The 56,136-nt window shown below is 72.8% G+C and carries 43 protein-coding genes; 23 read left to right on the top strand and 20 right to left on the bottom strand.

Features of this window, described 5'->3' with window-relative positions:
* From ACWEV0_RS21440 to ACWEV0_RS21465, 6 genes are all read right to left on the bottom strand, one after another.
* On the bottom strand, positions 1-1,321 hold a 1,321-nt coding region (locus tag ACWEV0_RS21440), incomplete at its 3' end, for a serine/threonine-protein kinase (RefSeq protein ID WP_453150960.1).
* Positions 1,322-1,420: 99 nt separating this feature from the next.
* Positions 1,421-2,710 (bottom strand): DUF6986 family protein, encoded by a 1,290-nt coding sequence (locus ACWEV0_RS21445; protein ID WP_453150961.1) that lies wholly within the window; start codon positions 2,708-2,710, stop codon positions 1,421-1,423.
* 185 nt (positions 2,711-2,895) lie between these two features.
* Positions 2,896-3,858: an electron transfer flavoprotein subunit alpha/FixB family protein gene (locus tag ACWEV0_RS21450; RefSeq protein ID WP_453150963.1), complete on the bottom strand. Its 963-nt coding sequence runs from the start codon at positions 3,856-3,858 to the stop codon at positions 2,896-2,898.
* A gap of 57 nt (positions 3,859-3,915) precedes the next feature.
* The gene (locus tag ACWEV0_RS21455) at positions 3,916-4,701 is read right to left on the bottom strand and encodes an electron transfer flavoprotein subunit beta/FixA family protein (RefSeq protein ID WP_453150964.1); all 786 of its coding nucleotides are present in this window, start codon (positions 4,699-4,701) and stop codon (positions 3,916-3,918) included.
* Positions 4,702-4,910: 209 nt separating this feature from the next.
* Entirely contained in the window at positions 4,911-5,468 is a 558-nt protein-coding gene (locus ACWEV0_RS21460; protein WP_453151001.1) for a flavin reductase family protein, read from the bottom strand.
* A gap of 233 nt (positions 5,469-5,701) precedes the next feature.
* Positions 5,702-6,013: a TlpA family protein disulfide reductase gene (locus ACWEV0_RS21465; RefSeq protein ID WP_403788928.1), complete on the bottom strand. Its 312-nt coding sequence runs from the start codon at positions 6,011-6,013 to the stop codon at positions 5,702-5,704.
* Positions 6,014-6,251: 238 nt separating this feature from the next.
* On the opposite strand from ACWEV0_RS21465, the gene ACWEV0_RS21470 reads away from it, so the two are divergent.
* A complete protein-coding gene (locus ACWEV0_RS21470) occupies positions 6,252-6,986 on the top strand; it encodes a lysophospholipid acyltransferase family protein (protein ID WP_453150965.1) in 735 nt (244 codons plus the stop codon).
* Positions 6,987-7,151: 165 nt separating this feature from the next.
* Here ACWEV0_RS21470 and ACWEV0_RS21475 read toward each other — a convergent pair whose 3' ends face one another.
* Genes ACWEV0_RS21475 through ACWEV0_RS21485 form a run of 3 tightly spaced genes read right to left on the bottom strand, consistent with a single transcriptional unit; the run spans position 7,152 to position 10,422 of the window.
* On the bottom strand, positions 7,152-8,231 hold the full coding sequence (locus tag ACWEV0_RS21475; RefSeq protein WP_453151002.1) for a threonine aldolase family protein: 1,080 nt from the start codon (positions 8,229-8,231) through the stop codon (positions 7,152-7,154).
* Positions 8,228-8,989 carry an SDR family NAD(P)-dependent oxidoreductase gene (locus ACWEV0_RS21480; RefSeq protein ID WP_453150966.1) on the bottom strand — a complete coding sequence of 254 codons (762 nt, stop codon included), beginning with the start codon at positions 8,987-8,989 and terminating at the stop codon, positions 8,228-8,230. The genes ACWEV0_RS21475 and ACWEV0_RS21480 overlap by 4 nt, the downstream gene beginning before the upstream one ends.
* A gap of 32 nt (positions 8,990-9,021) precedes the next feature.
* The gene (locus ACWEV0_RS21485; protein ID WP_453150967.1) at positions 9,022-10,422 is read right to left on the bottom strand and encodes a DUF6421 family protein; all 1,401 of its coding nucleotides are present in this window, start codon (positions 10,420-10,422) and stop codon (positions 9,022-9,024) included.
* A gap of 257 nt (positions 10,423-10,679) precedes the next feature.
* On the opposite strand from ACWEV0_RS21485, the gene ACWEV0_RS21490 reads away from it, so the two are divergent.
* Positions 10,680-11,363: a glycerophosphodiester phosphodiesterase gene (locus ACWEV0_RS21490; protein ID WP_453150969.1), complete on the top strand. Its 684-nt coding sequence runs from the start codon at positions 10,680-10,682 to the stop codon at positions 11,361-11,363.
* A 60-nt stretch (positions 11,364-11,423) separates the two neighbouring features.
* On the opposite strand, the gene ACWEV0_RS21495 is transcribed toward ACWEV0_RS21490, so the two are convergent.
* A complete protein-coding gene (locus ACWEV0_RS21495; RefSeq protein ID WP_453150970.1) occupies positions 11,424-11,972 on the bottom strand; it encodes a GNAT family N-acetyltransferase in 549 nt (182 codons plus the stop codon).
* 172 nt (positions 11,973-12,144) lie between these two features.
* On the opposite strand from ACWEV0_RS21495, the gene ACWEV0_RS21500 reads away from it, so the two are divergent.
* The 4 genes from ACWEV0_RS21500 (at position 12,145) to ACWEV0_RS21515 (ending at position 15,369) form a co-directional block, all read left to right on the top strand.
* Positions 12,145-12,747, top strand: coding sequence for a DUF5134 domain-containing protein (locus tag ACWEV0_RS21500; RefSeq protein WP_453150971.1), 603 nt, complete (start codon positions 12,145-12,147; stop codon positions 12,745-12,747).
* A gap of 106 nt (positions 12,748-12,853) precedes the next feature.
* Entirely contained in the window at positions 12,854-13,792 is a 939-nt protein-coding gene (locus tag ACWEV0_RS21505; RefSeq protein ID WP_453150972.1) for a M56 family metallopeptidase, read from the top strand.
* A gap of 56 nt (positions 13,793-13,848) precedes the next feature.
* A complete protein-coding gene (locus ACWEV0_RS21510; RefSeq protein WP_453150974.1) occupies positions 13,849-14,547 on the top strand; it encodes a phosphatase PAP2 family protein in 699 nt (232 codons plus the stop codon).
* A gap of 129 nt (positions 14,548-14,676) precedes the next feature.
* Positions 14,677-15,369: a TetR/AcrR family transcriptional regulator gene (locus ACWEV0_RS21515; RefSeq protein ID WP_453150975.1), complete on the top strand. Its 693-nt coding sequence runs from the start codon at positions 14,677-14,679 to the stop codon at positions 15,367-15,369.
* Here ACWEV0_RS21515 and ACWEV0_RS21520 read toward each other — a convergent pair.
* Positions 15,309-16,778 carry an LVIVD repeat-containing protein gene (locus tag ACWEV0_RS21520; RefSeq protein ID WP_453151004.1) on the bottom strand — a complete coding sequence of 490 codons (1,470 nt, stop codon included), beginning with the start codon at positions 16,776-16,778 and terminating at the stop codon, positions 15,309-15,311. The genes ACWEV0_RS21515 and ACWEV0_RS21520 overlap by 61 nt on opposite strands.
* Positions 16,779-16,964: 186 nt before the next feature.
* Here ACWEV0_RS21520 and ACWEV0_RS21525 point away from each other — a divergent pair, with 186 nt between their 5' ends.
* Entirely contained in the window at positions 16,965-17,681 is a 717-nt protein-coding gene (locus ACWEV0_RS21525) for a DUF305 domain-containing protein (protein ID WP_453150976.1), read from the top strand.
* Between the two features lie 107 nt (positions 17,682-17,788).
* Complete coding sequence (locus ACWEV0_RS21530) at positions 17,789-19,132, top strand: FAD-dependent oxidoreductase (protein ID WP_453150977.1); 1,344 nt, start codon at positions 17,789-17,791, stop codon at positions 19,130-19,132.
* Positions 19,133-19,279: 147 nt separating this feature from the next.
* Here ACWEV0_RS21530 and ACWEV0_RS21535 read toward each other — a convergent pair whose 3' ends face one another.
* On the bottom strand, positions 19,280-19,642 hold the full coding sequence (locus tag ACWEV0_RS21535) for an ArsR/SmtB family transcription factor (protein WP_453150978.1): 363 nt from the start codon (positions 19,640-19,642) through the stop codon (positions 19,280-19,282).
* 151 nt (positions 19,643-19,793) lie between these two features.
* Between ACWEV0_RS21535 and ACWEV0_RS21540 the strand changes: the two genes are divergently transcribed.
* Both ACWEV0_RS21540 and ACWEV0_RS21545 read left to right on the top strand, forming a co-directional pair.
* The gene (locus ACWEV0_RS21540; RefSeq protein ID WP_453150979.1) at positions 19,794-20,879 is read left to right on the top strand and encodes an NADH:flavin oxidoreductase/NADH oxidase; all 1,086 of its coding nucleotides are present in this window, start codon (positions 19,794-19,796) and stop codon (positions 20,877-20,879) included.
* Between the two features lie 146 nt (positions 20,880-21,025).
* Positions 21,026-22,111, top strand: a complete 1,086-nt coding sequence (locus ACWEV0_RS21545; protein ID WP_453150980.1) for a WD40/YVTN/BNR-like repeat-containing protein — start codon at positions 21,026-21,028, stop codon at positions 22,109-22,111.
* A 348-nt stretch (positions 22,112-22,459) separates the two neighbouring features.
* Here ACWEV0_RS21545 and ACWEV0_RS21550 read toward each other — a convergent pair whose 3' ends face one another.
* From ACWEV0_RS21550 to ACWEV0_RS21565, 4 genes are all read right to left on the bottom strand, one after another.
* The gene (locus tag ACWEV0_RS21550) at positions 22,460-23,065 is read right to left on the bottom strand and encodes a hypothetical protein (protein WP_453150981.1); all 606 of its coding nucleotides are present in this window, start codon (positions 23,063-23,065) and stop codon (positions 22,460-22,462) included.
* A 4-nt stretch (positions 23,066-23,069) separates the two neighbouring features.
* Positions 23,070-23,654 carry an RNA polymerase sigma factor gene (locus ACWEV0_RS21555; protein ID WP_453150982.1) on the bottom strand — a complete coding sequence of 195 codons (585 nt, stop codon included), beginning with the start codon at positions 23,652-23,654 and terminating at the stop codon, positions 23,070-23,072.
* 78 nt (positions 23,655-23,732) lie between these two features.
* A complete protein-coding gene (locus ACWEV0_RS21560) occupies positions 23,733-24,206 on the bottom strand; it encodes a hypothetical protein (RefSeq protein WP_453150983.1) in 474 nt (157 codons plus the stop codon).
* Between the two features lie 138 nt (positions 24,207-24,344).
* Positions 24,345-24,761 (bottom strand): MmpS family transport accessory protein, encoded by a 417-nt coding sequence (locus ACWEV0_RS21565; protein WP_453150984.1) that lies wholly within the window; start codon positions 24,759-24,761, stop codon positions 24,345-24,347.
* Between the two features lie 445 nt (positions 24,762-25,206).
* Here ACWEV0_RS21565 and ACWEV0_RS21570 point away from each other — a divergent pair, with 445 nt between their 5' ends.
* The 5 genes from ACWEV0_RS21570 to ACWEV0_RS21590 all read left to right on the top strand — a co-directional run bounded on the left by ACWEV0_RS21570 (position 25,207) and on the right by ACWEV0_RS21590 (position 37,130).
* Complete coding sequence (locus tag ACWEV0_RS21570; RefSeq protein WP_453150985.1) at positions 25,207-33,771, top strand: golvesin C-terminal-like domain-containing protein; 8,565 nt, start codon at positions 25,207-25,209, stop codon at positions 33,769-33,771.
* Between the two features lie 13 nt (positions 33,772-33,784).
* Entirely contained in the window at positions 33,785-34,306 is a 522-nt protein-coding gene (locus ACWEV0_RS21575) for an SMI1/KNR4 family protein (protein WP_453150986.1), read from the top strand.
* Positions 34,307-34,464: 158 nt separating this feature from the next.
* On the top strand, positions 34,465-35,142 hold the full coding sequence (locus tag ACWEV0_RS21580; protein WP_453150987.1) for a uracil-DNA glycosylase: 678 nt from the start codon (positions 34,465-34,467) through the stop codon (positions 35,140-35,142).
* Positions 35,139-36,113, top strand: a complete 975-nt coding sequence (locus tag ACWEV0_RS21585) for an N-acetylglucosamine kinase (protein ID WP_453150988.1) — start codon at positions 35,139-35,141, stop codon at positions 36,111-36,113. Before ACWEV0_RS21580 ends, ACWEV0_RS21585 begins: the two co-directional genes overlap by 4 nt.
* Before the next feature lie 99 nt (positions 36,114-36,212).
* Complete coding sequence (locus ACWEV0_RS21590) at positions 36,213-37,130, top strand: sirohydrochlorin chelatase (RefSeq protein ID WP_453150989.1); 918 nt, start codon at positions 36,213-36,215, stop codon at positions 37,128-37,130.
* Positions 37,131-37,230: 100 nt separating this feature from the next.
* Here the strand turns inward: ACWEV0_RS21590 and ACWEV0_RS21595 are convergent, their stop codons facing one another.
* Both ACWEV0_RS21595 and ACWEV0_RS21600 read right to left on the bottom strand, forming a co-directional pair.
* Positions 37,231-38,274, bottom strand: coding sequence for a lactonase family protein (locus tag ACWEV0_RS21595; protein ID WP_453150991.1), 1,044 nt, complete (start codon positions 38,272-38,274; stop codon positions 37,231-37,233).
* Positions 38,275-38,360: 86 nt separating this feature from the next.
* On the bottom strand, positions 38,361-39,860 hold the full coding sequence (locus ACWEV0_RS21600) for an FUSC family protein (protein ID WP_453151005.1): 1,500 nt from the start codon (positions 39,858-39,860) through the stop codon (positions 38,361-38,363).
* Between the two features lie 327 nt (positions 39,861-40,187).
* Here ACWEV0_RS21600 and ACWEV0_RS21605 point away from each other — a divergent pair, with 327 nt between their 5' ends.
* Both ACWEV0_RS21605 and ACWEV0_RS21610 read left to right on the top strand, forming a co-directional pair.
* Positions 40,188-40,664, top strand: coding sequence for an Lrp/AsnC family transcriptional regulator (locus ACWEV0_RS21605; protein WP_451607363.1), 477 nt, complete (start codon positions 40,188-40,190; stop codon positions 40,662-40,664).
* Between the two features lie 70 nt (positions 40,665-40,734).
* Positions 40,735-41,190: an SRPBCC family protein gene (locus ACWEV0_RS21610; protein ID WP_453150992.1), complete on the top strand. Its 456-nt coding sequence runs from the start codon at positions 40,735-40,737 to the stop codon at positions 41,188-41,190.
* Positions 41,191-41,220: 30 nt separating this feature from the next.
* On the opposite strand, the gene ACWEV0_RS21615 is transcribed toward ACWEV0_RS21610, so the two are convergent.
* Both ACWEV0_RS21615 and ACWEV0_RS21620 read right to left on the bottom strand, forming a co-directional pair.
* The gene (locus ACWEV0_RS21615) at positions 41,221-43,281 is read right to left on the bottom strand and encodes a SpoIIE family protein phosphatase (protein ID WP_453150993.1); all 2,061 of its coding nucleotides are present in this window, start codon (positions 43,279-43,281) and stop codon (positions 41,221-41,223) included.
* Positions 43,282-43,404: 123 nt separating this feature from the next.
* A complete protein-coding gene (locus tag ACWEV0_RS21620) occupies positions 43,405-44,100 on the bottom strand; it encodes a VC0807 family protein (protein ID WP_453150994.1) in 696 nt (231 codons plus the stop codon).
* Between the two features lie 368 nt (positions 44,101-44,468).
* Between ACWEV0_RS21620 and ACWEV0_RS21625 the strand changes: the two genes are divergently transcribed.
* The 6 genes from ACWEV0_RS21625 to ACWEV0_RS21650 all read left to right on the top strand — a co-directional run bounded on the left by ACWEV0_RS21625 (position 44,469) and on the right by ACWEV0_RS21650 (position 56,042).
* Entirely contained in the window at positions 44,469-46,124 is a 1,656-nt protein-coding gene (locus ACWEV0_RS21625) for an FAD-dependent monooxygenase (RefSeq protein ID WP_453150995.1), read from the top strand.
* A 7-nt stretch (positions 46,125-46,131) separates the two neighbouring features.
* Positions 46,132-47,655: a flavin monoamine oxidase family protein gene (locus tag ACWEV0_RS21630; RefSeq protein WP_453150996.1), complete on the top strand. Its 1,524-nt coding sequence runs from the start codon at positions 46,132-46,134 to the stop codon at positions 47,653-47,655.
* A complete protein-coding gene (locus ACWEV0_RS21635; protein WP_453150997.1) occupies positions 47,652-50,873 on the top strand; it encodes a ferritin-like domain-containing protein in 3,222 nt (1,073 codons plus the stop codon). The genes ACWEV0_RS21630 and ACWEV0_RS21635 overlap by 4 nt, the downstream gene beginning before the upstream one ends.
* Before the next feature lie 3 nt (positions 50,874-50,876).
* Positions 50,877-52,592 carry an FAD-dependent monooxygenase gene (locus ACWEV0_RS21640; protein WP_453150998.1) on the top strand — a complete coding sequence of 572 codons (1,716 nt, stop codon included), beginning with the start codon at positions 50,877-50,879 and terminating at the stop codon, positions 52,590-52,592.
* Positions 52,589-53,848, top strand: coding sequence for a cytochrome P450 (locus tag ACWEV0_RS21645; protein ID WP_453150999.1), 1,260 nt, complete (start codon positions 52,589-52,591; stop codon positions 53,846-53,848). The genes ACWEV0_RS21640 and ACWEV0_RS21645 overlap by 4 nt, the downstream gene beginning before the upstream one ends.
* Before the next feature lie 238 nt (positions 53,849-54,086).
* Positions 54,087-56,042, top strand: a complete 1,956-nt coding sequence (locus tag ACWEV0_RS21650; RefSeq protein ID WP_453151000.1) for an amino acid transporter — start codon at positions 54,087-54,089, stop codon at positions 56,040-56,042.
* Positions 56,043-56,136 lie beyond the last annotated feature (94 nt).

The raw sequence follows: 56,136 nt of genomic DNA on the forward strand, positions 1-56,136 counted from the left end.
AGGAGATCCAGATCCCGCCGGGCCCGCGTCTGGGCAGCGCCGGCTGGCCGGTCCCGTACGGCCCGCCGTACGAGCCGGGCTCGGCGCCCGACGACCCCGGTGCGGCGTGCGGCGCACCGGCCCCCGCGGCCCCGTACTCGCGGTCGTACGCGGACGCCCCCATGTCACCCGGGCTCGCCGCTCCCGGCCCCGGCCCGAACGGCCCGGGGCTGCCCGGAAGACCGGCCCCGGCGGCTTCCGAGGGTGCCGGCATCCCGTACTCCCCGCCGTAGCCGCTCGTCCCCGGACCGCCCGGGCCCGCCATGCCCTCGGCACCGGGGGCGTACGGCCCAGCCCCACCTGGAGTGCCGAACACCGGAGCCGACGCCCCCGACGGGGGCCCGAAGCCTCCGCTCGGTGCCCCCGCCGGCCCCGGCCCGTACGACGCCCCGCCGTCCGGCGCCCCCACCGGCGGTCCGAAGGCTCCGCCCGAGGCCTTGCCCTGCGCCCCCTCCGTCACCGCGGCCACTAGCCTCGCCGCCTCCGCCGCGTCCGGGCGCGCCGCCGGGTCCTTGTCCAGGAGGCGGGCGAGGACCGGGGCCAGCTCGCCCGCGCGGGTCGCGGGGGGCAGCGGGTCCGTGACGATGGCCGCGAGGGTCGACCAGGTGGAGGTGCGGCGGAAGGGGGTGGTGCCCTCGACGGCGGCGTAGAGGGTGGCGCCGAGGGCCCAGACGTCGGCGGCGGGGGCCGGCGGGGCGCCCTGGGCGCGTTCCGGGGAGAGGAAGTCGAGGGAGCCGATGATGTCGCCGCTCGCGGTGAGGCGGGCGGAGGCGCCGTCGGCGGGGTCCTCCAGGGCGGCGATGCCGAAGTCGGTGAGGACGACGCGACCCGAGCGTTCGAGGAGGATGTTGCCGGGCTTGACGTCCCGGTGCGTCACGCCGGCCGCGTGGGCGGCGGCGAGGGCTTCGAGGACGCGGGCGCCGATGCGGGCGGCCTCGGCCGGGGCGAGCGGGCCCCGGTCGGCGAGGATGTCGTCCAGCGAGCGCCCGTCGACGAGTTCCATGACGATGACCGGCCGGCCCTCGTGTTCGGTGACGTCGTGGACGGCGACGACCCCGGGATGGCGGACCCGGGCGGCGGCGCGGGCCTCGCGCTGCATGCGCAGGCGCATGGCGGCGAGTTCGGCGGCCGCCGTGTCCGTGTAGGTGCGGAGCTCCTTGACGGCCACCTCGCGGCCGAGGACCTCGTCGACGGCCTGCCAGACGACTCCCATGCCGCCGCGGCCGAGTTGACGCACCACTCTGTAGCGGCCCGCGAGCCGCCCGTTCTCCCCCGAAGACACCGCTGCCCCGTTCCCTGTCGAGCTCGACGATCTTGTGAACTCGTCCAGGGTACGGGGCAGTTGGCGGAAAATTGACCGTTTGGGCCCGGCGGGGCGGTCCTAGCGCTCGGTCGCCGTGAGGTCGCCGCGGCGCGGGGCGGCGAAGCGGTCGAGGTCGGCGCGGGTGAGCCCGGTGAGGGCGTCGACCTCGGCCGTGTCCAGGGCGCCGCAGTCGATGCCGCGCAGCAGGTAGGAGGAGAGGGCCTTGGCCGTGGCGGGCTCGTCCATGACGTCGCCGCCGGCGTGGTTGGCGTACGCGGAGAGGCGCTTGGCGGCGGCCTCGAAGCCCTCGCGGTAGAAGGCGAAGACGGCCGCGTAGCGGGTCGGAATGTGGCCGGGATGCATGTCCCAGCCCTGGTAGTAGGCGCGGCCGAGGGCGCGGCGGGTGAGGCCGTAGTGGAGCTTCCACGCCTCGTGGACGTGGGCGGTGGGGCCGACCGGCAGGACGTTGGTGGAGCCGTCGGAGACGCGGACGCCGGTGCCGGCGGCCGCGACCTGCATGATCGCCTTGGCGTGGTCGGCGGCCGGGTGGTCGCTGGCCTGGTAGGCGGCGGAGACGCCGAGGCAGGCGCTGTAGTCGAAGGTGCCGTAGTGCAGGCCGGTGGCGCGGCCCTCGGCGGCGTCGATCATGCGGGCGACGGTGGCGGTGCCGTCGGCGGCGAGGATGGCCTGGCTGGTCTCGATCTGGATCTCGAAGCCGAGGCGGCCGGCCTCGAGGCCGTGCGCCTTCTCGAAGGCTTCGAGGAGCCGGACGAAGGCGGTGACCTGCTCGGGGTAGGTGACCTTGGGGAGGGTGAGGACGAGGCCGTCGGGCAGGCCGCCGTGCTCCATGAGGCCGGTGAGGAAGACGTCGGTGGTGCGGATGCCGCGGTCGCGTACGGCGGCCTCCATGCACTTCATGCGGATGCCCATGTACGGGGCGGCGGAGAGGTCCGCGTACGCCTCGCTGATGATGCGGGCGGCGCGGGCCGCGTCGTGGTCCTCGTCCGTACCGGCGTAGCCGTCCTCGAAGTCGACGCGGAGGTCCTCGATGGGCTCGCGCTCCAGCTTGGCGCGTACGCGGCCGTAGACGTCCTCGGCGAGCTCGTCGGCGAGGCCGAGGACGCGGGCGAAGGTGTCGGCGTCGGGGGCGTGCTCGTCGAGGGCGGCCAGGGCCTGGTCGCCCCAGGAGCGGATGGTTCCGGCGTCGAAGGCGTTGCCCGGGACGTAGACCGTGTGGACGGGCTGGCGGGTGCCGGGGTCTCCCGGGTAGCGACGGTCCAGCTCGGCGTCCACGGTGGCGAGGGAGGCGCTGATGCCCTCGCTGACCGCGCCCGCGAGGCTCGTCGACACCTTCTCCTGCTGACCCATCCCACATCCTCCTGTTTTCCGCTGCACGGAATCAACAATCCGTATAGCGAAGTTAATCGTCGGTCCGGATCCGCGTCAATGGGTGTCCGAGGGGTGTCCGACGCGTGTCGGACCAGGTCGGAAACGGCCGGGGGCCGCGCGGTGAAGATCACCACGCGGCCCCCGGACCGGAACGGAACAGCAGATCAGCCCTTGCGAGCCTGGATCTCCTGGGTCAGCTGCGGCACGACGTCGAAGAGGTCGCCCACCACGCCGTAGTCGACGAGGTCGAAGATCGGCGCCTCGGCGTCCTTGTTGATCGCGACGATCGTCTTCGAGGTCTGCATGCCCGCGCGGTGCTGGATCGCGCCGGAGATGCCGGAGGCGATGTACAGCTGCGGCGAGACCGACTTGCCGGTCTGGCCGACCTGGTTGGAGTGCGGGTACCAGCCGGCGTCGACGGCGGCGCGGGAGGCGCCGACGGCGGCACCGAGCGAGTCGGCGAGCGCCTCGATGACGCCGAAGTTCTCGGCACCGTTGACGCCACGGCCGCCGGAGACCACGATCGCGGCCTCGGTCAGCTCCGGGCGGCCGGTCGACTCGCGCGGGGTGCGGGCGGTGATCTTGGTGCCGTGCGCCTTCTCCGAGAAGGAGACGGCGAGGGCCTCGACCGCGCCGGCGGCCGGAGCGGCCTCGACGGGAGCCGAGTTCGGCTTGACCGTGATGACCGGGGTGCCCTTGGAGACACGGGACTTGGTGGTGAACGAGGCGGCGAACGCGGACTGCGTCGCGACCGGGCCCTCGGCACCGGCCTCCAGGTCCACGGCGTCGGTGATGATGCCGGAACCGATGCGGACGGCGAGGCGGGCGGCGATCTCCTTGCCCTCGGCGGAGGACGGGACGAGCACGGCGGCCGGCGACACGGCCTCGTACGCGGCCTGGAGGGCCTCCACCTTCGGGACGACGAGGTAGTCGGCGAACTCGGCGGCCTCGGCCGTCAGGACGCGGGTGGCACCGTGCTCGGCGAGCACGGCGGCGGTGTCGGCGGCGCCGTTGCCGAGCGCGACGGCGACCGGCTCGCCGAGGCGGCGGGCCAGGGTCAGCAGCTCCAGGGTGGGCTTGCGGACGGCTCCGTCGACGTGGTCGACGTAGACGAGAATCTCAGCCATGGGACTTCAATCTCCTGCGAACGAAGAGGGGGCGGGTCTGGTGGGCTCGCGCGAGCCTTAGATGAACTTCTGGCTCGCGAGGAACTCGGCCAGCTGCTTGCCGCCCTCGCCCTCGTCCGTCACGATCGTGCCCTTGCTGCGCGCCGGACGCTCGTTCGCCGAGTCGACCGCGGTCCAGGCACCCTCCAGGCCGACCTCGTCGGCCTCGATGTCGAGGTCGGAGAGGTCCAGGGACTCCACCGGCTTCTTCTTGGCGGCCATGATGCCCTTGAAGGACGGGTAGCGGGCCTCGCCCGACTGGTCCGTCACGGAGACGACGGCCGGGAGGGACGCCTCCAGCTGCTCGGAGGCGGTGTCGCCGTCGCGGCGGCCCTTCACCACACCGTCCTCGACGGAGACCTGGGAGAGCAGGGTGACCTGCGGGACGCCCAGGCGCTCGGCCAGGATCGCCGGGAGGACACCCATGGTGCCGTCGGTGGAGGCCATGCCGGCGATGACCAGGTCGTAGCCGGTCTTCTCGATGGCCTTGGCGAGCACCAGCGAGGTGCCCATGACGTCGGTGCCGTGCAGGTCGTCGTCCTCGACGTGGACGGCCTTGTCGGCGCCCATGGACAGCGCCTTGCGCAGGGCGTCCTTGGCGTCCTCCGGGCCGACCGTCAGCACGGTGACCTCGGCCTCGTCCGCCTCCTCGGCGATCTGCAGGGCCTGCTCGACCGCGTACTCGTCGAGCTCCGAAAGGAGGCCGTCGACGTCCTCGCGGTCGACCGTCAGGTCGTCGGCGAACTTCCGGTCGCCAGTGGCGTCCGGCACGTACTTCACACAGACAACGATCCTCAAGCTCACGCCGGCTCTCCTACTGCATCGTCATAACTGGGCTGCGTTGCTGCTCGCAGCATAGGCGCCTGAAGGGCGGGTTTCCGGTCGGGGCCGGGCCTTGCGGCCCGCGCCCCGAGCGAAATATTACTCGCCAGTACACCCAGTTCGTTACCGCTGAGCAAGCGCTCAGCCATGTGACCTTGCCAACGCCGCCGAGCGGGCCCGTACGGGAACTCTCAGTCGCGCAGCGCGTTGAAGCGCCCCTGGTGGTACAGGAGCGGACGGCCCACGCCGTCCGGGTCGCCGGCGACGGCCTGCGCGATGACGATCCGGTGGTCCCCGGCCGGGATGCGGGCGACCACGCGGCACACCAGCCAGGCGAGCACGCCGTCGAGGACGGGGACGCCCTCGGGGCCGCGGCTCCAGCGGGTGGGCGCGCCGAAGCGGTCGGCGCCGCTGCGGGCGAAGGTGGCGGCCAGCTCCTGCTGGTGCTCGCCGAGGATGTGGACGCCGATGTGCTCGGCCTCGGCCACCACGGGCCAGCTGGACGAGCCGGTGCCCACGCCGAAGGAGATCAGCGGCGGTTCGGCGGCGACGGAGTTGAGGGAGGTGGCGGTGAAGCCGACCGGCCGGTCCCCGTGGGCGGTGATCACGGCGACGCCGGCGGCGTGCTGCCGGAAGACGGAGCGCAGCAGGTCGGGCGAGCCGGTGCGGGGGGCGCCGATGGTGGGCACGGCCGGAGCGGCCGGGGCACCGGGTATCGGGGTACCGGGTACGGAGGTGAGGTCGGACATCGTCGGGAGCGTACGGAGCTCGGGCGAGACCGTCATGGAGTTGTCCTTCTGCGGGAGCGGCGGGAGAGGGGTCGCGGGTTCGTCAGACACCCGGACAGCGCGCGCTCGCGGTGCGGCCGAGGTCCACATGGACCCGGCCGTAGAGAAGGAGTTCTGGAGCCATTACGCCAGACTGGCGATCGTTGACGTGTGCAGTCAAGTGCGTATTGGCATGTGGGAGAAGTGTCACGGCGTCAGACGGCCCGGCCCAGGGCGGCGATGACGTCGGCCTTCCGGGGCTGGCCCGCGGCCCGGCGGACGATCCGGCCCGCCCGGTCGAGGACGAGCACCGTGGGCGTACGGACGATGCCGAGCGCGCGGACGAGATCGAGCCGCTCCTCGGCGTCGATCTCGACGTGGCCGACGCCGTCGACCAGGGCCGCCACGTCGGCGAGGGTCCGGCGGGTGGCCCGGCAGGGCTGGCAGAAGGCGGTGGAGAACTGGACCAGGGTGGCCCGCTCCCCCAGCTCGGCGCCCAGCTCCGCCGCGCCCAGGACCTCCGTCATCGCGCCCGCCCCTTCTCGTCCTTCCACACGAGGTGCAGCGTCCCACGGAGACGTTCGATTCCCGCACGCCGGTCCCACCGCCGAACACCGGGAGTGACGAGAATCTCCCCGTACGAAGGCGTCTGGACTGGTCACGAGCCCCCACATGCGGCACGATCTGCCCAAAGCCGAAAACCTACGGCCGCGTAACTTCGCCGGGAGAACCCTCCCAAGGCACAGACGAAAGGGTTCCTCCCAGATGGCAGAGCTCGTCTATCGGCCGGTCATCGGCGCCGCTCTCACCATGTTCAAGGCGCTGGACCTGAAGATCGACACTCAGGGTTCGGAGCACATCCCGCGCCAGGGCGGCGCGGTCCTGGTGAGCAACCACATCAGCTACCTGGACTTCATCTTCACCGGTCTGGCCGCACTGCCGCAGAAGCGTCTGGTGCGCTTCATGGCGAAGGAATCGGTGTTCCGGCACAAGGTGTCGGGTCCGCTGATGCGCGCGATGAAGCACATCCCGGTGGACCGCGCCCAGGGCGAGCACGCCTACCAGCACGCCCTCAGCGCGCTGCGCTCGGGCGAGATCGTCGGCGTGTTCCCCGAGGCGACGATCTCGCAGTCGTTCACGCTGAAGAGCTTCAAGTCGGGAGCGGCGCGGCTCGCGCAGGAGGCCGGCGTGCCGCTCATCCCGATGGCGCTGTGGGGCACCCAGCGGATCTGGACCAAGGGCAAGCCGCGCAACTTCAGGCGCAGCCACATCCCGGTGACGATCCGGGTCGGCGAGCCGATGGAGGCGCCGGCCGACCAGTACGCGGGGGCGATCACCCGGCGGCTGCGCGGGCGCGTCCAGGAACTCCTGGAGGCGGCGCAGCGGGCGTACCCCGTGCGGCCCAAGGACGCGGACGACACCTGGTGGGTGCCGGCCCACCTCGGGGGCACGGCGCCGACGCCGGAGGAGCTCAAGGCCGCCGAGAAGGCCGAGCAGTAGGCGTCACAGCTCCCTGGTGAACGTCTGCCGGAGGCGGGGCCGGTCGGGGGCGACCCGGCCGGCCTCGCCGGCGGCGAACGCGAGAGCATGAAAAATGCGGCCGGACGGAAGTCGGTGACTTTCCGTCCGGCCGCATTGCCATGTCGTCATACGGTGATCGAGTGGCTAGCGCGCCATCTCTTCCTTCAGCGCCTGGAGGAAGGCGTCGACGTCTTCCTCCGTGGTGTCGAAGGAGCACATCCAGCGCACGTCGCCGGCCTTCTCGTCCCAGAAGTAGAAGCGGAAACGCTCCTGCAGCCGTCGGCTGACCTCGTGCGGAAGCCGCGCGAAGACCGCGTTCGCCTGCACCGGGTAGAGGATCTCCACGCCGTCCACGCCCCGCACGCCGGCCGCGAGGCGCCGGGCCATCGCGTTGGCGTGACTGGCGTTGCGCAGCCACAGGTCCTTGGCGAGCAGCGCCTCCAGCTGGACCGACACGAAGCGCATCTTGGAGGCGAGCTGCATGGACAGCTTGCGCAGGTGCTTCATGTGGCTGACCGCGTCCGGGTTGAGGACGACCACGGCCTCGCCGAACATCATGCCGTTCTTGGTGCCGCCGTACGAGATGACGTCGACGCCGACCGCGTTGGTGAACGCCCGCATCGGCACGTTCAGGGACGCGGCCGCGTTGGCTATCCGGGCGCCGTCGAGGTGCACCTTCATGCCCTTGGAGTGGGCGTGCTCCACGATGGCCCGGATCTCGTCGACCGTGTAGACGGTGCCGAGCTCGGTGTTCTGGGTGATCGAGACGACCTGGGGCATCGCCCGGTGCTCGTCCTCCCAGCCCCAGGCCTGCCGGTCGATCAGCTCGGGGGTGAGCTTGCCGTCCGGGGTGGGCACGGTGAGCAGCTTGAGGCCGCCCATCCGCTCGGGGGCGCCGCCCTCGTCCACGTTGATGTGGGCGGTCTCGGCGCAGATCACCGCGCCCCAGCGGTCGGTGAGCGCCTGCAGCGCGGTCACGTTCGCCCCGGTCCCGTTGAAGACCGGGAAGGCCTCCGCCGTGGGACCGAAGTGGCTGTGCATGATCCGCTGCAGGTGATCGGTGTACTGGTCCTCGCCGTAGGCGACCTGGTGGCCGCCGTTGGCGAGGGCGATGGCCGCGAGGACCTCCGGGTGGACGCCGGCGTAGTTGTCGCTGGCGAAGCCCCGGACCGACGGGTCGTGGTGACGACGGGCGTCGGTCCTGGGGCCCAGGGCCGAGGTCACGGCTTGGGGGTCAGCCACAGGCGCTGTCCATTCACTTCCTGTGCGGGCTCGTCCCAGAGTCCGGCGATGGCGTCGGCCAGTTCCTTGACGTCGGTGAAGCCCGCGAACTTCGCATTCGGGCGCTCGGCGCGCATGGCGTCGTGCACCAGTGCCTTGATCACCAGGATGGCAGCCGCCGCCTGCGGGCCGTCGTCGCCCCCCAGTTTGCGGAACGAGTCCGCCATGGCGAGGGTCCACGCCTCGGCCGCCGCCTTGCCCGCGTTGTACGCGGCGTTGTTGGCCTGCGGCTTGTGCGCGCCGACCTGGCTGACCAGGGCGTAGCGGCCGCGGCCGCCGCTGCGCAGCAGGCCGTCGTGGAAGGCGAGGGAGGTGTGCTGGACCGTGCGGATCAGCAGCTTCTCCAGGAAGTCCCAGTCCTTGAGGTCGGTCTCGGCGAAGGACTGGCTGCCGCGCCAGCCGCCGACCAGGTGGACCAGGCCGTCGATCCGGCCGAACTCCTTCTCGGTCTTCGACGCCCACTCCCGGGTGGCGCCGAGGTCGAGGAGGTCGACGGTGTCGCCGATGACCCGGGCGCCGCCGTGGGCGTAGCGGGCGGCGTCGACCGCCTCCGCGAGCCGCGCCGGGTCGGCGTCGGACGCGACGACGGTTGCGCCCGCCTCGGCGAGCCGCAGGAGGGTGGCACGGCCCGCGGGGCCGGCCGCGCCCGCGACCGCGATGACGGCGCCGTCCAGCGGTCCGCCGTTTCCGTTGGCGTTCATGGGCGTCTCCTCCGTGTGCTGCGCAGCCTCGGTCACGCGGCGGCCCGCTCGGGCATGTCGGCGGCGGTGATGCCCTTGGTGTCGGCGATCACGCCCTTCATCTTCTTGGAGAGGGCCTCAAAGAACATGCTGAGCGGAAACTCGTCCGGAAGCACGTCGTCGACGAGCTTGCGCGGCGGGAGCGAGGTGTCGAGGGCGTCGGGGCCCTTCGCCCACTTCGAGCCCGGGTGCGGGGCGAGGTAGGTGGAGACGAACTCGTACGCCTTGAACCAGTGCACGAGCTTCGGACGGTCGATGCCGTCGCGGTAGAGGGTCTCGATCTCGGAGCAGAGGCGGTTGGTGACCTCGGGGGCGCGCTCCCAGTCGATGGAGAGGACGTTGTCCGTCCAGCGCACCACGTCGTTCTTGTGGAGGTACGCGAAGAGGAGCTGGCCGCCCAGACCGTCGTAGTTGCGGTTGCGGTCGCCGGTGAGCGGGAAGCGGAACATGCGGTCGAAGAGGACCGCGTACTGCACGTCACGGCCGTGCTCGTTGCCCTCGGACTCCAGCTTCACGGCCTCCTTGAAGGCGGTGAGGTCGCAGCGGAGCTCCTCCAGGCCGTACATCCAGAAGGGCTGGCGCTGCTTGATCATGAAGGGGTCGAAGGGCAGGTCGCCGCGGCTGTGGGCACGGTCGTGGACCAGGTCCCAGAGCACGAACGCCTGCTCGCAGCGCTTCTGGTCGCCGAGCATGGCGGCGATGTCCGCCGGCAGCTTCAGGCCGAGGGTGTCGACGGCGGCCTCGGTCACCTTGCGGAAGCGGGCGGCCTCGCGGTCGCAGAAGATGCCGCCCCAGGTGAAGCGCTCGGGGACCTCGCGGACGGCGACGGTCTCCGGGAAGAGGACGGCCGAGTTGGTGTCGTACCCGGCGGTGAAGTCCTCGAAGGTGATGCCGCAGAAGCCCGGGTTGTCGTAGCGGGTCGCCTCGAGCTCGGAGAGCCACTCGGGCCAGACCATGCGCAGCACGACGGCCTCGAAGTTGCGGTCCGGGTTGCCGTTCTGCGTGTACATCGGGAAGAGCACGAGGTGCTGCAGCCCGTCGGCACGGCCGGCGGCCGGGTGGAACTCCATGAGGGAGTCCAGGAAGTCCGGGACCTCGAAGCCGCCCTCGACCCACTTCCGCAGGTCGGCGACGAGCGCGCGGTGGTACGCGACGTCGTGCGCGACCAGCGGGGAGAGCTGCTCGACCGCGGCGACGAGGCGCTCCACGGTCTGCTCGGCCCGTGCGCGGGTCGGGGCGCCGTCGGCCGCGAAGTCGATGGAGCCGTCCGTGCTCTGCCAGGGGCGGAGCTCCTCCACGGCATTCTTGAGCTCGGGCCAGGCAGGGTGGTCGATCACCGGAGCGTCGGCGGATATCCCCCCACCGGTCACGTCCTGCACAAGAATTTCCGTCATGCCTCTTCCTCCACAGGAGAACCTTGCGTCAACACAGCGTATGCATGGCGGGATCTCGCCCACAAGTAGGGGAGGGAAAAATTCTTCTGTGGACCCCTGCCGTGACCGATAAATTTCCTGTGCGGCGGGGTTTGAGGCCGAGAAATCCGGGGTTCCGCGCGGCGTCTTCCTGTTCGGCGCCCAGTCGTTAGGCTGCGCCCGAGCCGTAACCGCCCCCGGCGGCGCCGGGAGCGGACGACGACGGAAGCGAGAAGATCTTGAGTTTCCTCACCATCGGTCACCGCGGAGTCATGGGCGTCGCGCCCGAGAACACCCTGCGCTCCTTCGTCCTCGCCGAGCAGGCGGGCATGGACGTCATCGAACTCGACCTCCACCTCAGCAAGGACGGCGCCCTCGTCGTCATGCACGACGCCGACGTGGACCGCACCACCGACGGCAGCGGGCCGATCGCCGCGAAGACGCTCGCCGAGCTGCGCGAGCTGGACGCCGGGGAAGGGGAGCGGGTGCCCGTCTTCGAGGAGGTCCTGGCCGCGGTCGGCGCGCCGATCCAGGCCGAGATCAAGGACGTCGGCGCGGCCCGGGCTCTCGCCGCGGTGCTGAACGAGCGGGAACTGACCGGACGGGTGGAGGTGCTGTCCTTCCACGACGAGGCCCTGGCGGAGATCCGCGAGCTGGTCCCGGGCGCGCGCACCGCGCTCGTCGCCGACCGGCGGCAGGACGAGGTGGTGCCGCGCGCGCTCGCCGTCGGGGCCACGGCGCTGGTGCTCAACATCCGCCACGTCACCCAGGACACCGTGGAGCGGGCGCACGCGGCGGGGCTGCGGGTGGTCGGCTGGGTGGTGAACACCCAGGAGGACCTGCGCCTGGCGCGCGCCCTCGGGCTCGACGGGGCGACCACGGACCGGCCGGAGATCCGGCGCACGGGCCGCTTCACGGCCTAGGGCCCGTCCGGTGGCCCCGGCCATGATCCGCCGGACAGGGCCTGGGTCACCGGGTGCGGCTCAGACGAGGTCCTTGACCAGGAGCTCGAACTGCAGGTCGTCGCGCTGCGGCACACCGAAGCGGTCGTCGCCGTACGGGAAGGGGCTCATCCGGCCCGTACGGCGGTAGCCGCGGCGCTCGTACCAGGCGATCAGCTCCTCGCGCACCGAGATCACCGTCATGTGCATCTCGCGCACGTCCCACAGCTCGCGGACCCGGCGCTCGGCCTCGGCGATGATCTGCCGGCCGAGACCGGCGCCCTGGAGCTCGGGGCGGACCGCGAACATGCCGAAGTAGGCGGCCTCGCCGCGGTGCTCCAGCTGGCAGCAGGCCACCAGCGCGCCCTCCCGCTCGACCACCAGGAGCCGGCTGCCCGGGGTGGTGATGACCTCGGTGACGCCCTGCGGGTCGGTGCGCTGGCCCTGGAGGATGTCCGCCTCGGTGGTCCAGCCGGCCCGGCTGGAGTCGCCCCGGTAGGCCGACTCGACGAGCGGGACGAGCGCCGGGACGTCGTCGAGGACGGCCTCGCGGTAGTTGAGCGTGCCGGTGAGGTGGGCGGCGGTGTCCATGCGGTACGGGTCTCCCCTCGGGCGCGGGCGATCGGCGGACGCGATCGCCCCCGAGCCTAACGCGCGCCCCGCACTCCCCCCTCGTACACCTGTGCGCGCCCGTGCGCTCGCGTGGGTCCGGCGGGGCCGGGCATGCATGGCGGTGAGGACCGCGAGGAGGGGGGTGTGCGGCGTGCACGGACCGGCGCTGTCGGGCTGGCTGCTGGTGGCGCTGTGCGCCGCGAGCGGGGCGTACTGCCTGCTGCGGATGCGGACCGGCGGCTCCGCCGAGGAGCGCAGGGCGGCCGGGGCCGAGGCCGTGATGGGTTTCGGGATGGCGCTGATGGCGCTGCCCGCGGCCGTGCTGACCCCGCCGGAGTGGAGCTGGGTGGTGTACGCGGTGGTGTTCGGCTGCGCGGCGCTGCTCGGCCTGCGCACGGCGGTGCTGCGCCGGGGGCACCATCTGCATCATCTGGTGGGCTCGTTGGCGATGGTCTACATGGCGGTGGCGATGGCCGCCGGGCCGGAAGGGCCGGGCGGGCACGGGGCACACGGGGAGCACGGTGCGGGTCACGGCGGCGCGGTCGTCGCGACCGGGGGCATACCCGTGCTGACGGGGGTGCTGCTCGCGTACTTCGGTGTGTACGTGCTGCGTTCGGGCGCGCGCCTCGTTCCGGTGACGGGGTCGCCGGGCGCGGGGGGCGCGGCGCGCGGGACCGGCGCGGGCGCCGAGCTGACGCTGGTGTGCCGGCTGTCGATGGGGCTGGCGATGCTGGCGATGCTGCTCGCGCTCTGAGCGGACCGGCGGTCGGGCGCACCGGCCCCGCGGCCGAACCGTGGCGTGCGTCACTTGGTCCGCAAGCCCGTACCCCCGCACGGCACCCCGCTCATAGGGTGGCGCCATGTCGGTCTCCCTCGCGCTGCTCACGCTCGGCGTCCTGACCTCCGCCGTCGCCCCGCGGCTTCTGGCGCGGGCCGACTGGGTGGAGCGGGAACCGGTGGTGGCGCTGTGGGTGTGGCAGTGCGTCGTGGCGGCGGTGCTGCTGAGCTTCGCGCTGGCGATGACGTTCAGCGCGGCCGCGGCCTGGCAGGCCGTGCGCGGCCAGGTCTTCGCGCCCGCGCCGAGCGCCGTGGTCGAGGCGTACGAGCTGGGCACCGACCGGCCTTGGTCGGCGGTGCTCGCCGTGCTGCTCGCCGCGGGCGGGGTGTGGACGGGAGCGATGCTGGGCCGGGAGATCGGCCGGGCGCGGGCCCGCCGCAGGCGGCGGCGCGGCGAACTCCTGGTGCGGGCACCGCTGTTGCCCGGCGAGGAGCCGTCCGGCAGCGCGCGTCTGGTGGTCCTGGAGGGTGACCGGGCGGACGCCTGGTGGCTGCCCGGCGGGACGCCGCGCCTGGTCATCACGACGGCCGCGCTGCGCCGGCTCAAGGGCCGTCAGCTCGACGCGGTGCTCGCGCACGAGCAGGGGCACGCCCGGGCGCGGCACGACTGGCTGCTGCACTGTTCGGCGGCGCTCGCCGAGGGTTTCCCCGGGGTTCCGGTCTTCGCCGCCTTCCGCGGCGAGATGCACCGTCTGGTGGAGCTGGCGGCGGACGACGTGGCCTCGCGCCGCTTCGGCCGGCTGACCGTCGCCCTGGCGCTCGTGGAACTCAACGAGGACCGCGGCGTCTTCGGCCCGGGCCCGGCCCCGGACGCCGATCTGCCGCAGCGCGTCAACCGCCTGCTGACCGCGACGCCCCGGCTCACCGCCGCCCGCCGCCTCCGGCTGACCGCGGCGGCGGCCCTGGTGCCGGTGGTCCCGGTGCTCATCGCCTTCGTGCCGGCCCTGCGGGCACTCGGCTAGCCGCCCCCGGGCATGCCGGTCGGCGGCGCGCGGGTGGTGTCCGGCAGGATCAGCGCATGCGCATCTCCGCCGCCGTGTCGGGCGCCCTGGCCGTGCTGTTGCTGGTCCTCGTCGCCGTGGGCTGGTCACCGCTGCTCTCGGTGGACCGGGACGTGACCGAGGCACTGCACCACCACGCGGTGGCGCACCCCGGGTTCACCCACGTCAACCGGATCCTGACCGACTGGGTCTGGGACCCGTGGACGATGCGCGCGCTGGCCGCGCTGGCGGTGGGGGTGCTGTGGTGGCGGCGGGAGCGCCGGCTCGCGCTGTGGGTGGCGGTGACGGTCGTCGTGGCCTGGGGCCTTCAGCAGGGCCTGAAGTCCGCCGTCGGGCGGCCGCGGCCGAGCTGGCCGGATCCGGTGGACTCGGCGCGCTTCGCGGCCTTCCCGTCCGGGCACGCCATGACGGCGACGGTCGTCTGCGGGCTGCTGCTGTGGGTGCTCGCGCTGCACTGGCGGGAGACGTGGTGGGGCTGGGGCACGCTCACGGGCGTGGCCCTGGTGTCGGTCGTCGGGGTGGGCTGGACCCGGGTCTATCTCGGCGTGCACTGGCCGTCGGACGTGGTGGCCGGGTGGCTGTTCGGCTGGGTCTGCGTGGCCGTGGCGATCATCACGTACCGGCGCGGGGAGCGGCGTAGGGCCCCCGGTCCGCGGCCCCGCCCGGGCCCCACGGACAGAACGGACACCGGAGGCAGAATGGGAGAAACGACATGAAGCTGTCTGTCCTGGACGATCCCCCGCGTCGCCCAGAACAGACGGCAGGTCCCGCCTTCGGCCACAGGGGCACGACGACAGGACGCGCTGAGTATATTGGCTGCAAGCCAGTCAACGCAGGAGTCCAGCATGTCCCCGCGTAGCGCATCGGTCAACGAAGAACTTCGTCGGCGCTCCCGCGAGCGGATCCTGCAGGCCACGGTGGAGCTGGTGGCCGAGCGCGGATACGAGGCGACGACCCTCGGCGACATCGCGGCGCGCGCCGGATCGGCGCGCGGACTGATCTCGTACTACTTCCCCGGCAAGCGGCAGCTGCTGCAGTCCGCGGTGCACCGGCTGATGCACCGCACGCTGGAGGAGGCCCTGGAGCGCGAGCCGCGCACCGAGGACGGCCGGGAGCGCCTCGCGCGGGCGATCGACGCGATCCTCGGGCTCGCCGAGGAGCAGCCGGTGCTCATGCGGACGCACATGGCCGGCATCCTCCAGGCCGAGGGCTTCGTGCAGTGCCCCGAGCAGCAGCGGCTCGCCGCGCTCCTGCGCGACACCGTCGAGCGCTACGGCTCGGCGGACGTGGACGCCGAGTACCCGCTGCTGCGGGCGCTGCTGATGGGCGCGGTCTTCGCCGTGCTGCTGCCCGGCGCGCCGATGCCGACGTCGCGGCTGCGGGCGGAGCTGTTCCAGCGGTACGGGCTCGACTGGGAGCGCGGCGTGCCGCCGGGCGGTGGTCCGCCCGACGGCATGCCGTTGATCCCCGAACCCGCTCAGTCCTCGGAGTCGCCCGAGGCGTCCGAGCCCGCGGAGCGGTCGAAGTCCTTGAAGTAGTCCGGCTGTGTCTGGACGTTGAGCTCGTCCATCCGGACCCGGGCCGCCTTGTCCGTGCGCTTGTCGCTCAGCTTCAGGACGTCGAAGCCCTTGGCGATGTCGTTCGAGTAGATGTAGCCGTTGTAGTAGTAGGCGGACCAGGAGCCGCCGATGGCGAGGTGGTCCGCGGAGACCGGGCCGCGCTCGAAGTACGCGATCTCGTGCGGCCGCCGGGAGTCGGTGAAGTCCCAGACGGAGACGCCGCCCTGGTACCACGCCTGGACCATGAGGTCCTTGCCCTTGACCGGGATGAGCGCGCCGTTGTGGGCGACGCAGTTCTCGGTGTCGGCCTGGTGGCGCGCGATCTTGAAGTAGCTGCGGAAGACCAGCCGGCGCCCGTCCCCCTTGCCGACGATGTCGTAGATGCCGTCCGCGCCGCGGTTCGGGCCGACGGTCGTGCTGCAGGTGGCCGCGCCGCCGCCGCCGAGCTCGTCGGTGAAGACGACCTTGTCGGCCTTCTGGTTGAAGGTCGCGGAGTGCCAGAACGAGAAGTTGACGTTGTCCTCGACCTGGTCGATGACCCGCGGGTGCTCCGGGTCCTTGATGTCGAAGAGGATGCCGTCACCCATGCAGGCGCCGGCCGCGAGGTCCTCGCTCGGCAGCACGGTGATGTCGTGGCAGCCGGTGGTCTTGGAGACGCCCGGGTTGGTGGGCGCGCCGGGGTTGCCGCCGCCGTCCGGGCCGTCGCCCGGGAAGAGGACGGGGAAGTTCACGACCCGGGCCTGCTCGGGCGCGTGGCGCGGGACCTTGATCACGGAGATGCCGTCGTGCGGGGGCTGGCAGTCCGGGAAGGCGGCGTTGGGCGAGTACGAGGAGACGTAGACGTACACGTCGTCGCGCTTGGGCACCAGGGTGTGCGTGTGCGAGCCGCAGTTCGTCTCGACGGAGGCGACGTACTTCGGGTTGGCGATGTCGCTGATGTCGAAGATCTTCATGCCCTCCCAGGACTCCTTGACCGAGGCGGGCTGGGGCACGCTGGCGCAGGAGTTGTCGCTGCGGGAGGAGTCGGTGGAGAGGAAGAGGAGGTTGCCGGAGACGGACACGTCGTTCTGGGAGCCGGGACACAGCACCTGAGCGACCGTCCGGGGCGACTTCGGGTCGCTGATGTCGAAGATCCGGAAGCCGTCGTAGTTGCCGGCGAAGGCGTACCTGCCCTGGAAGGCCAGGTCGGAGTTGATCCCCTTGAGGGCGTCCTTGGGGATGTTGACGAGGTGTTCGATGTTGGCGCTGTGGACGATCTCGTCCACGCCGGGTATCTCGCCGTTCGTGATGGCGGCGCGGGCCCCGGCGGCCTGCTCGGAGGTGACGGTCTGCTGGGCCGGGCTGTCGCCCGGGTCGGGGGTGGCGGCCGCGGGTCCGGCGACGAGCATGCTGACCAGCAGGCCGGCCGCGGCGGTTGCCACGCCGAGGCGTCTGGTCCTTGCGCGCGGGGTACTCGTGGTACGCAACGAAGGTCACTCCGTCCTCTGTGAGATCCGTTCATGCCTGAACGCTCGATGGACCCCGGCAGTATCTTCCTTAGCGTGCACATCTCAACAGATGGCAACAGAGAAGTAATGAACTTTCCTCGAAACACCGCCCCGCACACCGCCCCGCTGTCCGTGGAGGTCGCGTTGTTGAACCGCCGCCGTGTCCGTGGATCCCTCGCCGTGGCGCTCTCCGCCGTCGCCGTACTCGCCCTCGGCGCCTGCGAGTCGGAGCAGGAGGCATCCAAGTCGGCTCCGAGGTCCGTGAGTTCGAGCGGCCCGGCGGTGATCGCGCCGGGCCGGCCCGGCGAGCCCGCCAAGCGCGTCTCGCCGGAGGAGGCGGCCCGGCTGATGCCCGACGAGCGGCCCAACGGCGCCGACTTCCGTTACGTGCAGATGATGATCGAGCACCACCGGCAGGCGCTCACGATGACCGCGCTCGTCCCGCAGCGGGCCGGGTCCCCCAAGGTGAAGAAGGTCGCCGAGCGGATCGCGGCCGCGCAGGGGCCGGAGATCGGCGCGATGGAGGGCTGGCTGAAGAGCAACGGCGGCCCGCGCCCGCAGTCCGGGCACGACCACCACACCATGCCGGGCATGGCGACCGACGCCCAGCTCGCCGAGCTGCGCGCCGCCCGGGGCGGGGACTTCGACACGCTCTTCCTCAAACTGATGACCGCCCACCACGAGGGCGCGGTGACGATGGCCGCGGAGGTGCTGAGCCAGGGCAACAACGTGCTCGTGGAGGAGATGGCGAACGACGTGATCGCGCAGCAGACGGCGGAGATCGACCGGATGCGGTCGCTGTAGCCGCCCCGCCGGGGGCGCGGGAGCGGTGACGCCCACTCCCCCGGCGGGCCGCCCGGTGCCATGCTGGAGGTCACCGGAAGGCACTTCCCACCGGAAGGGGCGCGTCCGTGTTGCGAGTCGCCGTCGTCGGCGCCGGACCCAGCGGCGTCTACACCGCCCAGGCGCTGGTCGGGCAGAGCGCCGTGCCCGGGATCCGGGTCGACGTACTGGACCGGCTGCCCTGCCCGTACGGTCTGGTGCGGTACGGGGTCGCGCCCGACCACGAGAAGATCAAGTCGCTGCAGGGCAACCTCCGTACGGTCCTGGAGGACGAGCGGATCACGTTCCTCGGCGACGTGGAGGTCGGGGCGCGCGGCCTCACCCCGGCCCGGCTCCTGGAGCTGTACCACGCGGTCGTCTACTGCGTCGGCGCCGCTCGCGACCGGCGGCTCGGGATTCCGGGCGAGGACCTCGACGGCAGCTTCTCGGCCACCGGGTTCGTCTCCTGGTACAGCGCCCACCCGGACGCCGTGCACCAGCGCTTCTGCCTCGACCGGCCGGGCGCCGTGGTGATCGGGGCGGGGAACGTGGCCGTGGACGTGACCCGGCTGCTGCTCCGGCGGGCCGAGGAGCTGCGCCCCACGGACATCCCGCAGGGCGCGCTCACGGCGCTCGCCGCGAGCGGGGTGCGCGAGGTGCACATGGTGGCGCGCCGGGGGCCCGCGCAGGCCCGGTTCACCACCAAGGAGCTGCGCGAACTCGGCGCGCTTCCGGACACCCGCGTCCTGGTCGACCCGGCCGAGCTCGCCCTCGACCCGGCCTGGGCCGATCCGTCCGGCCTGCCGGCCGTGAACCGGCGCAATCTGGAGGTGGTACGGGGGTGGGCGGCGGACCCGGGCAGCGGCGCGGGCGCGCGCTCGGTGCGGCTGCGGTTCTTCCTGCGGCCGGTGGAGATCCTCGGCACGGACGGCCGGGTCACGGCGGTGCGCTTCGAGCGCACGGAGCCGGACGGGACGGGCGGGATCCGGGGCACGGGGCGGTACGAGGAGATTCCGGCCGGGCTCGTGCTGCGGGCGGTCGGCTACCGGGGCGTCCCGCTGCCCGGGCTGCCGTTCGACCCGGCGCGGGGCACGGTCCCTCACGAGGCGGGCCGGGTGCTGCGGGACGGGGCGCCGTCGCCCGGCGAGTACGTGGCGGGCTGGATCAAGCGCGGCCCGACCGGCGTGATCGGCACCAACCGCCCGTGCGCCAAGGAGACGGCCGCCTCGCTGCTCGCCGACGCGGACCTCCTCGCCCGCCGGCCGGTGGTGCCCGACCCGGTGGAAGCCCTGCGCAAGCTCGGCCACGAGCCGGTGGAGTGGCACGGCTGGCTGGCCATCGAGCGGGCCGAGGCGGCGCTCGGGGGCACGCTCGGCCGGGGCCCGGTGAAGATCCCGGACTGGGCGGGGCTGCGGGAAGCGGCGCGGCGGTAGTGGGTGCCGGCCTGGTGGGGACGCCGGGCGGCGCGGCGATAGGGGCGCCGACCTGGCAGGCACGCAGGGCGGCGCGGCGGTAGGAGTGCCGACCTGGCGCGCACGCAGGGCGGCGCGGCTTCGGGGGATCGCGGCGCTGCTACGGGGCTAGGCGCCGGGGGTCTCGGCCCGGCGGCCGGCCTGGGACTCGGCGGCGGCGAGGACCGTGTCGAGGAGGCCGGGGAAGAGCGCGTCGAGGTCGTCGCGGCGGAGCATGTTGAGCTTGGCGGTGCCGCGGTAGAGCTGCCGGACGACGCCGCTCTCGCGGAGCACGCGGAAGTGGTGGGTGCTGGTCGACTTGGTGACCGGGAGCTCGAAGTACGAGCAGGCGAACGCGTCCGCCGTGCCGCGGGCCATGTCGCGCACGATCCGCAGCCGCACCGGGTCGGAGAGCGCGTGCAGCACGGCCTCGATCCGGATCTCCTCGCGTGCGGGGTGCTCCAGGACCCGGGGGTTGGTCGCGGTCGTCACGGCGGCGGCTCCACGGATCTCGGGACGGGCTCGGGGCTCTCGGGCAGGGACTTCGACCATTGTACGAGAATCCTCGTAGTTTGACAGGCGCCGTACTACGACGAGTATCGTACGAGTGCATCCGAACCCGGCACGTCCAACGGAGTCCGCCATGAGCGCCGCCCTCTTCGAGCCCTATACCCTCAGGTCCGTCACCGCACCGAACCGCGTCTGGATGGCCCCGATGTGCCAGTACTCGGCGGAGCCGACGGGCCCGGGCGCGGGCGTCGCGGGCGACTGGCACTTCGCGCACTACGCGGCCCGCGCCACCGGCGGCGCCGGACTGATCCTGCTGGAGGCCACGGCCGTCTCCCCCGAGGGCCGGATCAGCCCTTACGACCTCGGCATCTGGGACGACGCCCAGATCGAGGGCCTGCGCCGGATCACCGACTTCCTCACTGCGCACGGGACCGTTCCGGGCATCCAGATCGGACATGCAGGCCGCAAGGCGGCCACCCACCGCCCCTGGGAGGGCAGCGGTCCGGTCGACCCCGACGGCGGCCTGGCCTGGCAGCCGGTCGGCCCGAGCCCGGTCGCGTTCGACGACCGGCACGTCGTCCCGGCCGAGCTCTCGGTCGGGCAGATCCACGAGATCACCGCGCAGTTCGCGGCCGCCGCGCGCCGCGCCCTCGCCGCCGGCTTCAAGGTCGTGGAGGTGCACGGCGCCCACGGGTATCTGATCGGCCAGTTCCTCTCCCCGTTCAGCAACCGCCGCACCGACGCCTACGGCGGCTCCTTCGAGAACCGCACCCGCCTCGCCCTGGAGGTCGTCGACGCCGTGCGCGCCGAATGGCCGGAGGAGCTGCCGCTCTTCTTCCGCATCTCGGCCACCGACTGGCTGGAGGAGCAGGGCTGGACGGCCGACGAGACCGTGCGACTGGCCGCGCTCCTGCGCGAGCACGGCGTCGACCTGCTCGACGTCTCCACCGGCGGCAACGGCGGCCCGGCCCGGATCCCGGTCGCCCCCGGCTACCAGGTGCCCTTCGCCGCCCGGGTGCGGGCCGAGGCCGGCCTCGCCGTCGCGGCCGTCGGTCTGATCACGGAGAGCGAGCAGGCCGAGAAGATCCTCGCGAACGGCGAGGCGGACGCCGTGCTGCTCGGCCGCGAACTGCTGCGCGACCCGTCCTGGCCGCGTCGCGCGGCGCGCGAGCTGGGCGCGGACGTCGTCGCCCCGCGGCAGTACGCCCGGGCCTACTGAGCCCCGTCACCGGCTCGGACCGCATCGGCGGCCCGAGCCGGGCAACACGCCCCTGACCTGGGGGTGAGCGGTCTCCGGGGGCCGTTGTCAGTGGTGCGGTGCAGACTTGCCCGTATCCGCGACAACGGCGTCCTGGAGGTGTCGGCATGACCGACGTGCTACTGACCGTAGGGACCCGCAAGGGTCTGTTCATCGGCCGCGGGCGAGACGGCCGATGGGAGTTCGACGAACCGCACTTCAACGCGCAGGCGATCTACTCGATCGGGATCGACACCCGCCGCGCGACGCCCAGAATCCTGGTCGGCGGGGACAGTTCCCACTGGGGCCCCTCCGTCTTCCACTCCGACGACCTCGGCGCGAGCTGGACCGAACCGGCCACGCCCGCCGTCAAGTTCCCGCAGGACACCGGGGCTTCGCTGGAGCGGGTCTGGCAGCTGCACCCGGCGCCCGCGCACTCCCCGGACGTCGTGTACGCGGGGACGGAGCCGGCCGCGCTCTTCAGATCCGCCGACGGTGGCGAGTCCTTCTCTCTCGTGCGCCCGCTCTGGGAGCATCCCACCCGCGACAAGTGGGTGCCGGGCGGAGGCGGCGAGGCGGTGCACACGGTGGTGACGGACGCGCGTGACGCGGACGCGGTGACGGTGGCCGTGTCGACGGCGGGCGTCTTCCGCTCACGGGACGGCGGGGCGAGCTGGGCGCCGTCCAACGACGGGGTGTCGGCGGTGTTCCTGCCGGACCCGCACCCGGAGTTCGGCCAGTGCGTGCACAAGATCGCACAGGACGCGGGCGACCTGGACCGGCTGTATCTGCAGAACCACTGGGGCGTGTTCCGCAGCGACGACGGCGGCGGCCGGTGGACCGACATCGGCGCCGGGCTGCCCTCCGACTTCGGCTTCGCCGTCGCCGCGCATCCGCACCGGCCGGACACCGCCTATGTCTTCCCCATCACCGCCGACTCCGACCGCGTCCCGGCCGGCCGGCGCTGCCGCGTCTACCGGACGACGGACGCCGGGGCGAGCTGGGAGCCGCTGACCAAGGGCCTGCCCGAGGGCGACCACTACGGCACGGTGCTGCGCGACGCCCTGTGCACGGACGACGGCGACCCGGCGGGCGTCTACTTCGGCAACCGGAACGGCGAGTTGTACGGCAGCGCGGACGACGGGGACAGCTGGCAGCTGCTCGCCGACCACCTGCCGGACGTGCTGTGCGTACGGGCGGCGGTGATCGGATGACCAACCACTGACCGGCGACGGGGCGCGGGCCGGGGGCGGGCCCAAAGCCGGAGCGGGGCCGGGGGCCGGAGCCGGGCGGGGTCGGGCGGGTCGGGCCCAAGGCCGCCGCCGGGCCGGAGCGGCGCCAGGCCAAAGGCCGGAGCCGGGCCCAAGGCCGAATGGGGGTCGGCGGCGGGCGGGAGCCGGGACGGACCGGAGCTGGGCCGGATCCAAGACCGGAGCCGGGCCGGGCCCGAGATCAGGCCGGGGCGCGGGCCAGGTGAGGGCCCGGAGCCGGGCCCCAGGGCGGGCGGGAGCCGGTGCGGACCGGAGCCGGGCCCCAGGGCGGGCCTTTTCGCGGGCGTCGGGTCAGTCGGTCCGGTGGGCCGGCGGATGCGGGCTCAGCGGACGCGCTTCGTCTCCGTTGCCGTTCTCGTCCGGGTCCGCCTTGCCGTTCTTCGGCCAGCCGTTCTTCGCTCCTCGGGAGGTGCCGGGCTTGGGCCGGTCGGAGGGCCGCCCGCGGACCTGGTCGCGCGTGTTCCCGTCGCGCTCCGCACGGTGGGCGTCCGGGTCGGGCAGGCTCGGCTCGGGCGGGGCCGGGCGGGGCGGCCGCGAGGTGGGGCGCTCGGGGGTGCGCCGCGGCGCGGAGCTGCCGGGTTCGGGGTCCGGGGTCGGGGCCGGACCGTCGCCGAGACGGCCGGGCAGGTCTCCGGAGGCGAGGGCGACGCCGCCCAGGGCCAGGCTCGCGAGCAGTCCGGCCAGGAGCGTGCGCAGGGAGCGGCGGCGAGGGCGGCGGCCCGTGGCGGGGGTCCAGTCGTCGCGTCGGCGGGTGAGCGCGCCGGCCAGCATGCCCGCGTCACGGGTGGCACGGAAGGCGGCGAGGGCGGCGGGGTCGACCTCGGGGTTCACGCCGCCCTCGGTCAGCGCGGTGCGCAGTGCGTCCTCCAGGGCGCCGTGTTCGTCGCCGTGCGGCATTGCGTCACCTCCCCTTTCCCCTGATTTCTCGTGCGAGTCGCTTAAGTCCCCTGTGTGCGGCGGACCGTACCGCACCGGGACGTTTGCCCAACACTCGGGCGGCGGTCGGCCCGTCGAGGCCGACGACGACGCGGAGCAGCACGGCCTCGGCCTGGTCCCTCGGCAGGCCCTTGACCAGCGCGAGCGCCTGCTCGGTGGACAGGGCCTCCAGCGCCTCGCCGGCGGTGTCGGCGGCAGCGGGCAGGTCGAGGAGGTCCGGCTCGACCTGGGCGGGGCGGGGACGGGAGCGCTCGCGGCGCAGGTGGTCGAGGGCCCGGTGGCGGGCGATGGTCGCGGTCCAGCCGCGGAATCCGGGGCCGTCGCCGCGGAACCGGCCGAGGTCGCGGGCGATCTCCAGCCACGCCTCGGCGGCCACGTCCTCGGCGTCCGCGCCGACGAGTCCGCGTACGTAGCCGAGCAGGCCGGGGTAGACCGTGCGGTATGCCTCGGCGAAGGCGTCCTCGTCGCCGCGCTGCGCCCGTTCGACGGCCGCGCCGAGCCGTGCGTCGTGAAGCGCCGCGGACGCACGACTGCCGGCCCCCTCGCTCACACGTCCCTCTTCACAGCCGGTCCCGTCAGGAAACTCCGGCCGCGCCCGTGAGCCGGAAGGCTCCATCCTGTCAGACCGTCAGCACCGGCCCGCGGTCCGCCCGTCCGAGGGGCAGCCCCGGTGACGCGGCCGCGGCGGGCGGCGTCCGTGCAGGGTGAGGTAGTAGGTCCGGAGGGACTCCTGAGGGCCGATCTCGAAGCGGTTCACGGTCCGGCCGAGGGGGTTCCAGAGCCGGCCGTCGGGCATCCGTACGGCGACGGGGTGCTCGAAGGCGCTGCGGACGGGGTGGTCCGCCGGCAGGTCCACCCATAAGGCACCGGCCTGGCGCACCAGCACCTCCCCGACGTATGCGCCCAGATCGAGCAAGGGTCCGGCCACGTCGCGGCGTTGGGCCGTGCCTCTTCTGAGGCCGTCGATGAGCCGGTCGACGACGGCCAGGCTGGCCACGCTGTAGTCCAGCGGCAGGCGCGCCCGCGCGGTGACGCGGGCGACGAACTCGGAGGCGTACCGCTCCATCTCGGCCGCCCGCGGTGCATGTTCTTCGCGATCCATCCCTGATCACCCCTGCCCCTCGACGCGTCGCGGCGGGATCGGGTGGACCCGCCGGATGATCAAGCGGATCCCGCGCCGGGAACATCACGGGGCGGCAAGGTGACGCTGGTCACAAGCGACTTGACAAGGCGTCAGGTGTCACCGGGCGTCAGTGCCCGCGGTGGCGTCGGAGCTCGGGCCGGCGCAGGTGCCGCGCCCGAAGACGCCTTCCGCGGTTGAGCTCTGGACGTGGCGTCCGGCCACGGTGAGGCCGCAGCTCGCCCGGCCGCCCTTCGCGCCGAGCGTGACGCTGACCGCCGGGGTCGCGCCCTGGGGCAGTCGCACGGTCTTGCGCCACGGCAGGACGGCATTCCTGACGGTGCCCTCGGCGTCACCGGCCTCCCGGTAGGAGATGTCGGCCGTGCCCTCGCCGAGGACCTCGTACGCCACCTCGGTCGTGCGCGCCCCGGACCGGTCACCGGCCCCCGGCCGGTCAGTCCCGGCGGGACCGCCGGAGCCGGTGACGACGTACGCGAGGAGCGCGCCGGACACCAGCAGCAGGATCCCGGCGCCCATGGCCGTGAATCGACGGCCGCGACGGTGCGGCTCCGGTGCGGTTTCGGGGTCTCCGGGTCCTTCCGGACCGACCCGGTCTTCCGTGGCTGACATGACTTCTGCTCTTTCGATCGGCGGAAACTGCGGGAACGCGCGAGCACGGAAATGCGGAAATTCCGCTGCGTTATACACCACGGAGATCCCCGAAATCCAGGGAGCGGAACAATCAGGCATATCCTCCTCCCACACTCCCGCCATCTGCCGACACCCCATCAAATGACCGTTTTCTGAAAGTGTTTGACTCTGCGTCGGCCGCTTGATTAGAAACCCTCCGCCCGCTCCCATGGACGGGTGGGCATTCTCGGCCGATGGAAGGATTGGCGTGAAAGTGAGATTCGGGCGGGCCATAGCCTGTCTCGTGGTTTCCGCGGTGACATCCACGATGCTGCCGCAATCCGCATACGCGGTGGCGACGAACACCGCAGGGGTTTCCGGGGACGACGGCGGGGGCATCGTCGATTCCCTCAAGGGCTGGTTCTCGGACGACGATCCGGGCGAAAGCGTTCCGCAACAGCCCTCGACGGGCGGCACGCCGGTGCTGCCCAGCCGGGAGAAGCTGCCCCGGGGCAAGGCCGCGCCGAAGCCGCGGCGGGTCGCGGAGCTGACCGGGCGGCGCACCGCGACCGCCCGTTACTGGCAGCTGTCCGACGGCCGGGTGCAGGCGGAGGTGTCGGCGGTCCCGACCGGCTACCGGGCGGGCTCGTCCTGGAAGGACATCGACCCGACGGTCACCGCCGGGCGGACGGCGGACTACCCGTTCGCCAACACCACCAACGCCGCGAGCACGTGGTTCGGCGCGGACGCGAGCCGGCTGCTGCGCTTCCGGGCAGCCGACGGGCACGCCGTGACCCTGGGCCTGAAGGGCGCCGGCCGGCTCACTCCGGTCGCCAAGGGCGACACGGTGACCTACCGCGACGCGGTGGCCGGCGCCGACCTCGTGTACCGGGTCGGCCCGGGCCGGGTGAAGGAGAACATCGTCCTCGGCAGCCGGCCCGCCGGCCCGGTGACGTTCACGTTCACGCTGGACACCAGCGGCCTGACGCCGAGGGCGGCGAAGGACGGCTCGATCGGCCTGTACGGCGAGGGCGCGGCTCCCGTCCTGGTGATTCCGGCCGCGTTCATGACGGACGCCGGGAAGGACGCCCGCTCGCCGTACGGCACCGGCCACAGCAGCGCCGTCACGCAGCGGCTCAGCCGCGCGGGCAAGGGCTGGCAGCTCACCGTCACGCCCGACGCGAGGTGGCTCGCCGCGCCGGAGCGCCGCTATCCGGTGACCATCGACCCGACGATCTCCATCGCGCCGACGCCCAGCACCGCGCAGGACGTGATGATCTCGTCGGACGGCCCGACGACCAACTACGACGACAACTGGCGTCTCTCGGTCGGCAACACCTCCACCGGCGCCTCGCGCGCGCTGCTGAGGTTCCCGGTCGGCAGCATCCCGGCCGGCACCAAGCTGGACTCGGCCGACCTCAGGCTGTACTTCGACCAGTACCACACCACGGGCGACACCGAGGTGCAGCTGGAGGCGCACCGCGCGACCGACGCGTGGAGCGAGTCCACGGCCACCTGGAACAACGCCAACGCGATCACGGGTGAGCTGTCGGGTACGGCGGTCGTCGTCGACGACGGCGACAGCGGCCGTACCGCCGCCGTCGGCGCGTGGCCCGCGTCGGGGAACACGGCGTACACGCAGTACGCGGTGAACCAGGACTACCTGTACAACAAGGACTCGGTCGCGGGTGACACGTACACCTGGCAGCCGAGCCTCCCCGAGGACGGCACCTACCAGGTCGAGACGCACTACGTCCCGGCCGCCGACCGTGCGACGAACGCCCCGTACACCGTCACCTTCGACGGCGGCACGAAGACCTACACGGTCAACCAGCAGGCCGGTACGGCCGGTGTCTGGAAGACGCTGGGCTCGCACCCGTTCAAGGCCGGCACGCTCGGCAAGATCGTCCTCGGTGACGGTCCGGTCTCGACCGCGACCTCGGTGATCGCGGACGCGGTGCGGTTCACCAAGGGCGGTGTGGTCACCAAGCAGCCCGGTGAGCTGAACACCTGGCACAGCTTCCCCGTCACCAGGACGGTCCAGCAGTGGATCGACGGCACCTACGTCAACAACGGCTTCGTCATCAAGGCCGGTGACGAGTCCGCGAACGGACCGAAGGGCGGTCCGCGCTACGAGGGCAGCGAGTTCGGGTACGGCGGCGAGGCCGCCAACTACCCGCGGCTCGTGCTGACCTTCGGCCGGCAGGGCGTGGACCTCGCGGCCCCGTCCGTCATCCACGACACGGGCGCGGAGCTGAACTGGTCGGCGTACCAGGACAAGGACCCGATCGGCACCGGCGACGACATCGTCGAGTACCAGGTCCACCGCTCGGTCAGCCAGACCTTCACCCCGTCCGCCGCCACGCTCGTCGCGCCCGTCGCGAAGACCGTGACCTCGTTCACCGACACCACCGCGGTGCCGACGAAGGCGGACGACCCCGACCCGTACGGCCGCGCCTACTACTACATGGTCGCGGTCAAGACGAAGGACGGGCAGGTCGTCGCGGCGCCCACCCAGCTCGTCCGGCTGCCGAAGGCCGGCCGGACGACGAAGGTGCTCGACGCCACGCAGGACACCACGCTGTCCTCGGCCCGCCCGACCCTCACCCACGACACGATCGACGACGGCGGCCCGAAGAACTGGCTGAGCGTCGGCAACAACTCCGCCACCTACGGCGACACCCGTGCCGTGCTCAAGTTCCCGGCCCTCGGCATCCCGGCCACGGCCCGGGTGCTCGACGCCAAGGTGCGCCTGTGGAGCACCCAGACGGTGCAGGACGCCGCCGGCGCGGTGTACGAGATCCGTCCGCTGACCCGCGACTTCGACGAGTCCGCCGCCACCTGGCAGAAGGCGGACGCCGCCACCTCCTGGACCACCCAGGGCGGCGACTTCGGCGCCGCGGCCGGTGACACCGGTGCGATGACCAACGACCCGGCCCGGCACGACTGGAGCGTCGTCTCGATGGCCCAGTCGTGGGTGACCACCCCCGCCTCCCAGCAGGGCGTGGTCATCAAGATGGCCGACGAGGCCGCGTCGCAGGAGCGCACCCTGTTCCTGTCGTCCGAGGGCACCGAGCAGCGGCTGCGCCCGCGGCTGGTGGTCACGTACGTCGACTCGACCACCGAGTCGACGTACTACGCGCCGCAGACGCCCGCGCGGATGACGCCGAACACCGACTACACGGTCGACTTCAACCTGACCAACACCACCGCGGCGAACTGGCCGGCGGCCGACCACGTCCTCAGCTACCGGTGGACGCTGCCGGACGGCACCGACGTCACCAACGGCGGAAACCAGCTCCAGACCGCCCTGCCCGCCGACGTCGCCCCCGGCGGCTCGGTGAACCTGCAGGCGGTGGTGCGCACGCCCATCAACTCCGACAACGGCAACAAGCGCACGGACTACGTGCTGACCTGGGACGTCCTGGACAAGACGGCGGGCACCTGGACCTCGGGCACCGCCGGCATCCCCGGTCTGGCGCAGAACGTGGCGGTGGAGGACCCGACCTCCAACCAGCTGGGCATGGAGAAGTTCTACGCCTACACGGGCAAGAACACCGGCGCCGGCTCGACCGTCATGAACAACCTGTCGTCCGGCAACAGCGTCTGGCAGTACAACGCCTTCACCAACCCCGGCCGCGGTGTCACCACCTTCGCCCGGTTCGCGTACAACAGCCTGGACACCTCGGACACGGTCTCCGGTCCCGGCTGGTCCTTCCAGGCCGCCGGCCCGATCCGGCTCGGCGCGCCGCTGGAGTTCCACCCCAAGCCGAGCCCGACCGAGATCCGGCTCCCGGACGGCGACGGGACCACGCACGTCTTCCGCAAGCAGCCGGACGGCTCCTGGAAGGCCCCGGCGGGCGTCCACTACAAGCTGACGGCGAAGCCCGGCCTGGACTGCACCCCGCTGAAGGACCCGGTCCCCGACGCCTGGACGCTGGCCCGTCCGGACGGCTCCCGGTTCCTGTTCGGCTGTGACGGGTATCTGACGTCGCTGGTCGAGAAGAACGGCAACACGCAGACCTACACGTACGAGGAACGCAAGTCCAACAACAAGCCGACCAAGTTCCTCTCGTACATCACCGACCCGGTCGGCCGGCAGACGCTGACGGCCGAGTACTACTCGAAGGCCGACAGCTCCAACCCGAAGATCATCGACCACATCAAGTCGATGACCGACATCTCCGGTCGCAAGGTCACCTTCGAGTACTCCGACAAGGGCCTGCTCACCAAGCTGACCGACGGCGCCGGCTCCACCCAGCCGAAGGTCTTCGGCTTCGAGTACGACGCCACCCAGGGCAACAAGAACGTCAAGCTCGTCAAGGCCACCGACCCGCGCGGCAACGCCACCACCATGGCGTACTACGCCCCGCAGAACGGTGACGACCCGAAGTACCACTGGTGGACCAAGACGATCACCGACCGTCTCCAGGGCACCACGGGCTTCACCTACGCGGTGGACGCCGCCAACGCCAAGTTCACCGACTCCAGGGTCACCGACGCCGAGTCGCACTCCACCAGCTACGTCACCGACGACTTCGGCCGCGCCGTCCAGACGACGAACGCCAAGTCGCAGACGATGAAGCTGTCGTGGGACGCGGACAACAACGTCACGTACATGGAGGAGAACAACGGCGCCAAGACCGCGTACTGCTACGACCAGAAGACGGGCTACCCGCTCTGGAAGCGCGACGCGGAGAACAACAAGGCGGGCGTGCCGCCGGCTTCGGACTGCGCTCCGGGCACCTACCCGGCGAACTCCACGCAGTACGTGTACCAGACCCGCGCCGACGGCTACGCGGCCGACCTCTTCACCAAGACCTCGCCCGAGGGCCGGAAGTGGCAGTTCGGCTACGACACCTTCGGCAACCTGAAGACGGTCACCGACCCGAAGGGCGTCGCCACCGCGACGGCGGGCGACTACACCACGACGTACGAGTACGACGCCTACGGCCAGCTGACCAAGGCGACCGACGCCAACGGCAACGCCGACACCAACAGCGACTTCGGTCCCGCCGGCTTCCCGCGGACGATGACCGACGCGCTGAACAACACCTCGACCTTCGTCTACGACGAGCGCGGCAAGGTCACCGAGGTCACCGACCCGCTGGGCAAGAAGACCACGCAGACGTACGACACCTTCGGACGTCCGCTGGTCAAGACCCAGCCCAAGGACCAGGCCACCGGTGACCTGATCACCGCCCCGGCCCCCGTGTACGACGCCAACGACAACGTCACCACGTCGACGGCGCCCAACGGCGCGGTGTCCACCGCGGTGTACGACGCGGCCGACCAGATGACCTCGGCGACCGCGCCGAAGTACACGTCGACCTCGGACGAGCGCAGGACGACGTACACCTACGACAAGGTCGGCGACCTCCTCACGACGACCGAGCCGAAGGGCACACTGACCACCTCGGACGCGACGGACTTCGTCACGACCAACTACTACAACGAGATCTACCAGCTCACCTCCGTCGTCAACGCCGAGGGTGACAAGGTCAGTTACGAGTACGACGACGCCGGCAACACCACCAAGGTCGTCGACCCGAAGAAGAACGCCACGGCCGACCCGGCCGACTACACCACCCTGACCGCCTACGACCTGGACCACCGGGCCACCGCGGTCACGGACGCCGCCGGCAAGACCACCAGGAAGTCCTACGACAAGGACAACCTGGTCGTCTCCACGACGGACGCCGAGAACAACACCACGCTCATCAGCTACGACGAGCGGGGCAAGCGGACCGAGGTCAAGGTCCCGCACAGCGGCACCTCGCCGATCACCTACCGCGCGACCCGGTACGAGTACGACCAGGTCGGCAACACCACCAAGGTGATCACCCCGCGAGCGGTCGACGCGGGGACGACCACGGCCTTCACCGCCCGCACCGAGTACGACGCGCTGAACCGGCCCAAGCGCCAGTACCAGCCGTACGACCCGGCGGACGGCGTCCACAACAACCCCAACGTCTACACGGAGACCGTGTACGACGCCGCGGGCCGGGTGGCGAAGACCTCGATGCCGCCGTCGGCGGGCCAGACGGTCCGCAACGACACCACCTTCAGCTACTACGACAACGGCTGGACGAAGAGCACCACGGATCCGTGGGACATCACGACCAGCTACGACTACGACCGGCTCGGCAAGCAGACGGCCCGGACCCTGACCTCGGCGGGCGGCTCCTCCAACCGCACGATGACCTGGTCGTACTACCCGGACGGCAAGGTCAGGTCCCGTTCCGACGACGGCGTCCCGGTGGGCAGGTCGGTGGTCCTGGTGGACAACTCCGACACCCAGCACACCTCCGCCACGGGCACCTGGGCCACCGGGAACCTCAGCGGGCAGCAGGGCTACGACCACCGCACCCACGCGGCCGGTACGGGCACGGACGCCTTCACGTGGGGGCTCGACATCCCCAAGGACGGCACGTACACCGCGTACGTGAAGTACCCGAAGGTGACCGGGGCCGCCACCACCGCGAAGTACACCCTCGTCCACGGCACGACCACCGAACCGGCGGTCACCAAGGACCAGAACGCGGCCACCGGCACCTGGGTCGGCCTCGGCAGCTACTCCCTCAAGCAGGGCGAGAGCACCACGCTGAAGCTGGACCAGAACAGCGCCGGCGTCGTGGTCGCGGACGCGGTCAAGCTGGTCCGTGACAACTCCGCGGAGACCGACACCGAGAAGCGGACGTTCAGCTACGGCTACGACGTCAACGGCAACCTGATCTCGATCGGCGACACGTCCTCCGGGGCGAAGATCGACGCCTACGCCGTCACGTACACCGGCCTCGACCAGGTCCAGAAGGTGACCGAGTCGCTGGCCGGCGTGGAGAAGAAGGCGACGTCGTACACGTACGACGCCAACGGGCAGTCGGAGACCGTCAGTCACCCCGACCAGTACTCCAAGTACACCTACGACCTGCGGGAGAAGGTCAAGACGGTGTCCGTCGGCACGTCCGCGACCGACGCCTCCCCCAAGGTCACCTCGTACACGTACACGGACCGCGCCCAGAAGCTGAGGGAGACCAAGGCCAACGGCAACACCGTCGACTACACCTACTTCCTCGACGGCGCGGTGAAGTCGACGACGGAGAAGAAGGCCGACGGCACCACGCTGGTCGCCTCCCACACCTACGCGTACGACTCCAACGGCAACAAGTCGCAGGACGTCGCGAAGAAGATGAACGCCGACAACCGTTCGGCGTACCTCGACTCCACGACCGACCTCACCTACGACCCGGCCGACCGGCTCGTCAAGTCGGTCAAGACTGGCAACGGCGCCGGTACGGAGACGTACGAGCACGACGACAACGCCAACGTCATCAGCCAGAGCATCAAGGGAACGAGCACCGCGTTCCGCTACGACCGCAACCGGCTGCTGACCTCGACGACCTCGGGCGTCGAGGCCGACTACAGCTACGACCCGTTCGGCCGCCAGCAGTCGGTGATCTCCGGCGGCAAGGTGATCGAGCGGAGCGTGTACGACGGCTTCGACCACGTCGTGGAGTCCCAGAAGGCGGACGCCACCGGCGCGCTGAAGTCGACGACGTACACCTTCGACCCGCTGGACCGCACCGCGTCGAAGACGGCGGACGGCAAGACCACCGACTTCGAGTACCTGGGCCTGTCGAGCGAGGTCCTCGACGAGAAGGTGGCCGGCGCGCTGACCAAGTCGTTCCAGTACAGCCCGTGGGGCGAGCGCCTGTCGCAGACCAAGCGCAACACCGACGGCACGTCCGAGGACGGCTACTACGGCTACAACAGCCACACCGACGTCGAGACCCTGACCGACAAGAACGGTGACACCAAGGCCACTTACGGCTACACCGCCTACGGCAACAACGACGCCACCGAGTTCACCGGCATCGACAAGCCCGACGCGGCCGACCCCACCAAGGAGCAGTACAACCCCTACCGCTTCAACGCCAAGCGCTGGGACGCCCAGTCCGGCACGTACGACATGGGCTTCCGCGACTACAACCCGGGGCTCAACCGCTTCACCACCCGGGACATGTACAACGGCGCCCTCGCCGACATGAGCCTCGGCGCGGACCCGTACACCAGCAACCGCTACGCCTTCACCGGCGGCAACCCGACGAGTTTCGTCGAGTTCGACGGCCACTTCCTCTTCGCGATCCCGCTCGTCTACTGGGCGGCCGCGGCGGCACTGGGCACGGCGCTGTACGCGTCGACGCCGCAGGGCCAGAAGAACCTGGCGGACGCCGGGGCGGCCGTGGGCAGCATGCTGATGCCGTCCCCGGACACCAGCGGTGACAGCGACTCGGACGACGAACCGCGTCCGGGTCCCACCCCCTCGCCGTCGCCGGGCCCGCAGCCCAGGCCCATGCCGCGGCAGACCGACACCAACAACCCGCGCTGCGACACGACGCCTCTGATCGACGGAGGTCGGATCTACGGCGGGCTGGAGGAGTACACGGACCACGCGGGGAACAAGGGCTGCCGGGCGACCGGCGCCTATGCCTTCCTCAACAAGAACGACCGCAGGTCGCGGACCGGAGCGGGCGGTTATCCCGTGTGCCCCGAATGCGAACCGTCCGTCCAGCCGGAGGGAATGGGAGAAATCGCGGCAGGAGGCGGAAACCCGCAGGCGGGCCACCTGATAGGTTACTGGGGCGGCGGCACCGGCCAGGATGTCCGCAACCTGGTCGCTCTGCACGGCAGGGCGAATGCCCGAATGGCCAGCAAGGTCGAGTCCTATGGATGGAAGGCCCTGAACGGCGACAACCAGCTGTTCATGTCGGTCGTGCCCATCTACGGCGACCCCCATTCGGCCGTTCCGACGACCGTTCAGGTCGGAATGACCGTGTACAGCCCGCAGGGGAACATCGTGGACAGCTACTCGTGCACCGCGATCAACTCCCCGACCGGAATCGGCTCGACGTGCTAGAAGGGGTCTAGTGGTGGCAACACTGGCGGAGATTCAAGCCCTGTTGGGCGAACCCCGGTTCAACTGGTCGGACCCGGCGCCGTGGATCGCGCTCGAGCAGGAACTCGGCGTCGAACTCCCCGCGGACTTCCGCGAGATCGTGGACGCCTACGGTTCGGTCTCGATCAACGGACAGCTGTACCTGAAGCACCCCGCCGGCCATCTTCTGCACAGCCTGGTGAAGGACATCAGGATGGACCTCGAGTTCTGGCGCGAGGAGGACATGGCCGAGTTCCTGCCCAGCCGGGCGGGGGCGGGCCCCGGGGAAGTGCTGCCGGTGGCGACGGCGACGACGGGCGAGGCGGTCTTCCTCCGCGTCCCCGACGACTCCTCGTCGCCCTGGCGCGTGGTGGTCCAGGAAATGGACAGTCCGGCGTGGACCCTCTACGAGATGACGTTCAGCGAGTGGTTGCTGGCCTATCTCAAGGGGAGGGACGTGACGTTGTGCGTCCGCGACCGGGCGCCTGAGGGACCGTTCTACGAGTTCCTGCCCTGACGGTCCCCGAACGCGTTCCCGAACGCGTTCCCTGACCGAGCATGACCGCGGTGGTCCCTCCCGTCCTGGTGACGGGAGGGGCCACCGTGTCGCATGCGGCCACGGCGGGCGCCCCGGCGGCGCGCGGCGTTGTCGGAGTGCGCCAGTAGAGTGACGGCGTGGCAGCACGACCGTTGAACGAAATCGTCGAGGCCGGGTGGGCGCACGCGCTCGCGCCGGTGGCCGAACGCGTCGCCTCGATGGGCGACTTCCTCCGGCAGGAGATCGCCGCCGGGCGGACCTACCTTCCGTCGGGGGCGAACGTCCTGAGGGCGTTCCAGCAGCCCTTCGACGAGGTGCGGGTCCTCATCGTCGGCCAGGACCCCTATCCCACGCCCGGGCACGCCGTGGGCCTGAGCTTCTCGGTGGCGCCGGACGTGCACCCGCTGCCGCCGAGCCTGGAGAACATCTACCGGGAAATGCACGCCGATCTGGGCCTGCCCCGGCCCTCGAACGGCGATCTGACGCCGTGGACCCGGCAGGGCGTCCTGCTGCTCAACAGGGCCCTCACCACGGCCCCGCGGCGGCCGGGAGCGCACCGGGACAAGGGCTGGGAGGCGGTCACCGAGCAGGCGATCCGGGCGCTCGCCGCGCGCGGGAAGCCTCTCGTCTCGATCCTCTGGGGGCGGGACGCCCGCAACCTGCGGCCGCTGCTCGGCAGTCTGCCGGCGATCGAGTCCTCGCATCCCTCGCCGATGTCGGCGGACCGCGGCTTCTTCGGCTCCCGGCCGTTCAGCCGCACCAACGAGCTGCTTCTCCGCCAGGGCGCCGAGCCCGTGGACTGGCAGCTGCCGTGACGCTTGTCGTCGGCGTCGACTCCGGGGGCTCGGGACTGCGGATCGCCCTCGCGCGGGCCGCTGACCGGTTGGTCCTGGAGACGGTGGCGTCGCGGGAGCCGGTGCGGACCGGGCCGGGCGGGATCGACGCCGGGCAGCTGCTCGGCCGACTGCTCCCCGCCGTCGAGGCGATGCGTGAGCGGGCGGCCGAACGGGCCGGTGGCGAGCCGGTGGTGGCCGTCGCCGTCGGGGCGGCCGGGATGGCGACGCTCGGCGACCGTCTGCGGGACGAGCTGCCGGAAGCGCTCGAACGGGCCTGGGGCGTACGGCGGCTCGCGCTCGCGGCCGATGCCGTCACCGCGTACGCCGGGGCGCTCGGGCAGCGTCCGGGAGCGGTCGTGGCGGGTGGCACCGGTCTGATCGCGCTCGGCACCGATCTGGCCGGCTGGCGGCGGGCCGACGGCTGGGGTCATCTGCTCGGCGACTGCGGCAGCGGGGCCTGGATCGGCCGGGCCGGACTCGAGGCGGCGATGCGGGCGTACGACGGCCGGCGCGGCGGTTCGGCCGCGCTGCTCGCGCGCGCCGAGCTGCGCTTCGGGCCGGCGGCCGGACTGCCGGGCGAGCTGTATCCGCGGACGGACCGGCCGGCCGTGCTCGCCTCGTTCGCGCCGGAGGTGGCGGAGTGCGCCGTCGCCGGCGACCCGGTGGCGTCGGACGTCCTGGCGCGCGCCGCGACGCACATCGCGGAGGCCGCGGCGGCCGTCTGTCCCGTGGGCACGGACGGTGAAGTGGCCCTGACGGGCGGGCTGTTCAGGCTGGGCGAGCCCTTGCTGGGGCCGCTGCGCGCGGAGCTCCGGACGCTGCTGCCGGGGGCTCGCGAGGTGGTCGCCGCGGGCGATCCGCTGGCGGGGGCGGTGACGATCGCGGGTGCGCTCGCGGAGGGCACGCTCCGCCTGCCGGAGGACCCTCGACTACTGCAACTCACCAGGTAAACGGCGGTTCCAGGCCAGTTTCGGACATACGGGGGCAGAATTCGCCGGGCCGCACCTCAGCGAACGGAGCGGCGGACAAAACCAGTAGCATGCGGCGGCATGAGCTCCCCCACTGGGCCCAACCCCGGCCTGCCTGTACGAATGCCGCGACCCCGCCAGTCCGGGCGACACCGTCGCCCTGAACCCGTGGCGGCGCCCGAGGGCGCTCCCGCGCTGGTTCTCGCTGTACCCGGTGTGCCGTCGGCCGCCATACGCTCGCTGGCCGACGAGGTCGTGAGCATCGCCCGCTCGGAGCTGCCCGGCCTGGAGGCCGCGATCGGCTACCTCGACGGCGACGACGACGAGTACCCCACCCTCTCCACCGTGCTGACGCGGGCCACGGCCCTGCGCACCGAGCGGTACGAGATCGCCGTGGCCGCCGGCCGCGAGGTCGCCGCCCCCGAGGGCCCGGCGGCCGTCGTGGTCCCGCTGCTCGCGGGCCCCGACAGCGCGCTGATGCGGCAGGTCCGGCAGGCCGTCCTCGACGCCGGCAACAACGCCGAGCTGACCGATGTGCTCGGCCCGCACCCGCTGCTCGCCGAGGCGCTGCACGTGCGGCTCTCCGAGGCCGGTCTGGCCCGCGCCGACCGCGCCCGCCTGTTCACGGTCGCCACGGCGGCCGACGGCATCATCCTGGCCACGGTCGGCGGCGAGGAGGCCGTGCAGGCCGCCGGTATCACCGGCATGCTGCTCGCGGCGCGGCTCGCGGTGCCGGTGATGGCGGCGGCGCTCGACCAGGAGGGTTCGATCGCCTCGATCGCCGAGCAGCTGCGCGCCGCCGGTGCGGAGCAGCTCGCGCTCGCCCCGTACCTGATCGGCCCGGAGCTGGCCGAGGGCCTGCTCGACGTGGCGGCCAAGGAGGCGGGCTGCGCGTCCGCCGAGGCGCTGGGCGCGTACCCGGCGATCGGCCGCCTGGTGCTCTCGCAGTACATGGCGACGCTCGGCATCAACCCGCAGCAGGGGGCGTCGGCTCACTGACGCGGGCGCGCACGCGCACGCACCCGCGCACGTACGACCGTGACGGGAAGGGCCCGCACCGGAGGCTTCCGGTGCGGGCCCTTCCCGTGTCCGACCGCCCCTAACCGAGGACGACGCAGGACGCCGCCGGGGCCGGGATCGAGCCGGCGGGCGCGGGGATGCCGGTCTCCGGGTCGACGGTGAACCAGGTGACGTCGCCGGAGCGCTGGTTGGCCGCGTAGAGGTGGCGGCCGGAAGGGCCGAGCGTCAGGTCGCGCGGCCAGCGTCCGCCGCAGGGCGCGGAGGCGACGAGCCGGGCCTCCTCGCCGCCCGCGTCGAGGGCGAGCACGGCGAGGGTGTCGCCGCCGCGCACGGCGGCCCACAGGAAGCGCCCGTCGGGGGCGACGACGACCTCGGAGGGGTACTGGGGGCCGGTGGCGCCCGCTGGGACGACCGGGGTCTCGGCGAGCGGCGTGAGGACGCCGTCCTCGGCGTCCCAGCGGCACACGGTGAGGGTGGGCTCCAGCTCGTTCAGGACGTAGGCGTGTCCGCCGTCCGGGTGAAAGGCGAGGTGGCGGGGGCCGGTGCCGGCGCGCAGGGCGGTGGCGCGGTGCGGGCGGAGGACGCCCGTGGCGGGGTCGAGGACGCCGACCGTGATCGTGTCGGTGCCGAGGTCCACGTCGAGCACCCAGCGACCGCTCGGGTCCGGCAGGACCTGGTGGGCGTGCGGGCCCTCCTGCCGGTCGGCGACCGGCCCCGAGCCCTCGTGCCGCACCTGGCCGGTCACCGGGCCGAGGCCGCCGTCGGCGGTGCGGGCCAGGGCGGTCACGCTGCCGGAGGTGTAGTTGGCGGTGAGGAGGCAGCGGCCGGCGACCGCGAGGTGCGTGGGCCCGGCGGCCTCGACGGACACGGGGGCCCCGAGCGGCCGCGGCGCCGGGCCGCTGACGTCGAAGGCGGCCGCGGCGCCCTCGTCGGTCTCCGAGACCGCGTAGAGCACGTCTCCGTCCAGTGCGAGGAAGGACGGGTCGGCGACGGCGTCGCTCGCCCCGGTCACGGTCAGCGCGCCGCTCTCCGGGTCCACGTCGGCGGCGATCACTCCGCGCCCGCCCTCCGACGTGAACGACCCGATGTACGCCCGCACCCGCCCCGCCTGTGTGTCGCCCACTGCGCCTCTCCCCTGCTCCCGTGTCCGACGGTGACCGGGCCGACGTTAGCAGCCGGTCTAGACCAAGCGGGGTCAGGCGGCCGGAGTCACGCGGCCGGGATCAGCGGCTCGCTCGGGGCCGTGCGCAGCGGGGTCGCGAGGTCGACCAGGGCGCGTTCCAGGCTGTGGAGGTGGGCGAGGGCGGCCTCGGCGCCCGGGTGGTGGGGCCGGAGGTCGAACAGGGTGGTCGCGGTGCGGGGCGGGACCGCGGCCGGGACCAGGGCGTGCACGGCGGACTCGACGCGCCAGGCGGCCGCCGCGAGGCGGGCGTCGTGGGAGGCGTCCGGGTCGGCGGCGACGGCGGCCAGGCCGCGGGTCTCGCGGGCGCAGTCGTCGAGCAGGGCGAGGACGCGGCGGGCGCGGGCCTTGCGGGCGCGCAGCGGGCTCAGCGGGTGGACCAGCGGGGCGAGGGTGACCCGGGCGCGGGCGAGGAGCAGGTCGAGCTCGGCGGCGTGCGGGGCCGGGTCGGCGTGCGGGTCGCCGGCGAGGCGGCGGGCCGCGGCGGTGGTGCAGGCGTGGACGCAGGCCACGGCTCGCTGGATCCAGGCGTTGGTGGCCGCGTGCGTGGTCACCGGAAGCAGGGCGACACCCACGGCGGCGCCGAGCGCGCCGACCGCGGTCTCCTCGAAGCGGAGCAGCAGCAGGCCGGGGTGCAGGACGCCGAGGAGCCCGTAGAGCAGTCCCGCCATGACGGTGACGAAGAACATCATCCAGCTGTACGAGAGCGGCGCGGTGTAGAAGATGCCGAAGACGCAGACGGCGACGAGCGCGGCCGTCGGCGCGGGCGCGCCGCCCAGCGGCAGGGCGATGAGCAGTCCGGCGGCGATGCCGGTGACGGTGCCGACGACCCGGCGGAAGCCGCGGACCAGGGTCTCGCCCCGCGAGGCGGTGTTCACGAAGATCCACCAGGCGGTGCCGACGGCCCAGTACCAGCGCTGCTCGGAGAGCAGCTGGCCGGCCCCGAGGGCCACCGCGCAGGCGGCGGTCGCCTGGAACGCCTGCCGGGTGGTGACCCGGGCGAGTCCCGTGCCGGGCAGCGGCGCGGGCGCGGCGGGCGGCGGCACGCGCCGTTCGATGCACCAGAAGACGAAGCGGACGGCGCCGGCGGCGCCGAGCGCGAGCAGCACGGCCCCGAACAGCTCCGGCAGCTGCGCGGGCAGCGCGTGCAGGAACTGGGTCACGAAGAACTGCATGAACGCGAAGATGCCGAGCGCGTGCCCGCGAGGCCCCCAGCGCCGGGCGTACACCCCGGCGAAGACGACGAGCAGCCACGCGCCGTCGCGCAGCAGCGGAGCGTCGTGCAGGGCGGTCGCGAGGGCGAGCACGGGGAAGCCGGCGAGCGGCAGCAGGGCGGTGGTGACGGCCTGGCGGCGCACGGTGGGGTCGCCGACGGTGAAGAGGGCGAGCAGCGCGGCGAGGCCCGCGGTGATGGAGGCGACGATCGAGAGCCCGACCAGTTCGGAGACGGTCACGGCGAGCGCGATGCCGACCACCGCGCGGCCGGCCACCCGCAGCCGGACCCGGCCCGGGTCGGGCGCCACGCACATGTGCCGCAGCATCCTGCCGCCGGCCGTCAGGCCCTTCGCCACCAGTTCCTTCGCCACCAGACCCTTCAGGCCCTTCTTCATGACGGTCGTCCCGCCCCCGCTGCCGTACACACACCCTCTTCGCACATGACCAGATGACGACATGACGATGGCGCCGCGGGGCCGGGTGCCGGCGGCGTCGCCGGTCCGGCGCGTGCGCGGCGCCATGTGTCCAATCCGATAAGAGGAAAGCACCCTTCCGCCCAGTGGCTCAACCGACGCCGTGAACAGTGGACCATTGGTACTGTCGAAGTTGGTGGAGTACGGCCAGAAGGAGGCCAACGGACCATGGCGGTGGACGAGCTCGACACCCGCATCCTGCGGCTCCTCATCGAGCAGCCGCGCACCAGCGTGCGCGAGTACGCCCGGATCCTCGGGGTGGCCCGGGGCACCGTGCAGGCCCGGATCGACCGGCTGGAGCGGGACGGGGTGATCACCGCCACGGGCCCGGTGCTCTCCCCCGCGGCCCTCGGCCACCCGGTGCTGGCCTTCGTGCACATCGAGGTGACACAGGGGCATCTGGACGAGGTGGGGGACGCGCTCGCGACCGTGCCGGAGATCGTGGAGGCCTTCTCCATCACGGGCGGCGGCGATCTGCTGACCCGGGTGGTGGCCCGGGACGCCGGGCATCTGGAGGACGTCATCCAGCGGCTGATCCAGCTGCCCGGGGTGGTCCGCACCCGCACCGAGATCGCGCTGCGCGAGCGGGTCGCCCACCGGCTGCTCCCGCTCGTCGAGTCCATCTCCCGGCAGCACCTCCCGTAGCGGCTGCCGCACCCCGTACCACCGTGGGACGATGGGATGAGATCCCCCCTCCCGCAAGCAAGGAGGCGACATGTCCAGGATCAACGCCTCCGTCGACATCTCGCGCCGCCCCGAGGACGTCTACGCGTACATGACCGACCCCCAGCACCTGCCGGAGTGGCAGGACAGCGCGGTCAGGGTGCAGCAGAAGCGCGGCGACCCCGGCACGGTCGGATCGCAGGTCACCGTCACCCGTCGGATGGGCAAGAAGCACTACGACATGACCATGCAGGTCATGGAGCTGGACCCGCCGCGCAGCTGGCACGTGCACGGCACGGACGGGCCGGTGCGTGGTGACGTCCAGGGCACGATCGAGCCGCTCGACAACGGTGCGCGCTCGCGCGTGACGCTCTCTCTGGACTTCGAGGGCCATGGCATCGGCAAGGTAATGGCGCCCCTCGTCGTGAAGCCGGCCGCCCGCAAGGAGATGCCGCGCGACGAACAGCACCTGAAGTCGATTCTGGAGACCGGCACCACCGCCCACTGATCCCTCACCGGCCCGTCGTACGGCGAGCCCTCACCGGCCGGTCGTACGGGCGAGCAGCATCGCGACGTCGTCCTGTGCCGGGCCCGCGGGGAGCCCGGCCAGGAGGTCGTCGCACAGCTCGTCGAGCGGTCGGCCCATGTCCCGCAGCGCCCGCGCGACCCGGGCCATGCCCTGGTCGATGTCGCGGTCACGCGACTCGATGAGGCCGTCGGTGTAGAGGACGAGCAGCCCGCCGGCGGGCAGCGCCACCTCCTCGGTGCCGAACTCGTGCGCGCCGGTGCCCAGTGGGGTGCCGGGCGGGCCGTCGAGGAAGGTGACGGTGCCGTCCGGGGTGACCACGGCGGGCGGCGGGTGGCCGGCCCGGGCGATGGTCCAGCCGTTGTCCGCCGGGTCGTACACGGCGTACACGCAGGTGGCCATCTCGTCCTCGCCGAGGTCGGCGACGACGGCGTCGAGCGAGCGCAGCATGTGGGCGGGCGGGATGTCGTGCCGGGCGAGGGTGCGCACGGCGGTGCGCAGCTGTCCCATGACGGCCGCCGCGTGGATGCCGTGGCCCATGACGTCGCCGATGACCAGGCCGGTGCGGCCGCCGGGCAGGGCGACCACGTCGAACCAGTCGCCGCCGACGTCGTGGGAGCTGGCGGGCAGGTAGCGGCCGGTGAGTTCCAGGCCGCTGACGTCGGGCAGGGCGTTGTTGGTGAGGCTGCGCTGGAGGGTGAGGGCGGCCTGCCGCTGGGTGGTGTAGAGGCGGGCGTTGTCGATGTTGAGGGCGGCACGGGCCACGACCTCGTCGAGGAGCACCCGTTCCTCGTCGTCGAAGGGTTCGCGGGTACGGAGCCGGGTCACCGAGACCGTGCCGAGCACCTTGCCGCGGGCGACCAGGGGGATGAGCCGGGCGGCGCCGATGCGGGTGGCGAGGTAGCGGCGGAGGGCTTCGAGGCGCGGGTCGCGGATGAGCGCGGGGATGTCGCCGACGCGCAGGTCCATGGCGCGGGCGTGGTTGATGGCGTCCTCGTACACGGAGTCGTAGGGGATCTGGAACTGCTGGCCGACGGCGAGGAGTGCGGTGGGGGCGCCGGGGTCGGGGAAGCCGGCGGCGAGGCGGCGCAGGACGTTGCGGTTGGCGGCGGTGGACTCGTCGGGGTCCAGGACGGCTTCGAGGAGGTGCACGTCGGCGGAGTCGGCGAGCTGCGGCACCAGGAAGGCGACCACCTCCTCGGCGGTCTGCTGCAGGTCGAGGGTGGTGCCGATGCGCTCGCCGGCCTCGGCGAGCAGGGCGAAGCGATGCCGGGCCCGTTCGACCTCGATGTGGGCCTGCTGGCTCTCGGTGATGTCGATGAGGGAGGCGATGATGCCGAGCGGGCGGCCGCCGTGGTCGAGGAGCGGTGCGTAGGAGTTGGACCAGATGTGGTCGTGGGCGGGGTCGGCGGGGGTGCGGCCGGCCCGGCGGGCGTCGACGACGGCGGTGCCGGTGTCGAGGACGCGCTGCATGAGGGCTTCGAGGGCGCCGGCGTTGACGCCGGGGACGACCTCGGTGAGGCGGTGGCCGACGTGGTTGGCGGCCGGGACGCCGTTCATCCGGGCGAGGGCGTCGTTGACGCGCACGAAGCGCAGGTCGGGGCCGAGGGTGGCGAGGCCGATGGGCGACTGGGTGAAGAGGGATTCGAGGGCGGCCAGGGAGTCGCGCATCTTGAGGACCTGGGAGGTCTCGAAGGCGATCAGCATGGCGCCGGGGCGGCCCTCCGGGTCCGCGGCGGGCACGATCCACATCTCCATGACGACCTGGTGGCCGTCGCGGTGCCGGACCGGCAGGGTGCCGACGACGGTCTCGCCGGCCTGGACCCGTTCGGTCAGCCGGCCGGCGAGCTCGATGTTGGCGACGGGGACGAGGAGCGGGGTCGCGGAGCGGCCCAGGACGTCCTCGGGGCGGTAGCCGAGCAGGTCCTGGGCGGCCAGGGACCACTCCACGATCCGCCCGTCGGCGTCCTCGCGCCACAGGGCGACGGGCAGCAGGTCGTTGAGCACGCCCGCGTACCCGACGGCCGCCCGGGGCGGCCGCGGAACCCTGCTCGGCGACTGGTGAGTGTCCAATGCATCGACCTACGCATCGGCCGGGCCCCGTGGGGCGTCATCCCGCGATTCCTACCGAATCACCCTATCCGAGACATAAGGGGCGAGCGCTGCCCAGTTGCGCCTACCGGGCAGCGCCCGGGGTCAGCGGGCGGCCGCGGCCTCCGCAGCGGCCCGCCGGGCCTCGCCCTCGGCGCGGGAGCGCTGCCCCGTCCGGATGGTCCAGAGGATGAGCAGACCGAGGGTGCCGTAGGTCAGGATCGGGTTGATGACGACCATGGCGTCGACGGAGAGCGCGTAGGACAGGGCGATGCGCACGGTGGCCTCGACGAGGTAGGCGACGCCCCACACGACGGTCATGCGGCGCTGGACCGCCCGGAAGCCCTCGTACTGCCACAGGCCGTTCCACCAGGCGGCGCTCTCGGGCGTGCCGTCGGTGGCGAAGCGGCGGCCGAAGTAGAACATCAGCGGCCGGGGGGCCAGGAGCGTGGCGAGGCAGAGGACGCCGAAGAGCCCGGTGACGGCGGAGTCCTTGACGATCAGGGCGCGCGCGGAATGGGTGCCGACGAGCGAGACGACGGCCGTCAGGACGAGGAAGAAGATGGTGACGACGGCGAACTCGTCCAGCTTGCGGCGCCACACCAGGTGGATGACGGTGTCGAGAACCGGCCAGGCGCCGCTGGCGAGCAGCGCCGAGAAGTCGCTCCAGCCACGGTCGGTGAGCGCTCCGTAGGTGAGGATCGGCGCCACGATGTTCAGGCCGATCGTGAGTATCCATCCGACGGCGGCTGCTGCGCCGGAGCGGGCCGGAGCATCCGGGCGCGCCAGTGGTACGGACATGGTTCCCCCAGGGTCAGTGCAGATCAGTGCGGTATCGGCAACGTAGGGCCGGGACTTCGGACGTCACAAGGTGCGTCCGCACAAAATGATCTTCAAGCGGTCCGGACGAGTCCACTCCGGATGCTTCGCGCTCTTCCGGCCACTTCCGGCGACTTCCCGCCTCTTCCGACTACTCCCGCCCTTCTGCGCATCTCGTCACCCAAACCGAAGAACCGATGCACAGGGAGTCATATCGGCAGGTCGAATGCTTCTCGCGCCGGGCCGTACGCCCTGGTGGGCGGTGATCATCCGCACGCACCCTGAGGAACATGCCGGAGCGGCTGGTTCCGGCGGACGGTACGGATGCGACACGGGTGGGGAGTGGGCCGATGCCGGGTGTGGACGTGTGCGTGGTCGGGGCGGGACCGGTCGGGCTGACACTGGCGATCGGCCTGCGCGTGCTGGGCCTGGAGGTCCGGGTCGTCGACCGTGCCCCGGCCGCCAAGCGCGAGGCCCGCGCCCTCGTCGTGTGGCCGCGCGCGGCCGAGGCGCTCGACGCCCTCGGCGTCGCCGGGACACTCAGACGCCACGGCGTGGAGCTGGGCGAGGTGACGATCCACGGCGGCGGCCGGGCGCTCGGCCGGCTGGCCACCGGCTGGCACCGCTCGGCGCACAGCCGGCCGCTCAACATCGAACAGCACGACATCGAGCGGCTGCTCAGCGCGGAGCTCGCCAAGCTCGGCACCGAGGTCGAGTGGGACACCGAGGTCACCGACGTCAAGGTGCACGACGACCGCGCCGAGTACACCGTCACCCGGCCCGACGGCTCGGCCGAGTCCGCCACCGCCGCCTGGATCGTCGGCTGCGAGGGCACCACGAGCGTCGTCCGCGACCGGCTCGGCATCCCCTTCCAGGGGCGCCGGCGCGCCGGCCTCCAGGTCGTCCAGGGCAACGCCCACGCCGACTGGCCCTACGGCTACCACCCCGGCCACGGCCACATCTTCCTCGCCCCGCACCGCTCGCTGCTCGTCTTCCCGCTGCCCGGCGGCGGCTTCCGCTTCTTCTGCTTCCGCGACGACCCCGACCCGACCCTGACCACACCCCCGACCCTCGACGAGCTGCGCGACCTGGTCGCCGGGACCGCGCGGCTGCCGCACCTGCGCCTCGCCCCCACCGAGCCGGTCTGGCTCAACCGGGCCCGGTTCAGCGACCGGGTCGCCGCCCGGCTGCGCTGCGGCCGCGGACTGCTCGCGGGCGACGCGGCCCACGCCTGGGCGCCGGTCGGCGGCCACGGCATGAACGTCGGCATGCTCGGGGCGCACAACCTGGCCTGGAAGCTGGCCGCAGTGCACCGCGGCGAGGCCGACGAGCGGCTCCTCGACACCTACGACACCGAGCAGCGCGCCCTCGCGCAGCGCTACATCCGCGAGATGCGCCTCAACTTCATGGAGCTGCCGCTGCCGCCGCTCGGCTACCACGCCTTCACCGCCGCCGTGCCCCTCGCGCTCTCCCTGAAGCGCTTCCAGCGGCGCCTGGACTGGCAGTTGAGCGACCTCGGCCGCAACCACCGGCACAGCGCCCTGTCCTGGCGCCGCTCCCCCGCCGGCCGCGCGGGCGACGGCCGCCGCGGCCCCCGGGCCGGCGACCGGATGCCCGACGCCACGGTGACGTCCGGCGACCCGGCCACCGGACCCGTACGCCTGCACGAGCTGCTCCGGTACGACGCCTGGACGCTGGTCGTGGACGCCGCGCGGGCCACCGACGGAGCCGTACGCCGGGCCCTGGAGCAGCGGTGTACGGACGGGCCCGTGCCGATCCGGCTGCTGCCGGTCACCCCGGCGTACGCGAGCGAGGCACGGCTGCTCGGCCGGCCCGGTGAGCTGCGGCTGGTCCGGCCGGACGGGTACGTGGGCCTGGTCGCGCCCGTCGACCGGCCCGAGTCCCTCGACGCGTACCTCGCCGCGCTCGCCCCGCAGGCCCCGCGCACCCCGCGCGCACCACAGGCCCCCTCGTCCCCTTCAGCCACCGCACAGCGACGGGAGTGAGAGTCCCTTGTCCAAGCACCGGACGCGCACCCGAGGCACGGTCACCGTCATCGGCGCGGGGATGGCCGGCCTGGTCGCCGCCTACGAACTCGAACGCCTCGGCCACCGCGTGGAGATCCTGGAAGGCAGCCGCCGGCTCGGCGGCCGCATCCGCACCCACCGCTTCGGCGCCCACGAGGGCGCCCCCTTCGTCGAACTGGGCGCCATGCGGGTGCCCACCCACCACCACCGCACCATGCACTACGTCGAGCACCTCGGACTGCTCGACCACGTACGGCCGTTCACCACCCTCCTCTCCGAGGAGAACGCCCTGCTCGCCACCAGCACCGGCCACGTCCGGCTGCGGGACGCGCCGCGCCGGCTGATCGCCGACGTCCGCGCCTCGCTCGACCGCGACGACTACCGCGAGGAGACCGTCGTGTTCGGCGCCTGGCTGGCGGCCGTCGTCGACGCCGTCGCCCCGCCCGCGCTGCGCACCGGACTCCGCGCCGACCTCGCCCGCAACCTCCTCGACCTGGTCGAGCGGGTCGACCTGACGCCCCACCTGCTCGGCGACGGCAAGGACCGCATCGACGTCCACGGGCTCTTCGCCGCCCACCCGGGCATCCGGGCCGGCTGCGGCACGCGCCTGAACAGTTTCCTCGACGACATCCTCACCGAGACCAGCCCCGGGCTGATCCGGCTCGCCTGCGGCATGGACCAGCTGGTGCAGCGGCTCGCCGGCCGGGTCCGCGGCCCGATCTGGCTGGGCCAGGAGGTCACCGGCCTGGACGTCGCCCCCGACCAGGTGCGGCTGCGCGTCGGACGCGGCCCGCTGGCCGCGCTGCGCGGCGCCGACCTGGTCCTCTGCACGGTGCCGTTCTCGCTGCTCCGCCGGATGAGCCTCGGCGGCTTCGACGAGGACAAGCTGGCCGTCGTACGGGAGGTGGATTATTGCCCGGCGACCAAGGTGGCCGTGCACGTCCGCGAGCCGTTCTGGGAGCGGGAGGGCATCCGCGGCGGCGCCTCCTTCAGCGGCGGCCTGATCCGGCAGACGTACTATCCCGCGCCGGCGGAGGACGGACCGCCGGACGGCGAAGCGCGGGGCGAGGGGCGGGGCGAGGGGTCGGGCGCGGCGCTGCTCGCCAGCTACACGATCGGCGAGGACGCCGATCTGCTCGGGAGGCTGCCGGTCCGGCAGCGGCACCGCGCGGTCCTCGACGAGCTGGGCCGGATGCACCCGCAGGTGCTGCGGCGCGGCATGGTCCGGGGCGTGGCCAGCATGGCGTGGGGCGAGCACGAGTGGACCGGCGGCGGCTGCACGATCCGCTGGGGGCAGGACGCGGCGGCCTGCGAGGAGGAGCGCCGGCGGGCGGCCCGTCCGCAGGGGCGGCTGTTCTTCGCGGGCGAGCACTGCTCCTCGGAACCGGCCTGGATCGAGGGCGCGGTGGAGTCGGCCCTGGAGGCGGTGCGGGCCATAGACCGGCGGTTCGGCGCCGGTGCCGTGGGCGCCCGCCGCGCCGCCCCGACCCGGCTGGAGGCGGCGGCATGAGCGTCTTCGACACCCCTCGCGTGTACTTCGCCGGCACCGCGCGGACCGGGCTGCCCACCGGACCGCGCGGAGCGGCCGGGGCCGGTCTGCTCGACCTGGCCACCAACAGGGTCCTGGTCCCGGAGGGACTCGCGGACGCGCCGGCCGCGGCCGTCCACGACCTCTTGCGCGAACGGGGCGCGCTCGGCGGCCACTTCTCCGGGAACGGGCACTTCTCGGTGGACGCGCGGGTGACGGCCGTGGCGGGACCGGAGGACCGGGTCTTCGCCGGGGACCCGCTCGTGGGCCGGGCCGTGGACCTGTGGGGGCACTACAACCCGTATCTGGGCACGACGGCCAACCGGGCCCGGGTCTTCGACGTCGACCCCGCCTCGGCGTGGACGACGACGCTGATGACCGGCCGGTTCGCGCTCGGCCGGCGGGGCCGCTCGCACGACTCGGGGCATGTGTGCCTGGGTGACGTGACCGGCTTCCAGCCGCCGCGCTGGCACGCCTTCGGCCGTTCGCCCGCCGTGCTGTACCAGTTCGCGATCCCGGCGGGCCCCGCGCTCGACTGGCCCGAGGGCGGCCCCGGTCCGGACTCCCCCTCCGGCTCCGGGAGCGGCCCCTCCCCGGCCGCCGTCGCGCTGCGGGCCGCCGTCGAGGCGTACGGCGGTCTCCTTGCGCAGTTCACCCTGGAGGCCGCCGGCGAGCCGGGGAGCCCCGGGCACGGTTACGAGGGGCCCGGCGACTCCCCGCAGCAGTGGCGGCTGCGCGGGGTGATCGCCCCCTGGCGGCCGGAGGAGCCGCGCACGCATCCGGCGGGCCGGCTGCTCGTCCCGTACGGCGGAGCCCGGCGGGACGCGCGGATCTGCTCCGTGCGGGTGGCGGACGACGAGGCGGTGTTCAACCTGCCGTTCGGCCGGCCGGGAGCCGCCGGCGGGGACCTTGAGCTGCGTACGGCCGTCACGGACGAGCTGGTCGCCGTGCTGCCCGCTGCCGGGCCGGACGACCAGCTGGTCGTGGCGGTGCCGGTGACCGGGCCCGGCGGCGCCCGGGCCGCCGGCGAAGGACTGTGCCTGGTGGGCGCGGACGGAACCGGCGGGCCTGCGGTGTGGCTGCGGGAGCGCGAGCGGGTCGTCGTCACCGACGAGGCCGCGCTGCTCGTCGAACACCCGGACCGGGAGCGCGGCGAGGACCACGCCGTGGAGGTCGCGGTGCGGGCGAGCGTACGGGGCCGGCCGGCGGCCCACGAGACCGTCGTCGTCCGCCAGTTCGCCAACCCACGGGCCCTGCCCGGCGCGCGCGGCGAGGACCTGACGATCGTGGAGCTGCGCCCGGGCCGACTCAAGGAAGGCAAGGCGGACCCCGAGGAGGAAGCCGCCGAAGCGGAGCCGGCGGAGTTCGGCGGCGTGTGCCGGCTGGTGACCGACGAGCGGGGGCGGGGCTGGTTCACGCTGCGCGGAGCGCGCCCCGGAACGGCGCGCCTGCTGCTCACGGCCGACACCGGCGAACTGCCGCCCTGTCCACGGGAGTCCGCCGACCGGGCCGCAGCGGCGTACGACCACGGGGACGCGCTCGGCTGGTGGGCGGGGGCGGGCGGCGCGCACGTCCGGGTGCTGCCCGACGACTGGCACCTCGACGCCGTGCTCAAGGAGGAGGCGACCTTCGAGCTGCTGCACCGGGAGGTCTTCGCGGTCTACGAGCAGCTGTACCCCTTCATGCGCGACGAGGTGTTCAGCCTCGCGGACCGGTGCAAGGTCGAGACGTACGCGAAGCTGATCTGGCAGATGTGCGATCCGGCGAACCGGGACCGCACGTACTACATGCCGCCGACCCGCGACCTCACCCTGCCGAAGGCCCGGCTGCTCCTGAAGTACCTGCGGGCGCGCTCGGCCGCCGGCGCGGTGCTCCCGGTCACCGTCCCGGTGCCGGCCGCGCCGCCGCCCCGGATCACGACGCGGGCGCAGCTGCGGGCGGCGCTGTGGCAGGCGGTCACGGTGGAGCTGGCGACCTCGCTGCAGTACCTGTACGCGGGCTACTCGCTGCCCACGCACGGCGCCGGTTTCGCGTACGTGCGGCGCGGGGTGTGGACGCCCCGGCAGCTGCGGCTGGCCTGCGGCGACGGCGGGGAGACGCTGAGCAGGGGGATCCGGGACAGCCTGTTCGAGGTGGCCCGCGAGGAGATGATCCACTTCCTGGTCGTCAACAACATCCTGATGGCGATGGGCGAGCCGTTCCACGTCCCCGCGATCGACTTCGGCACGCCTGGGCGGCTGCCGCTGCCGCTGGACTTCGCGCTCGAACCGCTCCATCTCGGCAGCGTGCAGCGGTTCGTCGCGATCGAGCGGCCCGAGCGGCTGGCCGGTGGCTCCGGCAGCGGCTCCCGCGGTCCCGACGGCGAGCGCCGCTGCGAGGGCGCGCCGTTCGGTTCGCCGAGCGAGCTGTACGCGGCGATCCGCGACGGGCTGACCCGGGTGCCGGACCTGTTCCTGGTGGAGCGGGGCCGGGGCGGCGGCGAGCACCATCTCTTCCTGGGCCGGTCGGTCGACGCCCGCCACCCGGACTACCAGCTGGAGGTCGACGACCTGCCGAGCGCGCTGTTCGCCGTCGACTTCGTCACCGAGCAGGGCGAGGGCGGGGTGCTCGACGCGCCCGGTCCCGTACCCGAGTCGCACCACGACACCTTCGTACGGCTCGGCGAACTCCTCATGACCGAACGGGCGGACGGGCCCGGCGGGCAGGGCGCGCCGTGGAATCCGGCCTATCCGGCGCTGCGCAATCCGACGCTCGATCCGGCGCACCCGGGCCGGGCGGCGGTCCGCGACCCGCACGCCCGCGAGGTGATGCGCCTGTTCAACCGCTGCTACTTCCTGATGCTCCAGCTGATGGTGCAGCACTTCGCGGAGAGCCCGGACGCGAGCCTGCGCCGGTCGCGGCTGATGAACGCGGCGATCGACGTGATGACGGGGATGATGCGGCCGCTCGCCGAGCTCCTGGTGACGCTCGACTCGGGGTGGCGGGGCCGCACGGCCGGCCCGTCCTTCGAGCTGGAGGAGCCGCCGGTGGCGCTGGCCCGGCCCGATGTGGCCCGGCGGGCGTTCGCGCTGCGCTTCGGACATCTCGCGCGGATGGCCCGGGAGTGCGCGGGGTTGCCCGACCGGGTGCCGGAGTTGATGACCTTCTACGCGGAGCAGTTCCGTGCCGGGTCGGGCGGACGTGCCGAGGGAGAGCGCTGAGTCATGAACACGACGCACGACACGACGTCGCGGCCCGCGGCCGTGTGGGAGACGGACGTCCTGGTGGTGGGCGGCGGGCCGGTCGGTCTGGCGCTCGCGCTCGATCTGGCCTACCGAGGGGTGGACTTCACGCTGGTGGAGGCGGGTGACGGCACTCCGGCCGACCCGCGGATCACCACGGTGGGGCCGCGCGCGATGGAGATGTTCCGCCGCTGGGGCATGGCCGACGTGCTGCGCGGCGCGGGCTGGCCGGACGACCACGCCCTGGACGTCGCCTGGGTGACGGCGGTCGGCGGCCACGAGCTGCACCGGCTGCCGTTCGGCACGGTCGCGACCCGTCCGCTGCCCGAGCACACCCCGGAGCCGGAGGCGATCTGCCCGCAGCACTGGATGGCGCCGCTGCTCCTCGACCGGCTCGGCTGCCATCCGGGCGGACCGGTACGGACCCACTGCCGGCTCCTCGGCTTCACCACCGGGCCGGGCGGGGTCACCGCCACGGTCGTCTCCGGCGGCGTCCGCGCCGAGGTGCGGGCGGGCTATCTGGTCGGCTGCGACGGCGCCGGGTCGTTCGTGCGCAAGGCGTCGGGGATCGGAACGCCCGAACTGCACGCGCCCCGGGTGCTGCGGAACATCCTCTTCCGGGCGCCCGAGCTGCCGAAGCTGCTCGGGCCGCGCGCCCCGCTCGTCCACTTCCTCACCTCGCCGACCGGACTGCGCTATCCGCTGCGCGCGATCGACGGCCGGGGCGTGTACCGGCTGACCGCCCCGCCGAACGGTGAACCCGCGCTGACCGTCGTACGGCGCGCGGTGCCGCTCGACACCCCGCTGGAGATCGAGGCCGACGACGAGTGGCACCTGACCCACCGGGTGGCCGACCGCTACCGCTCCGGCCGGGTCTTCCTGGCCGGGGACGCGGCCCACACCCTGTCGCCGTCCGGCGGCTTCGGGATGAGCACGGGCGTCTGCGACGCCGCCGACCTCGGCTGGAAGCTGGCCGCCGCGCTGGCGGGCTGGGCCGGGCCCGGGCTGCTCGACTCGTACGAGACCGAGCGCCGCCCGATCGCCGTGGCCGGCGTGGACGAGGCCGCCCGGAACCTGCGCCGCACCCAGGAGCGGCGGATCTCGCCCGCGCTGCTCGACGACACGCCTTTGGGCGAGCGGGCCCGGGCCGCCCTCGGCCGGGAGCTGGCGGCCTCGGACGTGCGGCGCGAGTTCGACCGGCCGGAGATGCACTTCGCGTACCGGTACGCGTCCCCGGTCGTCGCGGTCGAGCCGCTTCATCCGGTCGGGCCGGCCGGGCCGGGGGCGGCCGACGGCGGGGCGCTGAACCGCTCCACCGCGCCGGGGACGCGGGCGCCGCACGTATGGCTGGGCCCCGGGCGGTCGACGCTCGACCTGTTCGGCCACGAGTTCGTGCTGCTCGACCTCGGTGACGACGAGGGTGAGCCGTCGGCGACCGTACGGGCGTTCGCGGAGCGCCGGGTGCCGCTGCGGGTGGTGCGGTGCGCCGACCCGGAGGCCGTACGGCGCTATGAGCAGCCGTACGTGCTGGTCCGCCCGGACGGGCACGTGGCCTGGCGGGGCACGCGGCCGCCCGAGGACCCGGCGGCCCTTGCCGACCTGGTGCGGGGAGCGGCCCCGGTGCAGGGAGCGGCCCCGGAGCGGGGAGCCGACCCGGTGCGGGGAGCCGACCTGCCGCGGCGCGGAGGGGACGGATGAGCGTCGGGGCGCTGGGCGACGGGCCGGGCGGGCTGCCCGCCTTCGACCCGGCCCGGCTCGACCTGGCCGACCCGTATCCCGTCTACCGGCGCTACCGGGAGGCCGGGCCGGTGCACCCGGTGCGAGGCGCGCACGGGCCGACGACCTGGTACGTCTTCGGGTACGCGGAGGTGGCGCGGGTGCTCGCCCGCCGGGAGTTCGGGCGGGTGGCCCCGGGCGCCGGGTCCGCGGCGCCGCTGCCGCCCGGGTACGCGGTCCTGCGCCAGGTCGTCGAGAACTGGCTGGTCTTCCTGGACCCGCCCCGGCACACCCGGCTGCGGGCCCTGGTCACGCCGCCGCTCGGCGCCGGTCCGGTGGCGGCGCTGCGGCCCCGGATCCGCCGGATCGCGCGGCGGCTCGCCGACGCGCTGGTGGCGCGGGAGAGCGTGGATCTGGTGGCCGAGTTCGCGGCGCCGTTCCCGCTGCTCGTGATCTCCGGCGTGCTCGGCGTACCGGAGGAGCGGCAGGCGTGGTTCCGCGAGCGGGCGCTGGCGCTGCAGCGGGCGGGCGGGACCCGGGTGGACCGCGGCGCGGAGGGGATGGCGGCGGCGGAGCGGGCGGCCGCGGAGCTCAGCGCCTTCTTCCGGCGCGAGCTGGACGCCCGGCGCGGGCCGGGGCGGGACCGGGGGGATCTGCTCTCGGCGCTCGTCCGGGCCGCCGCCGAGGGGACCTCGCTGTCGCCGGAGGAGCAGTCGGCCACCTGCATCCACCTCCTGACGGCCGGCCACGAGACCACGACCGGCCTGATCGGCAAGGCGGTCCTGGCGCTGCTGGCCCGCCCGGAGCTGCGGGCCGGGCTCAGGGCGGATCCGGGGCTGTGGCCGGCGGCGGTGGACGAGTTCCTGCGGCACGACCCGCCGGTCCAGATGGTCACCCGCCGGGCGCTGCGCGACACCGTCCTCGCCGGGCACCCGGTCCGGGCCGGCGACCGGCTCGTCCTGGTCCTCGGCGCGGCCGGCCGCGACCCGGCGCGCTTCCCCGACCCTGACCGCCTGGACGTCCACCGGGACGCTGCACGGCACTGCGCCTTCGGCCTGGGCATCCACTACTGCGCCGGCGCGGCACTCGCCCGCGCGGAGGCCGAGACCGGCCTCGCGGAGCTGCTCGACCGGCTGCCGGCCCTCGGGCCCGGGGCCCGGCCGCGGGTGGCGGTGCGCTACGCGCCGGACTGGGTGTTCCACGGGCCGGAGCGGCTCACGGTCACGGTGCGGGAGTGACCGCATCCGCCGGATTCCCGGGGGTGGGGCCGGACTCGGAGTGTCGGCCCGGTCCAGACTCCCTACACCCTGAATCGCTCCTCATGTGACGAGCGCAACGCCCGCCGGAGGGATCTTGACGATTTCCTGACGGCTTTCGGCACGCTCCATACGAGTCCTTTGCTTACGCTGGCTCGACCGCCGTCCGTGCGATGGCCGAAAACCGACCAGCAGTGCAACGGACAGCAGGAGTCCCCCGATGGCCACCCCACCCGACACCCGTACCAGCCGCCTGCGCGCGTGGATGCTGGAAGGCCTGTCCGACATGGGCAAGGGCAAACCCTCGCGGCCCAAGGAACCGGCCGCGCACGAGGAACACAAGGGCCAGCCCTGGTGGCGGGTCATGTGCCTGACCGGTGTCGACTACTTCTCCACCCTCGGTTATCAGCCAGGTATCGCGGCCCTGGCGGCCGGCCTGCTGTCCCCCGTGGCGACGATCGTCCTGGTGATCGTGACGCTGGCGGGCGCGCTGCCGGTCTACCGGCGGGTGGCGGAGGAGAGCCCGCACGGCGAGGGCTCGATCGCGATGCTGTCGCGGCTGCTGTCCTTCTGGAAGGGCAAGCTGTTCGTGCTGACCCTGTTGGGCTTCGCGGCGACCGACTTCCTGATCACCATCACCCTGTCGGCCGCGGACGCCTCCACCCACCTGGTGGAGAACCCGCATCTGGAGTCGGCGCTGCAGGACAAGCAGGTGCTGATCACCCTGCTGCTGATCGCACTGCTGGGCGCGGTGTTCCTCAAGGGCTTCCTGGAGGCCATCGGGGTCGCCGTCGCGCTCGTCGCCGTCTACCTCGCCCTCAACGCCGTCGTCGTCGTCACCGGCATGTACCACGTCCTGACCGAGGGCCACGTGGTCACCGACTGGACCACCGCCCTGACGACCGAACACGGCAACGTCTTCGTCATGGTCGGCGTGGCGCTGATCGTCTTCCCGAAACTCGCGCTCGGCATGTCCGGCTTCGAGACCGGCGTGGCGGTGATGCCGCACGTGCAGGGCGAGCCCGACGACACCGAGGCCACGCCCGCCGGCCGGATCCGGGGCACGAAGAAGCTGCTCACCACGGCCGCGCTGATCATGAGCGTGTTCCTGATCGCCACGAGCTTCATCACCACCGTGCTCATCCCGCACCAGGAGTTCGAGCCGGGCGGCAAGGCCAACGGCCGAGCGCTGGCCTACCTGGCCCACGAGTACCTCGGCGGCGGGTTCGGCACGGTCTACGACATCTCGACCATCGCGATCCTGTGGTTCGCGGGCGCCTCCGCCATGGCCGGTCTGCTCAACCTGATGCCCCGCTACCTGCCGAAGTACGGCATGGCCCCGCACTGGGCCCGCGCCGTACGCCCCATGGTGATCGTCTTCACCCTGGTCGCCTTCCTCGTCACGTGGGTCTTCGACGCCGACGTCGACGCCCAGGGCGGCGCCTACGCGACCGGTGTCCTCGTGCTGATGTCCTCCGCCGCCATCGCGGTGACCATCGCCGCCCGCCGCGCCGGCCAGCGCGGCTGGACGATCGGCTTCGCGACCATCTCGGCGGTCCTGCTCTACGTCACCGTCGTGAACGTCATCGAGCGCCCCGACGGCGTGAAGATCGGCGCCTGCTTCATCGCCGGCATCATCCTGATCTCCCTGCTCTCCCGCCTCGGCCGCGCCTTCGAGCTGCGCGTCACCCACGTCGAGCTCGACGACATGGCCGAGCGGTTCATCCGCGACATCTCCAACCGCACGCCGCGCTTCATCGCGAACGAGCCGGGCAACCGTGACGCCGACGAGTACCGGGCCAAGAAGGACCAGATCCGCGCCGACAACGACCTCCCGGGCACCGAGGACTTCGTCTTCGTCGAGGTGACGGTCACCGACCCCTCCGAGTTCGAGGCCGGCCTCACCGTCCGCGGCGAGGTCCTCCACGACCGCTACCGCGTGCTGACCGTGGAGAGCTCCTCCATCTCCAACGGCCTCGCGGCCCTCCTGCTCCACTCGCGCGACCTCACCGGCGTCCGCCCGCACGTCTACTTCGAGTGGACCGAGGGCAACCCCTTCGCCAACTTCCTCCGCTTCTTCCTCTTCGGCCAGGGCGAGATCGCCCCGGTCACCCGCGAGATCCTGCGCGAGGCCGAGCCGGACCGGGACCGGCGCCCCCGCGTCCACGTGGGCTGACCCGCTGCAGAGGGCCACGTACCAGCGTTCGTGGCCGAGGACGAGGATCAGCGGTACGTGCAGCTCCTCGACGCCGTACTGGAGGGAGCCGAGC

The organism is Streptomyces sp. NPDC003943 (assembly GCF_053605265.1).

Coding starts and splice junctions, on each gene's coding strand:
- ACWEV0_RS21445 (WP_453150961.1), bottom strand. CDS start 2,710: ATGGGTCAGCAGGAGAAGGTGTCGACGAGCCTCGCGGGCGCGGTCAGC.
- ACWEV0_RS21450 (WP_453150963.1), bottom strand. CDS start 3,858: ATGGCTGAGATTCTCGTCTACGTCGACCACGTCGACGGAGCCGTCCGC.
- ACWEV0_RS21460 (WP_453151001.1), bottom strand. CDS start 5,468: ATGTCCGACCTCACCTCCGTACCCGGTACCCCGATACCCGGTGCCCCG.
- ACWEV0_RS21465 (WP_403788928.1), bottom strand. CDS start 6,013: ATGACGGAGGTCCTGGGCGCGGCGGAGCTGGGCGCCGAGCTGGGGGAG.
- ACWEV0_RS21470 (WP_453150965.1), top strand. CDS start 6,252: ATGGCAGAGCTCGTCTATCGGCCGGTCATCGGCGCCGCTCTCACCATG.
- ACWEV0_RS21480 (WP_453150966.1), bottom strand. CDS start 8,989: ATGAACGCCAACGGAAACGGCGGACCGCTGGACGGCGCCGTCATCGCG.
- ACWEV0_RS21485 (WP_453150967.1), bottom strand. CDS start 10,422: ATGACGGAAATTCTTGTGCAGGACGTGACCGGTGGGGGGATATCCGCC.
- ACWEV0_RS21495 (WP_453150970.1), bottom strand. CDS start 11,972: ATGGACACCGCCGCCCACCTCACCGGCACGCTCAACTACCGCGAGGCC.
- ACWEV0_RS21505 (WP_453150972.1), top strand. CDS start 12,854: ATGTCGGTCTCCCTCGCGCTGCTCACGCTCGGCGTCCTGACCTCCGCC.
- ACWEV0_RS21510 (WP_453150974.1), top strand. CDS start 13,849: ATGCGCATCTCCGCCGCCGTGTCGGGCGCCCTGGCCGTGCTGTTGCTG.
- ACWEV0_RS21515 (WP_453150975.1), top strand. CDS start 14,677: ATGTCCCCGCGTAGCGCATCGGTCAACGAAGAACTTCGTCGGCGCTCC.
- ACWEV0_RS21520 (WP_453151004.1), bottom strand. CDS start 16,778: ATGCTCGTCGCCGGACCCGCGGCCGCCACCCCCGACCCGGGCGACAGC.
- ACWEV0_RS21525 (WP_453150976.1), top strand. CDS start 16,965: ATGAACTTTCCTCGAAACACCGCCCCGCACACCGCCCCGCTGTCCGTG.
- ACWEV0_RS21540 (WP_453150979.1), top strand. CDS start 19,794: ATGAGCGCCGCCCTCTTCGAGCCCTATACCCTCAGGTCCGTCACCGCA.
- ACWEV0_RS21545 (WP_453150980.1), top strand. CDS start 21,026: ATGACCGACGTGCTACTGACCGTAGGGACCCGCAAGGGTCTGTTCATC.
- ACWEV0_RS21550 (WP_453150981.1), bottom strand. CDS start 23,065: ATGCCGCACGGCGACGAACACGGCGCCCTGGAGGACGCACTGCGCACC.
- ACWEV0_RS21560 (WP_453150983.1), bottom strand. CDS start 24,206: ATGGATCGCGAAGAACATGCACCGCGGGCGGCCGAGATGGAGCGGTAC.
- ACWEV0_RS21565 (WP_453150984.1), bottom strand. CDS start 24,761: ATGGGCGCCGGGATCCTGCTGCTGGTGTCCGGCGCGCTCCTCGCGTAC.
- ACWEV0_RS21590 (WP_453150989.1), top strand. CDS start 36,213: ATGAGCTCCCCCACTGGGCCCAACCCCGGCCTGCCTGTACGAATGCCG.
- ACWEV0_RS21600 (WP_453151005.1), bottom strand. CDS start 39,860: ATGTGCGTGGCGCCCGACCCGGGCCGGGTCCGGCTGCGGGTGGCCGGC.
- ACWEV0_RS21605 (WP_451607363.1), top strand. CDS start 40,188: ATGGCGGTGGACGAGCTCGACACCCGCATCCTGCGGCTCCTCATCGAG.
- ACWEV0_RS21610 (WP_453150992.1), top strand. CDS start 40,735: ATGTCCAGGATCAACGCCTCCGTCGACATCTCGCGCCGCCCCGAGGAC.
- ACWEV0_RS21620 (WP_453150994.1), bottom strand. CDS start 44,100: ATGTCCGTACCACTGGCGCGCCCGGATGCTCCGGCCCGCTCCGGCGCA.
- ACWEV0_RS21625 (WP_453150995.1), top strand. CDS start 44,469: ATGCCGGGTGTGGACGTGTGCGTGGTCGGGGCGGGACCGGTCGGGCTG.
- ACWEV0_RS21635 (WP_453150997.1), top strand. CDS start 47,652: ATGAGCGTCTTCGACACCCCTCGCGTGTACTTCGCCGGCACCGCGCGG.
- ACWEV0_RS21640 (WP_453150998.1), top strand. CDS start 50,877: ATGAACACGACGCACGACACGACGTCGCGGCCCGCGGCCGTGTGGGAG.
- ACWEV0_RS21645 (WP_453150999.1), top strand. CDS start 52,589: ATGAGCGTCGGGGCGCTGGGCGACGGGCCGGGCGGGCTGCCCGCCTTC.
- ACWEV0_RS21650 (WP_453151000.1), top strand. CDS start 54,087: ATGGCCACCCCACCCGACACCCGTACCAGCCGCCTGCGCGCGTGGATG.